Raw genomic sequence first — 46,029 nt, forward strand, 5'->3', positions numbered from 1 at the left:
CAGATGCGAAGAGCCGAATTAACTCGGTCGAACAATGGCCGCAGAGCTGTCAACCTAACCCACTGATTTGCGAGCAACCTAGTCTGTCGTCCTTGCAGTTCGTCACACGCTCCAGGAATCGCGCTGATTGCCCTGCGGGATACCAAGCTAGCGCAGAGGACGAGCACCGCACCCCCGGCTTTCCATGGGCGTGGACCAACCACTCGCCGCTCCTCATGGCGGTCCTGATCCTCACCTTGGCCCGTCCGCGAAGGGCGGCAGCAGATGCAGGGGCCCCTCGTCGCGCACCACTAGAGCGCACTCAAAACCTCCCTGAATCGCCAGCGCACCCGAGACTTCTCCCATCAGCACCGCAGCCTGGCAACAAAACCGCTTAGACGTCCGTCACATCATGGCCTGAATTCTTCAATTCTCTCACCAACACCCAGAAGCTGATGAATAGCAGCGGCAGCACGCGCTGCTGCCCTTCCATCGCCGTAGGGGTTAATTGCTGCTGACATTCTTTGCCAAGCGTCTCTGTCAAGCAGCAGTGAACAGAGCTCCCCGTACACAGTCGCCCGCTTGGTCCCGACCAATCGAACCGTCCCAGCATCAACCGCTTCAGGGCGTTCCGTTGATGATCTCATAACGAGCACCGGAACACCGAGGCTCGGCGCTTCCTCTTGCACTCCCCCGGAATCGGTCAGAATCACATCAGCCTTATTCTGAACATGAACGAAGTCATGATAATCGAGCGGCTCCACCAAAGAAACGTTCGGCACTTCCGATAGTTCTGCTTCTAACACATTCCGGACGATCGCATTTCGATGCATCGGAACGAGGACGTTTAGGTCTGGGACTCGAAACGCAGCGTCTCGGACCGCCGTCATCGCGTCCCTCATCGGCTCCCCCCAAGACTCGCGACGATGCGTGGTTACCAGTAACCTACGGCCGCTTGACTCGGACCAAGAGCGGACCGCGGGATCGACGAAATTATTCGGAACATCAAGCCCTTCGAACAACGCATCAATAACGGTATTACCCGTCACCACTATAGTTGACGCGTCCACACCTTCGCGTTCCAAGTTTGATTTAGATACCTGAGTAGGTGCAAGGTGCAAGGAAGACAGAGGCGAAATCAGCCGGCGATTGGCCTCTTCCGGATATGGATTACCCATGTCCCACGTCCTCAGCCCTGCCTCCAAATGGACAACGGCCTGCCGATTATAGAACGCCGCTAACGCCCCCGCGAACGCACTCGTAGTGTCCCCCTGGACAACCACAGCATCTGCGCCAACCTCTGCGAGTGCAGCGCCGCACTTCTTGACTGCTAACGACGTCATATCGGAAAGCGAAGCGCCGGTCGACATAATATCGAGATCAACGTGGGGGTTGATGGAAAATAGTTCGTTAACTTGGTGCAGCATTTCCCTGTGCTGTCCCGTGACGAGCACCGTGACGTTAATCGAAGTCGAGCGGTTAAGCTCTTTTACCAATGGGGCCATTTTAATTGCTTCGGGACGAGTACCGTAGACGAGGGCAACCTTTTTCATCAGTAACCTTTCTTCTGCATCCGAGATAAGGCCGGATGACATATTACTTACCCAAGAGGGGAACACGTAGACCCAACGACTCCAACTCAGCCTCAGACTCCGCTGCCTGCAACCTCCGCACGAGACTCCACTACGCTATCGCGCACAGAGAACACAACCAGGCAGCAGCAAAATAGTGCGAGAGAAGGGTCCAATAGTCTCACTTCAGTCGTGTTATACGCAACCAACACTACTGACAGGCTCAAGCACCAAGAGGCCCCTGAAGCGGAGCGATGGACCAAGACCATCGATCCCAGCACCGCTCCAGCCAATAACGCAACAGCAGCCGCCACGCCGATCACGCCCGTCTGCACGCCGACGTCCAAAAAACCGTTATGGGCTTGGAACGATCCCAACTCCGACTCGTACCAGGCCATCATGATGGCGGCATTCCCGAAGTCCGCCGTTGACGAAGAAGTAGTACCCAGCCCCCAGCCAGTCCATGGTCTTTCACGGATCGCCATAATTGCCGCCTCCCACACCTCGGTGCGACCCGAGAGCGTCGGGTTATCGGCATAGCCAACCAAATCGGAGAAGAACTCCACCGTCCTCCTACCGAACACAAGAGCCGCTCCGAATATCAGGATGAGCATGAGCGCTAAAGCCTCGTAACCAAATCTGCGCAGTACGGCTAGGAGGCCATAAATGCCCAAGCCGAGTATAGCGTAATTCAACCCGCCATCAGAACTAGTTTGACCGATAAGTAAAAGCAGAGCGACCGCTAGCGCTACGTACCCAACTTTGCTAACGCCCGTGGAAGCAACCGAGACCATGTAGCAAACGCCGACGAACGCAATAACAATAGTGAACGCCATTAAATTTGGATTCGCCAAGAAACCATGAAAGGACCGGTACGACAATCCCGCTAAACCCGAGATCTCCGCCACATAACTGACCATGACTTGAGCCGCCGTACCCCATGTCAGAAATTTGATGATATCGGTGACGCGGAGAGCCCGGACAACACCCATTACTACAACAACAGTCACGACCATTAGCCCGAACTGAGCTACTGAACGGTTCAAGTGGATCGATTGCGGCAGACTTACGAGTGACACAGCCAGCAAAACCGCGACCGCCCACGGCATCGTGACGTTAGACGAAAAACTCCTACGCACCAGTACAAGTGCGACAAAAAGAGCGGCAACCCTCAAACCTACATGCGGCAAAGGCAGGATGAACCCGAGGAGTAAGACGGCTGCTGCGCCAGCGCTTCTATAGTTGCCATCTAGCATCTCTTCTCCTTCGGACACTCACGCTCGCCGACTAGCCACCAAATCGATTTCTCTGACGAAACGGTCGGCGCAACGAGACTAGCAATCACGGACGGCTCCGGATGCCTCGGTCCAATACATGCGCCAGCTCCTCCCACCGATTGGACTCGGCCAATCTCAGCGCGTTCTCCGCCATCGAAGTCCTAAACTCCGAGTCGCGAGCGATACGGCGAGCCGCGGCCGCGAGGGCGATCCCGTCGCCCGGCTCTACAACTAAGCCTGCGGACCTCCTGTACACCTCCTCCCATTGCCCGGTAATCCTCGACACAATTACCGGCACACCTAGCGAAAGGGACTCTAGAACCTTGAAGGGTGATACACCGTGGACCGTTGCCGGGGTCACTGTTTTTACCGAAATTGAAAACAGCGCTCCCGCAATAACGGAGCGGGATTCGGCTGCTCCTAGCCTACCTAGCCAGACAACGTTAGAATGACCGGCCGATCCAATTAACCCGCTGCAAGGCCCATCACCGACGATCACTAGCGGCAAATCCGTGGGCCAATTCTCGTCCTCTATCGCCTCCAACATGACCTCAACACCCTGCCACGTAGCAAGTGCGCCTGAAAAGCAGGCATAACGACTTGGCAGCAAAGACTCAACCGAGCATGTCTCAGAGACCACGGGATCGCCAACACCATTAGGGAGTACAGTTGCATGTTTCCCGACTGTCTCAAGAATCCAGTTACTGATTCCGTGCGTGGCTGCAAAGATCTCATCTGTCGCGCGAAGCTGAAGACGCACTGTACCCATGTAAAGGCGAGCAACCCGACGGAGCCACGGATGGGAACTCATCGCGTCCTCCGGCACACCCTGCATGAGCGTGACAGTGCGCTTCCGCAAACCTTTTGCAACCAATACGGTTAGAACACCCGCTGGGTGGAAGCGAAGAACCACTACGTCCGCCTTGGCAACAACCGTTAAGAATTTTGCGAACACAGTAAGCCAACGAACAACCGTGGTAGATCTATCCGAATAACATTCGATGACCTCGGGTACCCCAATTGCGCGAAGCCTACGCTTCGTGCCCTCGAGGTGAAGCTGCGGGGCTGTCCCGTCCGCCGCCGATTCGAAGGATACAAGTATTACTGTCTGATCTCGCATCGAGAAAATCCTTTCGCCGCTCTACTTGCCTACTAAGCACCTTGTACTTTTTTACCTCTTACCATAGATTGGGATTATTGACGTCGCCAAGACCTGCAAGAGGTAACCGGATGCCATGAACGAAGCTAGCACTAGCACTGTCTCTGCAGCGGATAGCGGAATCGAGGCGACGAGGGCAAATCCGGCAGCGAGCAAAAGAAGGCGTAAGAGTTCAACGGCAAGGTGCTGGTGGCGAAACCCTAAGACCGGGAGGACTTGGCTCAATGGGGACGCGATCACCTGCAACGCCAAGAACGGAAGCCACGCAAGCATGAATGGAGTCATCTCCACCCATTTCTCCCCTAGTACGAAACCAACGCCCAATAGGGAGAACACCGAGTACACCGTCGAGATGGCTAAGGAAGCGGGAATCATGTAGATCAGCCATTTTCTCGCATGGCGTACCCCGTCACCTGTAGCGGCTTGCGATCGGCCAACCTCTGCTGTTATTAACTGGGCAAGAGCGAAGCCAATCAACGACATCGGCAACACCGCAATTCGCCACGAGAAAGAGACGTACCCGAACTCGGTTTCGCCGAGAGTCTTTCCCAAGACAATCAGCGGCGCAGCGAGGTTCACTTGGGCGAGCAGCGTGGACCAGACAGTCGACCACGGTACGCGTGAAACAACCCTACGAACCCGGACCGTAGGTACGAGCCTCGACGCCCGTTGGCGATAACTCATAGACAGTGCAGCCGCGCCGGCAATTCGCCCCACCGTCACAGCTCCCATAAGCACATACGCTGCACCGCCTGCTATAGCAGCTGCGGCCTGCAAGACAGCAGTGGAGGTCCCCTGATACAAAGAAGCGCGCCCGCTTTTGCGGAGCTTTCCATCTGACAGAGCCAGTGCATTCAAAAGTGCAAACGACGAGGTCGCTACCGTCGCCGCGAGCAGAAAGCTTAGCGATACTACAGCGCTGCCACTCCCCATAAGCAAGGGAGAAAAGGCGGCGGTCAGGAGAGGAGAGACTACCAGTACGACCCGCAAACCTTGGGACAGCACTGCCGCCTGCTCATCGCGTTCTGTAGTGCCGTGAATGACGATGTCGAACCTGAGGTTCGCGACTGAGGAGGCTAACCCAACTATCGTCAACCAATATTGCCAAACCCCTACCTCGGCCGGAGTGAAACCGCGGCTCACAAGAGGGAGCGATAGCAAAACTAGCGATTGAGCAACGACTACGGCGAGAACATAGCGTCCACGCGCGGGGACCATGGGCTTCACCATCTAGCCGAGTATTTGGAGATCGGGACAGTACTGAACCAATTCGCTACCGACTCACCACTACGGCTCCTAATTTTTCCAAAATCCCCTCGTATCGATCCGTATCTTCTGGCGTACCTCCGCAGATGTTCGCAACGAAGCAAATGCAGCGTGATCCACCAGGAGAACTAGTACGTCGCTACTAATTACCGCTTCTTCATAACCGACAAGACGAACGTGGGTATCAGACAGCACCTGCGGAAGCTCCCTCACGTGAGGCTCAGCAGCGAGAACGTCGAACTCTCCCAAAGTTGAGAGTTCGCGCACCACTTCGACCGCCGGACTCTCTCTTAGATCATCGATATTAGGCTTGAATGACAGCCCTAAACAAGCAACCACCGGGACTCTACCAAGGTTGAGATCTAGCGCTGCTTGCCTTATTTTCCTTACAATTTTCTCGGGTCGGCCGTTGTTCACCGTACGAGCGGCCGGGATTAACATAGCCTCTTTCGGAGCAGCCGCTGCTAGGAACCAGGGGTCTACTGCTATGCAATGACCCCCCACGCCCGGCCCCGGATCCAGAATATTCACCCTGGGGTGCCGGTTAGCCAGTCGAATCACCTCCCACGGGTCGACCCCTAGCGCTTCACTTATGTTGGCCAACTCGTTCGCGAAAGCTATATTGACGTCTCGGAAAGAGTTCTCCGCCAACTTGGCCATTTCCGCACTAGTCGCGTCCGTCCGAAGCAAGAGGCCTTTGCAGAATGTTTCGTAGACTGCCGAAGCTTTATCCGAACAGGCATCACTCAACCCACCGATCACGCGGTCATTGGACACCAGTTCCTCGAGTACCCTACCGGGGAGGACTCGTTCGGGGCAGTGCGCTACGAAGACTTCGGTCACCCCGTCATGGGTGGGGAAGACTAGGTCTGGGCGTAGCGATGCCATGGCTTTTTCAACCATGTGTGTGGTACCCGGCGGACAGGTCGATTCGATGATAACTAGCGCGCCCGGCCGTAGCCTCGGCGCGATCGATCCCACAGCACTTAATAGGTATGAAACGTCCGGCTGATTATCATCCGTAATGGGGGTTGGCACTGCGATCAAGTAAGCATCCGCTACCGGGGTCTCGGTGGTAGCCGTTAAGTTCCCGTTTTCGACTTTTGTCGCCAAAAGCTCTCCCAATCCGGGCTCGACAATCGGGGCAACTCCCTCATTTACCTTGCGAACAACTAGCTCATTCGTATCCACACCCACTACGCGAACGTTATCGCTAGCGAGTACTACGCTAGTGGGTAAGCCGATATATCCGAGGCCTACGACCGCAACTGTACCTTCGAACTTCATTTCTCTCCCTTATTAGCTTGGTAGACAACCGTGATCGTGAGTCCGATTTGTCAGACCTATGAGCTTGAACAATCGGCCAGCTTAAACGATTACAAAAAGGGCCTAGATCCCATTATCGGGGGAATTGCGTCGCAAGCCTCCGGGGTATGCGTTGCAGTTCAGCCAGTCTCTGGCTAGTTTATGATCAGTTATCGCCTGGAGTTCGTCTGGGTCTAAATCCAGGCGGGGTACTCGGACCTCTGACAGAGCCTCGTGTTGACGGCCGACGACCGGTTCCTCAGTCGGGTCGAAAAGATCCTCGCTAATCTTCTCGTTTTCGCGCAACCCGGTGTAGACAATCTCAATCTGCCTGCCAGACTGCTCGATAAGGGTCCGGGCCACGTTGGCTATTTTAATCGGCTCTCCCATGTCCAAAACTAGGGTGTCTCCGCTTGACCCCACCGCCGCTGCCTGCAGCACTAATTGACAAGCTTCGGGGATGGTCATGAAGAATCGCTCGACCTCCGGCGCGGTGACGGTGAGTGGGCCACCGTCCTTAATCTGTTTTTCAAATACCGTGAGCACTGAACCGCGCGACCCCAGGACGTTGCCGAAGCGAACGGAAACGAACTTCGCCGCCCGGTCCTCGGCCGCGCTCGCGGCCGTGATTCGTTCGGCAATCCGTTTACTAGTCCCAAGTGCTGAGCTTGGGTTTGCAGCCTTATCCGTAGAGATGTTTACGAACGTTTCGACTCCATTGGCGGAAGCCGCCTCAAGCAAGTTATGGGTTCCCATGACGTTCGTTTTTAGCGCTTCCAAGGGATAGTGCTCGAGAAGAGGCATATGCTTAAGAGCGGCTGCGTGGAAAACTATCTGCGGCTTGCGCTCTGCGAAGATCTTTGAAATTGAATCCCGGTCGCGAATCGATGCCAATATCGTATCATCACCATCCAGCATGGCTTGGTCGTGAATTGATAATTGCACTGAATGCAATCCCGATTCATCGCGATCAAGCATCATTAGTTCAGCCGGACGGAACCTTATAATTTGACGACAAAGTTCTGATCCAATTGAACCTCCTGCGCCGGTAACCATAATCCGCTTGCCCCGGAGGTACTGGGCGATCTGCGTTTGGTTTAGTTTTGCCGGTTTACGACCCAGGAGGTCCTGAACATTGATCTCGCGAAGCTCGTCGGCAGCAACTCGCCCCTGCATCATCGTGTTGAGTGGGGGCAGTACGAGAACATGTAACCCTGCAGCTTCGGCCCGGTCGCGGATATCAACTAGATCCTCACTTGGGAGACTTGGGACCGCAATCAAGAGGGCCGACGCCCCTGTCTTCTTCGCTGCTTGCTCAAACAATGTTCGGTCGCCATGCACTCGAACGCCCTCGATCACCATCTGCCGCTTGCCTGGGTCGTCATCGAGAATCGCGACCGGGTTGAACTGAGAGCCCTCCGAACGGCGAAGTTGACGTACGAGCTGCGCCCCGCCGTCGCCAGCGCCAAACACCAGGGCAGGCTCAGCGTCCTCCGAGACGCCAGCACCGAACAGCTTCTTTCGCCGCACCAGCGATCTAAGAACCAGCGCAGAGAGAATCGTAAACGCACCAGTTACTATCGGCATCGAACTCGGTAGATTCTCGTAGTGTCCTGCGATGATATGTCCGAGGAAGACAATGATCGCCGCCACGGCAAAGGCAAATGTGAGTGCGCTCGATTCAAGAATGCTACCCGGTACATACCGGCCGCGGTAGAGGCCCAAGAGCAATCCGAGGATTGTGGACAAGACGGTGAGCGCGGCGAGTACCAGATAGAAGCTTGCAGTAGTGAGGGAGCTAGCTAACTCCTCGACTGAAAAGTCAAACCGCAACCATAATGCCAGGATGAACATCGCTGTCCACAGGACAGCATCAACTAGAATCCACTGTGAAATCCCGGTCCGCCACCTGCGCTGGATTGAGGTCATAATTCACGCCTCCGCAGTTGGTGCCGGGCTCTTGGATGAATAGTAGTAAGAGTCGTAGTAGCCAACCCCACCCTTCTTGGCTGGTCTGTTTGCAACCGTCACCAGACCCAGCACTGGCGCGTCCGCTTTAGCCAAGATATCTATAGCCTGATTGACTTGGTCAGTAGTTGTGCGGTTCGAGCGCACCACCAGCAGCGCGCCGTCTGTGATCCGGGCCAACAGCGCGCCGTCAGTCACGGGAAGCAAGGGCGGGGCGTCGATGACAACGTAGTCGTATTCTCTGCGCAAATCTTCGACCAGGGTCCGGGCCACCTCCGACGCCAGAAGCTCTGAGGGGTTAGGCGGAAGTGGGCCGCAAGCCAATAGCTCAAGCCCATCATGCCGGGTCTCCTGCACCACCTCGGTGAAGTCCGTCTGCCCCGAAAGGACATTGGTAAGACCCACCTTGTCCGGCATTGACATGTAACCCACCACCAGCGGCCGACGTAGGTCCGCTTCGACCAATAGCACCCTGTTTCCTGACTCAGCCAGGGCGAGGGACAAGTTGATAGCGGTCTCAGTCTTCCCCTCCGCTGCTACCGACGAGGTCATCACAAAGACGCGCGGAGGGTTGTCCACGTTTAAGAACTGCAGGTTTGTTCGCAAACGTCGGAACGCTTCAGCCGCGGGCGAGTGCCCAGCTCGGAATGGTACGAGGTGCTCCGATCCCTCCTCCGTGTCTTCTCCCTTGCGGAAGGGGATCATTCCCACCACGGGCTTGCTTGTCAGCTCTTCTAACTGTTCCTTGGATTTGACTCGCCGGTCCAAGGTGTTGACGAGCAGTACGAAACCGATGCCCGCGAGCAACCCCAGTGCGAGTCCGACCGCGACGTTTTGCGCAGTCTTAGGCGCAACAGGGGAAGTCGGGAGGCCCGGGGGGTTGACGACGGTCAGTTTTGCTAGCGCCGGGCCGCCACCCTCCGGGGTCTCCAGTCGGTTAATAACTTCGGGCAGGACTTCACCGAAACCCTGGGCCACCTGCATAGCGCGTTCCGGATCCGAGTCGGTGACCGAGACGTTCAGCAGGACTGTTTTCGGGTCAGCGGCCGCGGTGGTCATGCTGGCTACTTTGCTAGGACTAAGATCAACCCCAGAGCTATCAATCACGTCCTGTGCGATGTCTGTGCTCTCGATCAGGGCTGCGTAGGACTGAACTCGCTGCTGAGCTCCAAGCGAACCCTGATACGCGGCTGCCGCGGCATTCTCACCGCCGGCCACCGTGACGTAAAGCTGAACCTTCGCCTCATAGGACGGAGTCATGGCGAGACTCGCCCCGAGCGCCAGCAGCCCCCCGACCAACGTCGCCGCCGCAATGGATATCCAGCGGGCTCTAAGCACGGACAGCAGGTCCCGCAGATCCACTCCAGGGTCCTTTCCTCGATGACGGTCGCAAGCAATGACCCGGTTAGTACCTGAAGCGGGCCATTCGCCGATGCTACTTTGCTGAGGCGCACCTCAGTAACCCGAGTTCTCCCGATGAACATGGATTCACCAAACTCCAACTTTGCGGCTATGCCGCTTTTACGTACCGACCGCTTGTCTCGCGATGTTTCTGCACAAACGTTCGACGCAGCTCCCGCCACCAAACTAGCGTTGTCCAGCCTCCCTTCGTCATTGGGCTACCTTCGATTGCTCCGTCGCCTGTCCGCCTGGTCATCGCCCCCACCTGCGGTTAGATTTCCTGGTGGGTCAGTCGTCGCGATGACCGGCGCTAACCCCGCTGATTCACGGAGCGTGAGGACTGCTGGTGCCGGGTGACGACGGCGCTGATTTCGTGTGTGGGCGTGCGAGGGTGCCGGCTGGCGCTGCCGGTGGGCGGGTCTCCGGTGGTGCTGTCGAGTGCGGGCAGGTGAGGTCAGGCGGGTTTGGGGATCGCGGCGATTGTGTTGAACACGGCGACGATGGCGGTGGCCCAGGGCCACGTTTCGGGGATCTTCACTTTTCGCCGTCGTCCGCTTCGGGTCAGCCGGGCTGCGACGTGCAGGAAGCGGTAGCGCAGCGCTTTGGGCTCGCACAACGCCAGAACTGCGGCGTCGCCGGTGCAGGCGAGCATCCGGGTCCAGGCCACGAGATCAGCGGCGAGCATCACCGCCACGAGCCACGCCTGGTTTAGAGCGAACTCCCGCGAGGGCAGACGGCCCAGCCCGGTGTCTTTGGCGTGTCGGATCCGGTCCTCCACTCGGGCGTGAGCCCGGTGCCTGGCCTCGAGGAATTGCAGCTGACCGGTGGCGGTGTTGGTGACGAATGCTTGGTAGCGCCACCCGTCGATCTCCTCAAACATCGACAACTGCGCACCCGGGTGGGGCCGTTCGCGGCGGACGATGACTCGCATTCCGTCTCGGATGTCGCCGGAGGGATTCAATGCCGGCCCCCACGCAGCCTCTGGGCAGATCGCGATGGCCCGGCGTAGCGGGGCGGTGATGGAGAAGCCGACCGAGTACTCCACACGTCGACCACGGATGCGGTTCTGTTCGGTGATCCAATCCAGAAGGTCATGGGAGGCGCCTGCACCGTCGGATCGAATCAGCAGGTCACGGCGGTGAGCGGCGGGGATCTGCGCGATCGCCTGGCCCAGGACGTCGATGTGGTCAGCCGCGGTGTTGGACCCGGCATTGCCCGGGCGCAGGCTCGCGGCGAGGAACTCCTCTGTGTTGTCGCACCACACACCGATCGGGTGGTACCCGAACGTGCGCTTGTACGTCGGTGCGGCGTTCTCTTTTTCGCTGTGAGTGACCACGATCGTGGCGTCCACATCGAGCACGACCGTCGACTCAAGGTCTCGACCTGCACATTTGGATGCGGGCACCCCGCCGGGCAGGCGGGACCACACGTGACGGCGGGTGCGGGCACGCGCCACCTGGATCTTCTTGCGCTTGCCGGCAGTGATTTCATCGAGTGTGCGCCACACCGTCGGTGCCGACGCCACCGGGCCCAGAGCCTCGGATTGGTGGCGCAGGACGCCGATGTCGGAGATGGATTCGCCGCCATCGGCGAGCATCACCGCCAGGTCGATCAGCACCCGGCCACGGTCATGGATTGGGATGAACCGTCTGCGAGTCATGGCCTTCGACAGTTCGACGGTCAGCCCCACTCGATCCGCCAGAAGGCGTGGCGCGATGGCTCCGGCGTGGGAGATCACCCCGACACCATCAGCAGTAACGGACAGACCAGACGACCACGACGTACGCTTCACCTACCGAGTGCTTTCTGTGTGGGGACATGGAACCTTCGACAAGTCCCAGTTTCCCCTGCTCAGGAAGCACTTCGGTCTATTTTCGCCCAGCGATCCGCAGATCCCCGTGAATCACCCAGGCTAACGACGACCACGTTGCGGCTTGCAGGCAGTTCGGCCCAGGACCTGATGCTTGCCTCGCAGAATGAAGGCCGCGGGCGGCCGAACCTTGCCTCCCTCGATTCCTCCCCCTGCGCGAGCGCGCGCCATCGGGCCTGATTGTGGAGGCTGAGTTGGGCCGCCAGGGCCCTGAGCTAGCGCGGGCAAACTAGAATGAGGAGCTGCACATTTTTCGCCCGCGTGAGGGGGTACATATCCACCTCGCACTTCCGCCAATCGGGCCCGCCTCCTAGCTCAGGCCGACTTCTTCGCCGACGCCTTCTTCGCTGCGCTCTTCTTGGCCGAGGTCTTCTTCGCGGTCGATTTCTTGGTTGGCTCCTTCTTCGCCGCGGCCTTCTTGGCGGGAGCCTTCTTCGCCGTCGTCTTCTTGGCCGGGGTCTTCTTCGCCGGCGCCTTCTTCGCCGAGCTCGAGCTGCTCTTCCTGGCCGAGCTCGAGCTGCTCTTCTTGGCCGAAGACTTCTTCGCGGAGCCGGAGTCCTCGTCGCCATCGTCATCGCTGGAGTCCGCGTCTCCCCCGCGGTCCTTCACACTCGCGTGCAGGGCGGCCAGCAGGTCGGCGACCTCGTCGTCACCGTCGTCATCCTTGGCTTCCTCGCGGTCCTCGACCGTGAATGCCTCTCCCCCGGCCGCCTTGGCCTCGATAAGCTCCTTGAGCTGATTCTGGTAGTCGTCCTCGTACTTCTCCGGTTCGAAATCCGCCGCCATCGTCTCGATCAGCGACGCCGCTGGCCGATAGGCCCAGTGGGTACCCCTGGCGCGGCGATCCGGTGTCCACGATGTTGCGAGATAGCACACCAACTCGCCGAACCCGCAGTAGCGACAAGCCCTATCTGCCACGCCGCCATCTTGACCTCCTGCGGCCGGACCTTGGCCTCGTTGTCCAGTCCCTCCAGGATCGCCGGGCGGATCTCATCCGGCCACAAGAGCGTCTGCAGCATGAGGATGTCCTTGTACACCCGCAGCGCACACAGACGGGTCCGGTTACGGAGCGTGAACGTGCAGATCGCCTGCCGGTCGGTGGACTCCAGCGCCTCGCGCATGAGCACGTACGCCCGGTTCGAGCGCGACGCCGGCCCCAGGAAATAGGCGTTGTCAAAGGCAACCGGATCCAGCTGATCGGCCGGGACGAACTCCGTCACCTGGATCTCGCGGGGCTGCTTCACCGGCAGGCTCGCCAGATCCTCCTTGGTGAGGATGACCATCTCGCCGTCCTCGGACTCGTACGCCTTGGCGATGTCGGAGAACTCGACCTCCTCGCCGTTGTCGTCCCGCACCTTCCTGTAGCGGATGCGTACGCCGTGGGGAGTATGCGATAGAAAGAGCCTTGCGGCAGCCGGACGCCTGTACCCCCGGTTCAGAAGGCCTCCGTAGCCTGAATCCGTGAGACCACGCTACCGTCGACGTCGCAGCATCACGGTGCTGGCGCTCGTCCTGGTGATGGGTCTGCTGGTCACTGGCCTGACCGCGGCGCGGGCCGTGCTGTTTCCGCAGATCGATTCCCCAGAGCGGGTCGACGCGATCGTGGTGGTCGCCGGCGCCAATGACGACCGCTACGTCTACGCCCGCAGCCTCGCCGAAGAGGGCGTTGCAGACCGCATCCTGGTCTCCGAGCCACCCAGCGCGACCGGCCGATACGCCGCGGCGATCGACTCCTACTGCGCCTCCACACCAGTGCTCGCCCGCGACGGTCGTCGGATCGACGTCAAGTGCTTTGCCCCCGACGTGGACACCACCGAGGGTGAGACCACCGCCGCCACCCGCATCGCCCGCGAACGCGGGTACAGCTCACTGCTGGTGGTGACCTACTGGGGTCACGTGTCGCGGGTGCGGATGTACTTCGAGCAGTGCTTCGACGGACCCGTCTACGTAACCGACACGCCCCGGCCCACCTCGATCTCCCGTCGTTATGCCCTGCTGCACGAGACGGGTGGCTACCTCAAGGCGTTTATCAGGCCGGCCTGTTGAGAGCGCGTGCATCGCGGCACCACGCCGCCGGAAGTGGTGGACCGACGGGGCGCGGGGCAGATGCTGATAGGCGGCTTGCCTCCGTGGGCACTGGTTTCCCAGCCGATTCTCAAACGCCACTGGGTTGGCACCGCGGGACCAATGAGCTCAAAACGATTGAGTCGCCGGGGCCGCGGAGGGGGAGCCCGCAGCCGCCGGCGACTCTGTCGCGCACGATGAAGGATCGCGACCAAACGCGGTCAGCGTAGTCCGCATCGTTGCGGAGCCGGCGACACCTCGAGGGGGGATAAGGCTTCGCCGCCGACTACCAGCGACATTATCCGCAGAGTGGCTACTACACAACTGTCAAGTTTGTATGCATGCCTAACGAACCAAGGCCCGACAGGGCGGGCCTCCGCCCCCCGCAGCGCGCACAGGCGGACCCGGCCAACCTGTTGATTCGTCATCTATGCGCGTCGATTTCGTCCTATGGTCAAGGAACACCCCCGTATTCCCCTCACGAAGGACCGACATGACCACGCAGACCATCGACATCCCGCACCTGGGCGGTTCGACCATCGGCTACCGGTTCGGCCGCGACTACGACCCCTCCCTGCCTACCCTGGTGATGTCCAACTCGTTCACCACCTCCGTTGAGCTGTACCGCCCGCAGGTCGCCGACGACACGCTCAGTTCGCGGATGAACCTGCTGGCGATCGAGCCGTACGGGCACGGCGCCACCAGCTCGCGATACCGGCACTTCACCTACTGGGACAGCGCGATCGCCAACCTCCAGGTGCTCGACGCACTGGGCATCGACACGGCATTCGCCCTGGGAACCTCGCAGGGCGGCTGGATCGTCACCCGCATGGCGTTGCTCGACCCCGACGCGATCCGCGGCATCGTCGTGGTGGGCACCTCCATGGACTACGAGAGCCAGGCCAGCATAGAGCGCGGCTGCTGGGACGGCTCCGACTTCTGCAGCCCCGCGATCGACGCACTCGCGGCCCCCGTCGGCGACGACTGGGTGGTCGACGACGACTTCGTCCAGGGCGTCCTCGCCGCCGGCCTCGGCGAGAACGTCTCCGACGCGGAGAAGCAGTTCTGGCTCGACACCTATCGCGCCAACTATCGCAGCGACGACGGCCGGCACCGCCTGCGCACCGCCAGCATCAACCTCCGCGACCGCGACGGCCTCGAAGCCCGGCTCGACGGCGTCACCTGCCCGGTGCTGTGGCTCCAGGGCACGGCCGATCAGGTGTACTCGGTGGCCAACGCCAAGGACGGCGTCACTCGCTTCACCGACTCCCCCTCAGCCGAACTGCAGATCGTCGACGGCGGCCAGCACTTCCTCACGGCCTCCGACCCCGACACCGCCAACACCGCGACCCTGGCATTCGTGGAGAAGTGGAGCTGACGTCACCGCGCAGTGAGCGACTCCCCGATCGCCTGGACATACGCGTACTCGTCCCCGAACAGCAGCTGATCGGCCTTCGCCCGCCGGAAGTAGTGATGCAGCGGATGCTCCCAGGCGAACCCGATCCCCCCGTGCACCTGGATCGCCTCCTCCGCCGCCGTCATCGCCGCCCGCGAGGCCAACACCCGGGACGCCGCGGCGAGGTCGGCCACCTCCGCCGCGCTCGGCCCGTCAGAACCCTGCTCGGCGCCACCCGAGGCGTCCAGCACGGTCGCCTCGGCCAGCTCGATCGCGACGAGCAGGTCCACGAGCTTGTGCTTGATGCCCTGGAAGGAGCCGATCGTCCGCCCGAACTGCTGACGCGTCCCGGCGTACTCCACCGCCATCTCCAGGCACCTCCTCGCAAGGCCCACCTGCTCCGCGGCCAGCGCGATGAGGATGCGCGAGCGCACCCCCTCGAGACGCGACGCGACATCCGGCCCCGAGATGCGGCGCGCCGCGGCTTATCCCGGTCGAGTACCGCGAATAGCCTCTCGGATAACCGGCCCTTCCGGATCCGGAGTGCGTAGCTGGGGTTCGTCGGTGATGCGGTGAGGCACAAGATGTAGGGGTCCTGGGGCGTGTGAAGATGCAGGTTCCTACGCCACGCATCGAACACCCCAGGACCCGCTTTGAACGCTACCGCCAGCCTGCTTGCCGACACCATCTGCCGCACCGTCGAGTTGGGGGTGACCATCACCGACGCCGCCGTGGCCGACGAGCTCACGCACCTGTTCTGCGCTCCGGTCACACTGGACCCGATCTGCGGCGAGTGCGGGATGGCGGGCCGGGTGCGGGACCACGTCCAGCGGAAGGTCACCGACCTGCCGATCGTCGGTCATCCCACCAGGCTGCATGTGCGGGTACCGCGCTTCACCTGCGACAACACTGACTGCAGCACCAGGATTTTCCAGCAGCGGATGCCGGCGTTGGCTGAGCCGAGGGCCAAGACCACCCGCCGCTGCAGTCGCTGGATCCTGCAGCGTCTGGCGATCGATCGCACTAGCGTGTCCGCGGTCGCCAAGGCCCTCGGGCTGGGGTGGGATCTGGTCAACGATCTGGCGGTCACCGAGACCCGCGCGATGGTCTACGACCAGCCCGGACACTTCGACGGCGTCCGCGTTCTCGGGGTCGATGAGCACAAATGGAAGCACGTCCGCGGCGACGGCAGCAGCTCGTTCGTGACCGTGCTGGTCGACCTGACCCCGGTCGTGGACGGCACCGGCCCGTCTCGCCTGCTGGACATGGTCCCGGGGCGTTCGGCCAAGGTGCTCACCGACTGGCTCGACGCCCGCGACCAAGCGTTTCGAGACCGGATCAAAGTCGTGACCATGGACGGGTTCGCCGGCTACCACACCGCCGCCGCCAAGGCCGTCCCTGAAGCACGGACGGTGATGGACCCGTTCCACGTCGTGCACCTGGCCGCCGACAAGCTCACCGTGTGCCGCCAACGCATCCAGCAGGCCACCACCGGCCACCGGGGCCGCACGGGCGATCCGCTGTACGGCATCCGCCGGACCTTGAGTACCCGGGCCGAGCTGCTGACCGATAAGCAGAAGGTCCGCCTGTTCAAGGCGTTCACCGCCAACGAGGCGCACGCGGCGGTGGAGGTCACCTACGGCGTCTACCAGCGACTCATCGCCGCCTACGAAGCCTCGGGCAAGCGGGAGGGCAAGATCGCGATGTACAAGCTCCTCAGATCGATCCGCACCGGGGTGCCCACCGAGCTGCCCGAGCTCGCGCAGCTCGGCCGGTCGCTGTGGAAAAGGCATCGCGAGATCCTCGCCTACTTCGACGTAGGCGCCTCCAACGGCCCCGTCGAGGCCATCAACGGACGCCTCGAGCACCTCCGCGGAATCGCCCTGGGCTTCCGCAACCTCAAGCACTACATCTTGCGGTCACTCATTCACTCCGGTCAGCTCCAGGACCGGATCAATGCACTCTAATTCCGGAAGGGCCGGATAACCCGGTTCCGTGCCTACTATCGCGAGAAGGTTGATCTCTTGCGCACGATCCCACCTAGAACAGATCGGACCTACCGTGACCTCTGCTGTCGCCAATATCGCCGCCTGGACCTTCGTCGCAGAGTGCCCGATTCCAGAAGATATCGGGCCTCTGCTCGTTCAGGGTGAGCAGCCGATCGCCGCGTACAAGACATTCCGCGACTCGGCGATCTTCACCACCAAGCGCCTCATCGTGCGGGACGCGCAGGGCCTGACAGGCAAGAAGGTCGAGATCTACTCCCTGCCATACAACGCGATCAATATGTGGTCGTCAGAGAACGCGGGGAGGATGCTCGACTTCAACTCCGAACTCGAACTGTGGACACGGGCTGGCCACATCAAGATCAACCTGAACCGCGGAGTCGACATCCCAAAGCTAGACCACCTCATCGCGCATGTCGTCCTGAACGGGTAGCCCGTTGCAAGACCTTGCAGCTAGACCGACTTCGTGGTCGGAGCCTTCTTCGACGCCGTCTTCTTGACCGGGGTCTTCTTCGCCGAGCTCGAGCTGCTCTTCTTGGCCGACGACTTCTTCCCGGAGCCGGAGCCCTCGTCGTCGTCGTCTTCGTCGTCGCTGTCGTCTGCGTCGCCGCCGCGGTCCTTCACACTCGCCCGCAGGGCGGCAAGCAGGTCGGCGACCTCGTCATCACCGTCGTCGTCGCTCGCCTCTTCGCGTTCCTCGACCGTGAACGCCTCTCCCCCGGCCGCCTTGGCCTCGATGAGCTCCTTGAGCTGGATCTGGTAGTCGTCCTCGTACTTCTCCGGCTCGAAATCCCCGTGATCCGGACGCGGCCGAGGCCGCGATGGAGGTATTCGTCGAGCGCTCCGCCCGGTACTACCGCCGCTATCTGGCCGACGTCATCTCCCAGCCCGTGAAGTGGAAGCTCTAGCTCATACCCCGTGACGCGCCAGGTAAGCGGCGGTGGCGGCGTCAGCGGGAAGGAACGTCTCAATGACCAGTTCGGACAAGGTGACATCCAGAGCGGTTCCGAACGTTGCCATCATCGCCAGGAACGACAGACGCGCATCGCCGACCTGTACGAGCAGCGGAACATACACGGGATTCGCATCGGTGTCGGTCGGCTCTCGGTCGTCGGAACCGTGGTGGGGGTAGGCGGCCAGCTCATCGTGGAGCGAGAGCATCTCGGTGTCAGCGAACGCCAGGGCACTCCGACGAAGTCCGCCGAGCACGAATGCGCGCCACTGAGAGAGGTTGGCGATGTGAGGTGCCATGCCCTCCGGATGCAGCGTCATGCCCAGCGCGTTCAGTGGTCGCTCGGCGAGCAGATCCGGGGAAACGACCTGGGTGAGGACACCGACCGCACCGTTGGTCTCGAGCACATTCCACATCCGGTCCACCGCCAGGGCCGGGTACGGCTCGTGGGCTGCGAGAATCTCGCGCACCGCGGTCCGAGCCGATGCCATTGCGGGAGAATCCAGGTCATTCTCGGAGTAGCGCGGCGCGAAGCCGACGGCCATCAACAATTGGTTGCGGTCCCGCAAGGGGACTTCGAGGTGCTCCGCAATCCGAAGCACCATGTCCCGGCTGGGTTGGGACCGCCCGGTCTCCACAAAACTGAGGTGGCGAGTGGAGATGGCGGCCTCGTTGGACAACTCGAGCTGGCTCACTCGCCGATGCATGCGCCATTGCCGGAGCAGTGCGCCGACAGAAACGGAGGCAGCGGTGCCGGTGTTCGTCGTCATGGGACAAGTCTGTCCCAGTGAACGACCCGGTTCCATGACCTCCCAGGTAATCGACGCCACGACCCGGCTGAGTTCAGAGTGGAGTCCGGACGATCGGAACCGCCGATAGTCCGACTTCGTGGGAGGGCGACATGACCGACATCTACTACGCGGACGATCTCGAACCCGGCCAACTGATCCCACTCGGGAGCTACACCATCACCGAGGAGGAGATCGTCACCTACGCACGGCAGTGGGATCCGGTGTTCATCCACACCGACCCGACCGCGACCGCGACAACCCCGCTCGGTGGCGTCATCGCCAGTGGACTACACACCCTGGCGATCTACCAGCGCTTGGCCGTGCCCGCCTTCTGGTCCCGTTTCACGGGAGGGGTGGGACGCAGTTTCGAGATTCAGTTCCGTCGGCCGGTGCGGCCGGACACCACATTGACCGGACACCTGACAGTGCAAGAAACGACTCCGCGACCCGAACGCGGCGATGCGAAAGTCACCATAACCGCAGAACTCGCCGACACCAGCGGCGAGACCGTTCTCGAGCTGACCAACCATTCCGTCCTTCCGCTCCGCAGCGCCGCCGCAGGCTCAGCTTGATTGCTGCCATCACACCGGGAGGAGCGCTGCGGATGACTCTGGATCACGCCGCTGTCGGTTGGGTTAGGCCGACTTCTTGGCGGGTGTCTTGCGAGCGGTGGTCTTCTTAGCAGTCGACTTTTTCGCAGTTGATTTCTTGGCCGTCGACTTTTTCGCCGGTTCCTTCTTTGCCGCTGCCTTCTTGGCGGGCGCCTTCTTTGCCGCCGTCTTCTTGGCCGGGGCCTTCTTCGCCGAGCTCGAGCTGCCCTTCTTGGCCGACGACTTCTTCCCGGAGCCGGAGTCCTCGTCGTCGTCTTCGTCGTCGCTGGCGGCTGCGTCGCCGCCGCGATCCTTCACACTCGCCCGCAGGGCGGCCAGCAGGTCGGCGACCTCGTCGTCACCGTCGTCGTCGCTGGCCTCCTCGCGCTCCTCGACCGTGAACGCCTCTCCCCCGGCGGCCTTGGCCTCGATGAGCTCCTTGAGCTGATTCTGGTAGTCGTCCTCGTACTTCTCCGGCTCGAAATCCGCCGCCATCGTCTCGATGAGCGACGCCGCCATCTTGACCTCCTGCGGCCGGACCTTCGCCTCCTTGTCCAAGCCCTCCAGGATCGCCGGGCGGATCTCATCCGGCCACAACAACGTCTGCAGCATCAGCACGTCCTTGTACACCCGCAGCGCGCACAAGCGGGTCCGGTTACGCAGCGTGAACGTGCAGATCGCCAGGCGATCAGTGGACTCGAGCGCCTCGCGCATGAGCACGTACGCCCGGTTCGAGCGCGACGCCGGCTCCAGGAAATAGGCGTTGTCGAAGGCCACCGGATCCACCTGGTCCGCCGGGACGAACTCCGTCACCTCGATCTCGTGGGACTGCTCCACCGGCAGCGAGGCGAGGTCCTCCTTGGTGAGGATGACCATCTCGCCGTCCTCGGACTCGTACGCCTTGGCGATGTCGGAGAACTCGACCTCCTCACCGTTGTCTTCCCGCACCTTCTTGTAACGGATGCGCACGCCGTCCTTCTTGTCGACCTGCCGAGCGTGCAGATCATGGTCCTCCGTCGCCGAATACACCTTGACCGGCACGTTCACCAGACCAAAGGAGACCTCGCCCTTCCAGATGGATCGCATGGGATGAGTATGCGATATCGGGGCGTGTGGCGCCGCCGGTCGCAGGCAGGCGCACCTGGAATGCTGTGGTGCATGCCCGCCGACGTCGGTCCTCTCCTCCTGCTGATTGCGGCGGCGTCCGTCGTCCTGGGCACGGTCCTGCAGCGGGTCAGCGGGATGGGTGTCGGGCTGGTGGTCTCGCCGACGCTGACGCTATTGCTGGGGCCCGTCGCCGGAGTGCTGCTGACCAACATCACGACCACCGTCTCCGCGGCCGTCATCGCGATCACGCTGTGGCGTGACATCGACTGGCGCCGGTATCTCTACCTGGCGCCGCTGATCGTCGTGGGGTCCGTGCCCGGCGCCCTCCTGGTTGGCGCTGCCGACCGCAGCTGGCTCGAGGTGATCATCGGGGCCGCCCTGATAGGCACGCTGCTCATGACGGCCCTCGTGCGCATCCCCCCGGTCAGCGGTGCGGTGCCGGCCGCGGTGGCCGGCACCGCCGGGGGGTTCCTCAACACCGCCGTGGGCGTTGCCGCGCCCGCGATGCTGGTCTACGCGCAGACGACCAATTGGCAACAGCGGTCCTTCGCGGCGACCCTGCAGCCCATCTTCTTCACCATGGGTTTGACCTCGGTCATCACCAAGGTCGGCCTGGGCGCCGCGCCGATCTCCGGACTGCCGCCGCTGCCGGTGGTCGGGTTGGTCGTGGCGATGGTGCCTGTCGGGCTGCTCCTCGGCGGACTCGGGGCGAAGCGGGTCACCGCGGAGGCAGGGCGCAGGGTCGCTGTGGTGGTGGTGACGGCCGGCGCTCTCGCGCTCCTCGTGCGAGGCGTCGGGAGCGTGGCCGGGGTGATCTGAGTCGCAGTGGGCCGGACCGCGGTGGGAACGCAGAAAGACCCCGGGCCGCGGGTGCGGTCCGGGGTCTTGGGTCCGAGGTCTGCCCGGCCTTTCAGCTGGTCAGGAGAGACCGACTTGTCAGGAGATGCCGCCGAGGAGGTCGGTGGGCAGCATTCCGGTCAGCGAGTCGGTGCCGCTGCCGTTGCCACTGCTGGCCCCCTGGAGCAGCGAGCCGAGGCCGAGCGATCCCAGAATGGGGGCCGCGAGCGATCCGATAGCGAGGGAGCCGAGCGAGCCGAGTGCATCTGAACCCATGGTGGACGTCCTTCCGGGCGGGTGCGTGTGGTGAGGTGGCGCCGTTGGCGCCTGCCCGGCCGATGGTAGCAGCGGTGTGGCGCACACAACACCGCCGGACGAGGCGGCGCGATAGGTCCGGACTGCGCCGTTCGAGGTCGACGCCGGTTTCCGATATGACGGCTCCACAATGGTCTTCCGTCGTCCAGAATCGTCTCGTGAGAGAAATCGAGCTTCCGCGCCCCGACACGATGGCCCCACGGTGGTCCGCACTGGCCGCGGTGCTCGCCGCGTACGGGCCGCGCTGGGCGGAGTCCGCCTACTCGGACGGCTCCAACTGGCACTACGACGACGGCGGCGGCAACTGGGCCGATATCCGCTTTGTCAGTGACGAGCGGGCAGTGCTCCTCGGCCACGACCACGAGTACTCCACCACGTACTTCCGCGCCGCCGCGGAGTACTTCGGGGAGCCCGAGACCGACCTCCTGGCCGGCTGTCCCCCGTGGTGGGCGGAGGCGATCGGTGACTACCTCGAGCGCATCGACACCCACGGCATGTGGATCGGCTTCATCTACGGATACGACTGCGGCACGTGGACGCGCGCCGACTACAGCGCCGACGACGGCTTCACCTCCCTGAACCTGCCGCTCCTCGACGACCGACTCGTACTCAGGCAGATCTTCGACCAACTCACGATGTCCGTCGGGGGCCGCCCGGCCGCGGCAGACCCCAACCCGCGGGACCTCGACCGGATGCTCGCAGAATGCCCCGACCTCAGCGCTGACACGGCGCAGGCGCTCCTGGGCGGGCAAGGTCTGGACGTCGACGCGGCCCTCCGCGCCGCCCAGCAGTTCCGGCGGAGGGGCTGAGCGCTCTGGCCCGATCTGCTGGCGGCGGTCCGCCGGGGTGCTCTGGTGGTGGTGACCGCTGGCGCGCTGATGCTGCCGGGGCGGGGCTCGGGGGCTTGGCCGCGGCGGTCTGAACGGGTGCGCGGTTACCATGCGGACACGTAGTCACTCGTGTCAACAATCAAGCGGAACCGCCCCGTTTTTCGCCGGTTCTGCGGGAAAGAGAAACAACGAGCGTCTCAGCTGGCCCCGTCCGCGCCGTCGGAGTGACGACCTACGGGGGCCCGGACGCTCTGCAGGTCGTTGACGTCCCGGCCCAGGAGCTCGGGCCGAGCGAGGTTCGCGTGCGAGTCACGGCCGCAACAATCAACCCCACCGACACCTACACGCGCAACGGTTCTCGGTCGAAGACCGGAACTCCGCGCGGAGCCGCAGACGTCCCGGGCATGGACATCGCGGGAACACTGGTCGAGATCGGTGAGGAGGCGACGACCTCCCTGTCGGTCGGCGACCGGGTGATGGGGATCGTGGTACCCCGCGACGAGCACGGTGCGTATCGCGAGGACATCGTCCTGCCTGCGCAGTCGATCGCCGCCGTACCCCGCGGTTCCGACGACGTCGCCGCGTCGACGCTTCCGATGAACGGCCTCACCGCTCGGCGCGCTCTCGACCTCCTCGACCTGCAGCCCGGACAGACTCTTGCGGTCACCGGGGCCGCCGGATCGACCGGTGGCTACGTCGTGCAGTTGGCCAAGCAGGCCGGCCTCACAGTTGTTGCCGATGCGTCCGAGGCGGACGAAGAGCTTGTCCGGTCGCTCGGCGCCGACAGAATAGTCAGGCGAGGAGACGGCGTCGCCGACCGCATTCTCGAGCTCTACCCCGACGGGGTCGACGGACTCTTCGACGGAGCCGTGCAGGACGCCGCCGTACTCCCCGCGGTCAAGACCGGTGGAGGCGTCGCGACCGTGCGGTGGTACCAGGGCGACGGCAGCCGGGACCTGAAGGTCCATGCCGTGAGCGTGGCGGACATGGCCGAGGAGCAGGGCAAGCTCGACGAGCTGCGGCAGCTGGCGGAAGACGGCGTGGTCACCCTCCGTGTGGCGGACAGCTATTCGCCCGCAGACGCGGGGCGGGCCCACGAGCGGCTCGAAGCCGGCGGAACGCGCGGACGGCTGGTCATCGACTTCACGAGGTGAGGCACGGGCACGTCGCCTCGCGGATCGGTGATGTGCACCGCGCCGCGGGGCTGTTCATCTCGAGGGAACACAATGGAGCCATGGCTTCCTCTGAACCGCGCGCACAGTTCGAGCGTTTCGCGCCGCTCCTGGTCCGCGAGGGCGTCGATGTGCGAACCGCGTCGGTCGCCGACCTCACCGCCGGGATGGAACGCGCACAGCAGCGCCACAAAGCCGCCGTCGAGCAGGTTCGGGCCGTTCTATACGCCCACGCACGCGGCGACACCTCGGCCGCTGGTGAGCTCCTCGAGGCGCTGGAGCTGACCGTCGATGCCTCTCCCCTGCCGATCTCCGACGCCCTGACCGTGGCCTCCCGCTTCGCCCAGCTCGCCCAGTCGGTGGCGCCGGAGCTGCCCGCCGCCGTCATCGCCAAGGTCGGCGACAGCGCACGGCTTCCCGACGCCCCGGACGGCATGGCCGGGCTGTGCGATGCGGTCCTGCTCGACTGCGACGCCGCCTCCGGCATTCGCACCGTGATCGGCGAGCACGGGCTGGCGTCCGCCCTCTACGCGGCCGCGGCCATGACCAGCGCGGTGTTCAGCTTGTGGTCGAGACAATCGGGGCGGTCGATGGACGACCTCATCAATAGCCACGCCTGACGGGCGACGTCGATGCAGCTGTTACGTAGGGGCTGACCGCGCTCCGCGTTCCACGTCCGTGCGCGGAGCGGGTTTCCGCGACGGCGGGGCGACGTGTTGCCGTCGTCGTCACTCTGGGGGCCCTCACCCTCCTGGGGCGAGGGATCGGGGGTTGGCCGGGGCGCTCTGAACGGTCAGGCGGTTGCCCTGCGAACAGCAGTCGCTCGTGTCGCTTCAGGCCGCGCTAGAAGATCCGTAGCCCGAAGCTCCCAGCGACTTTCTGGAGAGCGGTATTACTCAACTCCAGCCCCTCGCGTCTGCGTACCTGCAGCTCCGTGCCGTCGAATACTGCCCAGCACTCGTGGTTGCCGAGGCGCGAGACGTAGCGAATCCCCGAGTACTGTGGCGCGCCACTCGAGTCGGTGGCTGCGTAGATCCAGGTGGAAACCGCTCTCGTCACGGCCCTGTTACGTCCGCGCAGCGCAGCGACATCGAGAACGCTCACGCCCAGCGCGTCGAGCTGGGGTGCCATCGCCGAGGTGAGGAACTCGTGGGTGTCAGGGTCCTCGACATCGACGAATGGCAGCGGATCGATCGTTGCCGCTTCGATCATCAATCGCCGCGCCCGCCAGTCCTGCGGCACGCCCCCACACATTACGAAACCTGGATCCTCCTCAGCGATAATCGCCCGCATCGCAGCTGTAGGCCGAAAGCGCGCGAGCGTCTCCGCAAAGCAGCCGGCCTCGTCGGAACCGAAATACAGCACGCCCCCGCCGGCCACATCGAAGCGGTTGCCCGAGCGGGCGAGCGCGGCGTCCGCAGCGTTGATCCGAGAATGGTCGAGTTCGCGCCCACGCCGGACCACTCGGTACAAGCTAGCCGGCGGATGAACCACAGCCGGCCCAGAGAGATGGGAAGTCGCCATCAACCTCAACCACCGGCCACGAACGCCCGGGCCGCGGCCATGACCTCGCGGTGCTGACCGTCTGCGAGCGCCTCCGCCGGTGAGACGTCGTCGAGTTGCGGGTTCATACCCATGAACCACGCGCGCACCGTTTGCGGCGCATCGACAGTCTGGATCAGCTGGAAGACCTGGAATGCGACTCGTAGATTCGCCTCTCCTGATGCGCGAGCTGCAGCCCCCTCAGCCCAGCGACTGACGGTACGCCGGTCCACCCCGGCGATGTGCGCTGTTAGCGCTGAGCCAAGGTGATCGATCAGGAAGCGGGCGATGTCCTGCACCGACCCTGTCACGGCGCTGCGGTGCGCCGCGCTCGACCGAGCTCCTGCATTGGTGTCCGTGGCCATTTCCGTAGCTCCCCACTAAGATGACGCGCTTCTCTTATCCCTCCAATGTCCCATAAATGCCCGCCTTGTGTCAGGGCGCCGAGAGCACTCGCTGTCACTCGGCCATGAGTCGTTCGCGGCCCTCGCGCCCCACCCGCGCCGAGAAGTCAGCCGGTAGAGGGCGGGCTCGTCGTCGTCACATAGACCCAACAACCCACACCGACGTGCCAGGCGGCGCTATCGCCCCGATCAGCGGGGTCTTCGTCGCCGACCGCATCCTCGAGCGCTACCCCGACGGGGTCGACGGCCTATTCGATGGAGCCGTGCAGGACGCCGCCGCACTCCCCGCGGTCAAGACCGGCGGGGGCGTGGCGACGGTGCGGTGGTACCAGGGCGACGGCAGCCGCGACCTGAAGGTTCATGCCGTGAGCGTGGCTGTCATGGCTGAGGAGCAGGCCAAGCTCGACGAACTGCGGCAGTTAGCGGAAGACGGCGTGGTGACACGCCGCGTTGCGGACAGCTACGCACCTGATGACGCGGGGCGGGCGCATGAGCGGCTCGAATCCGGTGGGACGCGGGGGCGGTTGGTCATCGACTTCACGCGGTGAGGCACGGGCCAGTCACGGGTCGCCTAGAGCCTTACCTTCTCTACTGGGGAGCAGGCGACGTGCGCAACGAGGCCGCAGGAGCAGGCCACGTAGCGACTATTCGAGGTGTCCGCGACTCCGGACATGCGTAAGGCCAGGGTCCCGGTCTGCCCCAGGTGCACCTGGCCTTGCGACTCCCCCGACACCCACGGTGCCGCGCTCACACCTCACGATACTCCACCGCATTCCAGGAACAACGCCAACTCGATGGCCGGCTGGCCCGGCGGCCGATGAGTGGCCCCGACTTCGATCGGCCTGAACAGGCGGCGACCAATGCACCATCTCCAACCCGATCCGACCGGATTGAGCGCAGTCGCGAGGCGCCGCTTCTAGACGGCGCAGTTAGGTAACCGCGCGAATACCGCAGCCGGTCGCCAGTGTCCGACTCGAGTGCCAGAGTGGACCCATGGCGAGCAAGGGCACAAAAGAGTCGGTCGAGGTCGATGGGCGGACCGTGCGGTTCACCCACCCCGACAAGGTGCTCTACGACGCGACCGGCACCACCAAGGCCGACGTGCTGGAGTACTACCTCGCCGTGGCGCCGCACCTCATGACGTACGCCGGCCAGCGTCCTGTGACACGCAAGCGCTGGCCCGACGGCACCGAGGACAAGTCGTTCTTCGAGAAGAATCTGCCCTCCCACGCGCCCGACTGGGTCTCGCGGGTGGCGATCGAGCACTCCTCGCGCACGGTCACCTACCCGGTGCTCGACTCCCCCGCCACGCTGGCGTGGTTCGCCCAGCAGGCCGCGCTCGAGCTCCACGTGCCGCAGTGGACCCTGAGCGACGGCGAGCCGGGGCGGACCAGGCGGATCGTCATCGACCTGGACCCCGGCCAGGACGTCGACCTGGATACGACGGCGAAGGTCGCGCTGCGCGTCCGGGATCTGCTCACCGAGGCGGGCCTGGACTCCTACGCCGTGACCAGCGGATCCAAGGGCATCCACCTCTACGCGCGGCTGGACAAGGCCGTCACCGCCAAGGACGCCTCGGCGGTGGCCAAGCAGATCGCCCAGTCGCTGGCCAAGCAGACCCCAGACCTGGTCACCGCCACCATGAAGCGGTCCCTTCGCGACGGAAAAGTGTTCGTGGACTGGAGCCAGAACAGCGGCGCCAAGACCACCGTCGCGCCCTACTCACTGCGCGGCCGCGCCGAGCCGTGGGTTGCTGCCCCGCGCTCGTGGGAGGAACTCGGCGACGGCGGGCTCAAGCACCTGCACTGGGACGAGATGCTCAAACGACTGGAGTCCGAAGGCGATCTGCTCGACGGCCTTGAGGCACCCGCCAAGAAGGGCGGCGGGTCGAAGAAGGGTGCCACCAAGAAGACTGCCGCGAAGAAGTCCTCGGCATCGCGGGAGAAGAAGTCGGGGGGCAGCAAGAAGTCCTCGTCGTCGTCATCAGAGGACGGGGACCCCGAGCGCGGCGGTGCCGATTCCGCCCGAGCCCAGACCGGCAGCGACGATGCGCCCCGCGCCGCGGCCGAGGAGGGCTGCGACGCCGGCCCCGCCGACGCCGATGCCGTGGTGACCAGCCTCGAGGAATACCGCCGCAAGCGCGACCGCCGCAAGACCCCGGAACCGTTCGACGGCGAGGTCGAGACCGACCGCTCCGACGGCGACGGCCCGATCTTCGTGATCCAGGAGCACCACGCCCGCCGCCTGCACTACGACCTGCGGCTCGAACATCACGGCGTGCTGGCCTCGTGGGCGGTGCCCAAGAACCTCCCGACCGAGCCCAAGGACCGGCGGCTGGCCGTGAACACCGAGGACCACCCGCTGGGCTACGAGACGTTCGAGGGGACAATCCCCAAGGGCGAATACGGCGCCGGGCAGATGACCATCTGGGACCGCGGCACCTACGAGTGCGAGAAGTGGAAGACCGACGAGATCATCGTGTGGCTCCACGGTGAGAAAGTCTCCGGCCGGTACGTCCTGGTGCGCACGAGCGCGGAGAAGAACCAGTGGATCGTGCAGTACATGAAGGACCAGTCACCGGACTCGTTCTACGGCGGACGCGACAATCCCAAGTCGTCCTATCCCTCGGATGACGATCGCTCCGGGGGGTCAGACACGTCGCGGTCCCGTGAGTCGGGCGACTCGACTACCCGCCGTTCGGACGCTGGGCCGTCACCCGACTCCGACATGGCCGATCGCCCCGACGCTCCCCCACTGCCGATGATCCCCACGGCCGGCTCGGTGACTTCCCTGTCCGAGGACACGTGGGCCTTCGAGGGCAAGTGGGACGGCTACCGAGTGACCGTGTCCACCGACGGGGTGCGGAGCCGCCTGATGAGCCGCAACGGCAACTCGATGGACTGGCTGGCCGACGGCTTCCCCGGGCTGGCGGAGGCGCTCGGGAAGCCGGCGAAGCTCGACGGCGAACTGGTGGTCCCCGGCCCCGACGGCGTGCCCGAGTTCTCCGCGCTGGCCAAGCAGGCCGCCGCGGAAGGAGACGACTCGTCGATCGGCCCGGTGCACCTGTTCGTCTTTGACGTGCTCGAGGTCGACGGGGTGGATCTGCGACGCGAGCGGTGGGAGCGGCGTCGCGAGGTGCTCGACCTGCTGACCCCCTCACTGGACGCGGTCGACCGGGTCCATGTGCCAAGCGTGCTCGATGGCCCCGGTGACCGCGCACTGGCCGAGGCCGAGGAGTTCGGCTGGGAGGGCATCGTGGCCAAACGCCGGGACTCCCACTACCAGTCGGGGAAGCGGGCCAAGACCTGGCTCAAGGAGAAGCTGCTCACCACCACCGAGGCCGTGGTGGGTGGCTGGCGGCCGGGCAAGGGCGGGCGCTCCGGCTCGCTCGGCTCCCTGCTGCTCGGCCTGCCCGCGCAAACGGGGCTCACCTACATCGGCCGCGTGGGCACCGGCTTTTCCGACCGGCAGGGCAGGGCGCTACTCGAGGAGCTTGAACCGCTGCGCCGCAAGACCAGCCCGTTCCTCGAGGACCTGCCGTCCGACGCCCGCCGGGACGCCATCTGGGTGCTGCCCAAGCTCGTGGTGGAGGTCCGCCACCAGGGCTTCACCGAGGAGGGGGTGCTGCGGCAGTCGACGTGGCGGGACATCCGGCGCGACAAGCTGCCGGGGGATCTCTGAGTCTGCTCGAGCGCCATTGCTGTCACATGCGTTCTTGGCCGTGCCGCGCTACATGCCCGACCCACGCGCTCGGCCTACGCGCCCGACGCCTGCCCGAGTCCTGGTGCCGGTCACGCTGGCGAGGTTTGGTCGTGGCTATCGCGCTGACCGGGGCTAATCTCCGCGCTGAGCACGACCGAAACGCAGGAGAAGGCCCGCGCAGCCGGTGCCCCTCTACTGCCGACCCTGCGGGAAGAAGCGTCCCAGCCCGCGCCTCCCGGCGGCGTCGTACTGGTGCACCAGTGCCCTGAGCCGCAGGTTCAGCTCGTCCATGCGTGCTGTCCGCCCGAGTAGCTCGTCGATCTCGTCCTCTCCCGGCCGGGTGTCGTTGAGCAGCGCATCGGCGTCTTCGAGAACATCCAGGAACTCCGGGTCCCGCGCGGCCCGCTCCTCGATCTTCGGAAACCTCTCGACCAGTGCGGTCCCCACCGCACGGCTCTCCCGCAGGTCGTACCAGGACTCGACCGCCAGCGAGAGCGCCCTGTGCGCCTCGTCGTGGGCCTCCTCGACCGACGCGGTCGCCTTCCTCGCCGTCACCTGCAGCGGATCCACTCCAGCCAGCAGCCTGCGGCGGTGGGCGAGTTCCTCGATCGCCGAGCGCACCAGCCACGTGGTGTACCAGAACCAGCCCGCGATGATCGCCAGGAACAGCAGGCCTATGACCACGGGAACGATGAGCCTCAACACAGTGCCACCTGCTCGACAGCGCCATCACAGGGAACCGTCATGACCCCACCACCAGCGCGAACACGATCCCCAGCGGGACCGCCAGGGAGACCGCGGCGCCGACGAGCTTGGCGACGGCCGACCACAGCAGCCGGGACGCCTCCGTCTGCGCGCCCTGCTCGTCGATCACGCAGGCCTCCCGGGCCGCGACCTCCACCCGGGTGGCCGTCGCCTCCGGCCACCCGCGCGGCACCCGGCGCAGCGGATTACGGCCGAGCCCGTCGGCGGCAAGCGCGGCACGCTGGCCGGACCACTCGCGGAAACCCGCATCCAGTCGGGCGCGGGCCTGCTCGGCGGCAGCGTTCTGCTGCCGGTCAACGGAACGGGAGTACAGCTCCATCGACGCCATCGGCAACGGCCACCTCCCCCTGCGCTGTAGCGGGCCGGATCGAACCCCATTGTCCCACCCGCGTGGGCGAGCGCCAGGTCATTCCGGACACACAATGGTGCGCCGCGTGGCGCGCGATACCACGGCCGGCACTCAGTCGGCCACGTACGGGTTGGTCGCAGAGTGATGGCGGACCCGGGCGGGCACCACGAACAGCATGACCACCACGAGCACCGCCATCACCGCCCCGGCCGCGAACCCCGCCACCGTCCCGAGCACCAACGAGAAGACCAACGCCACCAGCCCGACCAACGCGATCGACAGCATGGCCAGTCCGATCCGGGCCAGCACCGCGGACAAGCGCAGCACCAGGTCCTTGCGGTGAGAGCGGAACACCGCGCGGTGGATCATCACCGGGGCCAGCAGCACCACCGTGGAGGCGAGGGCGAGCGACAGGACCAGCAGGTAGAGGACGCGGCTCCCGCCGCTGATGTCCGCGAACCGCTGCTGGAACGGCACCACCAGGAGAAAGCCGGTGAGCACCTGGCCGCCGGTCTGAACAATGCGTAGCTCCTGGAGCAGCTCGATCCAGTTGCGGTCGATCCGCTGCGCCTCGGTCTCGTGGCGCTCCCCGTGTGCGCCCCCGTCCTGAGGCCCGTCTGCATCGAGGCGCATGTCGCTCCCTTCGCCGCGTGTCTCCATCGTCGTCCGCCCGGCTCGGCGACGGAAGCGCTCCCGGCACATCGGCGGGCCGACCCCAAGTCAGCGGCTGCGGGAGCCCGCGGCGGTGCTCAGACCGCAGCAGCCAGCCGCTTCTCGTCGATCGTCCGGTCGAAGACCAGGGCTTAGAGCAGGCCCGCACCCACGGCCGTGTAGGGCCATAGAAGATAGAAGATCACTCCCATCGACATCGGCAGGCCCCAGAGCATCGCGTCACCCGCCGCGGTGAGGATCGACCACAGCACCAGCACTCCCAGCCCCGAGCAGTAGGCGACGATCGCGAGGGTCGACACCCTCTCCCAGGACCCGTCGGAGTGCAGGGAGCCGAGCAGCATCATGATCACCGCGAAGATCGGCACGGCGATGAACACCATCTGCCACGTGTCGGTGAACATCCCGAGCAGCGCGACCGAGAGCAGTTCCGCGCTCGTGGTGGAGATGGTGTCGAGCATGGGGATCCAGCCGCCTGCCACCTGGACGGCGAAGATGAACAGCCCCACGGACATGACCACCATGAGCACGCCCTGGACGAGGTCGGTCCACACGGCCGCGAGCATGCCGCCGGCCATCGTGTACGCGGCCACGACCATCGAGCCGATCCAGGCGCTGGTGGCGAGCCCGAGATCCTGCTGGGCATATTCGGCCCACCGAGGCGACGTGGTCCGACAGCGCAGTGGGCGCGGCCGAGTTCGGGGCCGCCAATCCGCACCAGAACACGCGCTTCGCCCGCGCGATGTCGACCTTCGGCCAGATGGAACGAGCGGTCCGGGACAGCGACGTCGGCGCCGTCACCGCCTTCCGCCAGAGCCCCGACACGTCCCGCCAGGTCGTCGGTCCGGCGACGCACAGCAGCACCGGCTCCTTTCCCACTTTCCTGCTCCCCCTGACCACCGTGGGATTCTCGTGCTCGACGCTCGATGCGCAGTCGCGGTGCGAGAACGGGAACCCCACCGGCGTGGCCGCCGCCACCGCCGGCGCGGTCTCCGAGACCCGATCTCTGGACGTGCGGACGGCCAGCATCCTGGGGGCGGACCTGGTCAGCTACTCGGGCAGGAACCCGATTCGCGCGACCGCGGCCTGCTCCCCCACCGCCGGGGCGGCGACCCTGAGCTCTGACGGGCCGGTGATCCTGGGGCGGAACGGTCTCTTCGAGCAGGAGGTCCGCGTGGCGATGCCCGGTCCGAACTCGGAGCAGACGGGGTACCGGAGCTGGGGCAGCTACGACTACGTCGCCACCCTCCAGCACGTGAGGAAGGAGGGTCCCGGATACGCCCTGTCCCAGCTGCGGCTGCGCGTCAATGCCACCGGCACGGGCGGCGCCGAGCGCTGGAACCTCACCCTGATCCTCGCTCACGCCGAGTGTGGGGTCGACCGGGCTGCCACGGCGGCCCCCACCCGTCCGACCCCCGGCAAGTGGCCCGTCCTCTCGGCCCAGTCGAATCGGATGATGGCTGTTCAGGCCGATGCCCCGACCGCCCTGCAGTCCGAGGATGCCGACCCAGAGGGCGTCGAGCCGTCCAGCGACAAGTCATCGGTCCCGTCATCCCCGTCCACCGACGACGCGCCCGCGGTCGACTCGGAGCCGGGGGCGACTGGCGACAAGTCGGAGTCCGGGGCGACGACAACGACGGCACCCGCGACGACCACGCCGGTCGCGCAATCCGAGCCCGCCGAGCAGTCAACTGGCGCGGACGCACAGCAGCGGCCGGAGAACGTCGCGCCCGGCCGGTGGTTCACCGTGATGGGCCGCAGCGGCGTCGAGTTGGCTTCGGCGAGAATCTACGACATCGTGCGGTCTCCCGGCTGCGGGGTGGCGCTCATCCTGAGCATCACCACCTCGGCGGAGGACGACGACTTCGTGGTGGCGGTACTCGGTGCCGGCCTCGGCGAGAACGTCTCCGACGCCGAGCGTGACTTCTGGATCCAGACCTATCGCATTAACTATCGACGAGACGAGGGTCGGCGGCGCCTGCGCACCAGCTCCATCAACCTCCGCGACCGCGACGGCCCGGAGGCACGGTTGAGCGACGTGCACTGCCCTGTGCTCTGGCTGCAGGGCACCGCCGACCAGGTGTACTCGGTGGCCAACGCCGAAGACGGCATCGCCCGGTTCACCGGCTCCCTGTCCGCCACGCTGCAGATCGTCGAGGGCGGCCAGCACTTCCTCACCGCCTCCGACCCCGAGGTCGCGGACGCCGCCACCCTCGCCTTTGTGGAGCAGTGGTCCTGAGGCCGGTCCGACCGGCACGACAGGGCGGGACGCTGCCCGGCCGGCGCCACCGCTCTCTGCTCGATCCAGCCGCGCGGGTAGATTCCGTCAGCGCATTCGTCGTCGTCCCTCAGGCCCGCACCCGCGGCAACAGCACCCGGAACGTCGCACCCCGGCCGGCGGCGGTCTCCACGCCGACCGACCCGCCGTGCGCCTCCACCAGCGACCACACGATCGCCAGCCCGAGCCCGCTCCCCCCGGTCGCGCTGGTCCGGGAGGTGTCGGCGCGGTAGAAGCGCTCGAAGGCGCGGGTGGCCTGCTCGGGCGTCATCCCCGGTCCGCGATCGGCCACCTCCAGCACCGCGTCGCTGCCGCGGGTGCCCACCCGCACCGTCACGTCGGCGTCCGGCGGGGTGTGGGCCAGGGCGTTGTCGACCAGGTTGCCCAGGACCTGACGCAGCCTCGTGTCGTCGCCCAGCACCTCCGGTGTTCCGGGCCCCTCGATGACCTCCAGCCCGATCCGCCGGCCCGGGGCGAGAAGTCGCGCGTCGTGGACCGCGTCGGCGGCCAGACCCAGCAGGTCCACCTGCTCGCGGGCCAGCGGCCGCTGCTCGTCGAGCCGCGCCAGGGTCAGCAGGTCCTCCACCATCACGCCCATGCGCCCGGCCTCGGACTCGATGCGCCGCATCAGCCTGTCCGTGTCGCCCGAAGCGCCCTGCCGGTGGAGCTCGGCGAACCCGCGGATCGTCGTCAGGGGGGTCCGGAGGTCGTGGCCGGCGTCGGCGACGAACCGACGCATTGCCGCCTCGGACCGCACCGCGGTGGCCTCGGAGTCGCGGGCCGCCTCGGCGGAGCGGCGGGCCGCGTCCTCGGCCTCGGCGGCGTCGGCCATCGAGGTCTGGATGCGGGAGAGCATGGCGTTGACCGCGGCGGCCAGCGCCCCCACCTCTGTGCGCGGGTCGCGCTCCGGCACCCGTCGGGACAGGTCCCCGCCCGCGATCGCCGCCGCCGTCCGCTCCACCTCCCGCAGCGGCCGCAGACTTCGGCGCACGGTCGCGTAGGCGGCCAGCGCGAGCAGCGCCAGGACCGCGATCCCGATGCCCACCTGCAGGTAGACCAGCCGCTGGACCACGGCCCGGTTCTCGGTCAGCGGGATCGCGACCGTCACGCTCTCCCCTCCGGGGCCGTCGAACCGCAGCGCCCGCCAGGAGGTCGACCCGTCCGCCGTGGACGGGACCGTCGTGGGGGTGTCCGGGTCCAGCGACTCGAGGTCGGGGGCGGAGTCCTCGTCGTTGATCGCCACGACGATCGCGCCGTCGGCATCCCGGACCTGAACGAAGTACCGGCTCGGCGGGCTCTCCGGACCGGGCGCGCGGGGAGGCGGGGGCGGCGCCTCGGCGGGCAGGTCGCCCATCGGGCGGGCCCACCCGCGCTCGGCCTGGTGCAGCGCGGCGTCGGTCCGCTCGAGCATCGAGGCCTCCAGAGCGCGGGTGACAGCGACCCCCGAGACCACCAGCGCCAGCGCGGTCAGGACCACCGCGAGCACCACCAGGCTCACCCGCAGCGGGACCGCACGACGCCGCGGGGCGGGAGACGCGGACGGAGTCGACGATGGGGACGACGGCGGGGTCGACGATGGGGACGTCGACAGGGACGACGGCGAGGCGGGCCGGGCAGGCGAGCCAGGCATCAGCGTGGTTCGCGCAGCACGTAGCCGACGCCGCGGATGGTGTGGATGAGCCTCGGCTCCTCGGTGTCGATCTTCTTGCGCAGGTACGACACGTACGACTCGACCACCCCGCCGTCGCCGCCGAAGTCGTAGTCCCACACGTGGTCGAGAATGCGGGCCTTGGACAGCACCGTCCCCGCGTTGACCATCAGGTACCGCAGGAGAGTGAACTCGGTGGGCGAGAGCGCGACGGCCCGGCCCGCCTTGTGGACCTCGTGACTGTCCTCGTCCAGTTCCAGGTCCGCGAAGGTGAGCCGCGAGCTGCGTTCGGCCCCGGAGAGCGTCCCCGCGCGCCGCAGGATCGTGCGCAACCGGGCCACCACCTCTTCCAGGCTGAACGGCTTGGTCACGTAGTCGTCGGCCCCCAGGGTCAGCCCTGCGACCCTGTCGGCCACGGCGTCCCGGGCGGTGAGGAACAGTACCGGCGCATCACAACCGTCGGCCCGCAGCCGCTTGACCGCGTCGAAACCGTCCATGACCGGCATCATCACGTCCAGGATCACCGCGTCGGGGCGGAAGCTGCGGGCCCTGTCGATCGCCTCGGCGCCGGTGCGGGCGGCCTCGACCTCGAATCCCTGGAACCGCAAAGAGACAGATAGCAACTCGACGATGTTCTCCTCGTCGTCGACCACCAGGACCCGGGCCTCGGGGCGGGTGTCGGGGGCGCTTGTCGCTGCGGCGTTCACGAGCACAGTATGCCGAGGGATCGTGACGGTTCCCCGGCAGTTCGCTGGCAGTTCGCTGGGAGCCGCGGTCGCTGGCACCTGCACGGTCGGTCCAGCAGGTGGACGACGCAGTGTCGCGGCGGCGGAACTCGTCGTCGTCGTGGTCTCGGTCCTGGTCGTGGTACTCCCTCGCGCTCGGGAATTCCGCTTGACCTGGTCTGCCCTGCAAAGGGGGTGCAGGGCACCGGAGGGCAGCACACTTCTCGGAGCGGCTCCGGGAGGAACCGACGACCGCACGCACCCCGCTGGGGCAGCATGAGGGCATGACCAAGCCGTCCAACACCTCCGCCATCGCTTCCGCCACCGGCCGCCCATGGGAGGAGTGGGTCGAGATGCTCGAGCAGGCCGGCGCGCGGGAGATGGCGCATTCGGCGATCGCGAAGGCGGCCCTGGGGATGATGCCGGAGTCGGTCGAGCGCGCCGAGTGGTGGGCCCAGGGCACGGCCATCGCCTACGAGCAGCACGCCGGACTGCGGGTTCCGGGCCAGTCGTGCACCGGCGACTTCCAGATGTCCACCTCGCGGACCATCACCGGCGACATGGACGCGGCGCTGCAGGCGTGGGTGGCGCTCGCGGGCGACCGCGAGGAGTTCGGCGGCGTCGAGGTCGAGGCGCCGGCGACCACGTCGAGCAGCGAGAAGTGGCGCTACTGGCGGGTCCCGCTGGCCGACGGCACCCGCGTGGCCCTGAACTTCAGCGACAAGAAGAACGGCAAGGCGTCAGTCGGGCTGACGCACACCAAGCTCGACTCGGCCGAGGCGATCGACTACTGGAAGCCCGTCTGGAAGGACCTGCTCGCGCAGCTCTGAGGGGCTGCGCGCACCCCTGTGCCAGCCGCACGCCTGTGCCAGCCGCTCCCCTGGACGTACTCCTGCCGTCACGTATGCGCAGGCGAGAGTTCATCGCGACGGGCGGCTCTGCGAGGAGTGGGCAGGCGCTCGCGCGGATGCCCGGTCCGGCCCGGCGGGCTGGGCAGGGGCGGGGCTGGGTGCCTCAGTTCAGCCCGGCGTAGGAGTGCAGGCCCGAGACCACGATGTTGATGAAGAAGAGGTTGAACGCCAACACCACGAAACCCGCGATGTTGATCCACGCCGCCTTCTTGGGGCCCCAGCCGCTGGTCGCGCGGGCGTGGAGGTACCCGGCGTAGAGGACCCAGGAGATGAACGACGCGGTCTCCTTGGGATCCCAGCCCCAGAAGCGGCCCCACGCGCTCTCCGCCCAGACCGCCCCGAGCAGGATGCCCACGCTGTAGATCGGGAAGCCGATCACCGTGGTGCGGTACGCCAACCGGTCCAGGGTTTCGGCGGCGGGCAGCGGCCGGGTCAGTCGCGTGGCCCACCCCTTCTCCTGACCCTGGGGTTGCCACACGCGCAGCAGGTACATGATCGACACGACGCCCGGAATGAGCAGGATGCCCGAGCCCAACGAGATGATCGTCACGTGGATCGGTAGCCAGTACGAGCGCAGTGCGGGCACCACCGGGGCGGCCTCGGAGTACAGATGGGTCCCGCCGAAGAACAGCAGCAGCAACACCGGGGCGAGGACGAACGGCCACGCCACCTGCAACGCGGGCTTGCGCAGGAACACCAGTCCCGTGCCCACCGCGAGAACGGTGGTGGCCAGGATGAACTCGTACATGTTGCCCAAGGGGAAACGGTCGGTCGCCACACCGCGGAGCACCAGCGAGGACGCACTGAACACGAAGGCGATCGTGACGAACAGTTGCGCGATACGCGCCCAGCGCACGTTGCCCGCGGACGCGCGGTCCTCGTCGCCGGTATCGGTGAGAGACGTGGACTCGGTGAGTCCCGGCCCGCCGGCGCCGGCGAGCTGCCTCGGCGAGACCTTCTCCACCCGGAAGCCGGCGTAGTAGATCAGCGAGGCGATCAGCGCCAGGACATAGATGGCGAACGACGTGCGGAACGCCAGGTCGCTGTACGTCGAGAGCGTCTCGTCGATGGGCAGGCCCTGGGCGAGTATCAGAGAGTTCACCGGGTGTCGTCCTTCCGCGGAGCGTCGCCGGCGGTGCCGCGACTGGTTGCAGTGTGTCCCGAGTCGGGCTCCTCGGGCAAGACAGGTGTGACGGCCGCCGCTGCGACGAGCCGGTCCCGGAGCTCGTCGAACTCCGATCCCCAGCCCATCCGGTCCGTCCGGGCGAGGCCCCCCAGGTCGACACGGGTCACGCCTGCGTCGTCGACAGACACCCGCGCCCAGATCCGACGGCGCCGCACCATCAGGCTCAGGATCAAACCGGCCATCATCACCGCGGCGGAGACTCCCACCCAGAGCTGCGTGGGGTCCTCGGAGACCTGGATGTTGATGAACTCCTCGGCCCCGTCGAAACGGACCTCGGTGCCGTCGGGCAGGGTGGTGGATTCGCCGGGGAAGAGGTTGACGCGCGCCTGGCGTTCGAGGGCGCCGGACTCGATGAGGTCCGAGTCCAGCGAGAAGACCGACTGCGGACGGCCGGTGTCGAGGCCGGCGTCGCCCTGGTAGACGTCGATCGCCACGGCCGGGTCGTCCATGTTGGGGAAGCGGGAACTCAGGAGCGTTCCGTCGAACGACGCCGTCGGCGCGAACAGGCCCTGAACGGCGATCTGCTGCGTGCGCCGCTCCATCAGATCCGGGTACAAGCCGGCCGGCGGGTCGAAGCGCATGATGCCCGACGACAAGAACGTCTGCAGCTCGGTGGGCTGCCAGTGCTGGGTGTCCGTGCGGGTCTCGCCGTTGGGGAACGTGACCGTGAAGGTGGGCGCGAAGCCGTGGCCCTGCAGGTAGACGCGGGTCGAGCCCACGCGCAGCGGGTGGTTGACGCGCATCTCGTACGGCTCCCACGTCTGCGGATCGGTCGTCGAGACCTCCTCGGTGAACCGCACGTTGGAGGTGAACATCTCGGCCTGGCCGTTGGGCAGGTAGTCGGCGCGGAAGTCCTCGATCTTGATGCAGAACTGCTCGAGATCGGTGCCGTCGACCAGGATCCCCGCGCGGAACGTGTCGTACGCGCTGGGGGTCGTGTTGCAGAAGGCCGGCGACTCGGCATTGGCGATGATCACCCGCATGCCCTCGGCGTAGACGAACTTTCCGGCCGCGAACATGATGAGCAGCGCCAGGAGGCCGAAGTGGAAGACGATGTTGCCCACCTCGCGCGTGTAGCCGCGCTCGGAGGAGAGCTCGATGGTGCCGGGGACGCGGCCGTCGCCGTCGTTACGCCGCACCCGCCAACCCTTGAGCTGGGACTGCACCTGGTCGGCGGCCTGCTCGGGCGAGGCCGTGGTGCGGTACGCGGCGTGGTGGGGCAGCCGCGCGAGGTTGCGGGGCGTGAGCGGCGGGGGCGTGCGCAACTGCCTGACCAGCTCGAAGCAGCGCGGGGTGAGGCAGCCGACCAGCGAGACGAACAGCAGGACGTAGATGGCGGTGAACCACCAGCTGGAGAACACGTCGAACAGCTGCAGGCGGTCGTAGAACTCGCCCAGCCAGCCGTTCTCGGCGATGTAGTCGTTGACGTTGCCCTCGTTGAGGCTGCGCTGGGGCAGGAGCGCGCCCGGGATCGCCGCCACGGCGAGCAGAAACAACAGGATCAACGCCGTGCGCATGGCGGTGAGGGTGCGCCAAGAGTTGCGCAGGAAAGCGGTCACGCCTGCCAGCGACGAGCGGGCGGCGACGGTTCTGGGCTCTGACATGGGGTCCATCTGCGGTTCGCGGCGCGCCGACCTGTCGCGGCGCCGATATGAACCCAGGCTAGTCGGGGGCTCCTGAGCGGTTTCTGTGAGGGCTCGGCCCGCCTGTTCTGTGAGGGCACGGCCCGCCTGAACGACCCACGGGACAAGAACGTGTTCAACCCTCGGGACATGGACCTCCAGGGGTCAGACGAGAGGAGGGGCGATGCCGACCATGCACCCCTGTGAACCGGTGGACGTCGAGTACACCGACACCGCCCGGTTCCGCTTCACCAACAGCGTGGCGATCCCCGCCACGCCGCGACAGCTGTTCGAGATCTTCGTCGACGCCGACTCGTGGCCGCGCTGGGCGGGCGTGATCACCAAGGTGGTCTGGACCAGCGAGCCCCCGTACGGCGTGGGCACCACCCGCACCGTCCACATGCTCGGCGGCCTGGTCGGCGAGGAGGAGTTCCTGGCGTGGGAGCCCGAGCGCCGGATGGCGTTCCGTTTCAACGCCAGCTCCACCAAGGGGATCCACGCCTTCGCCGAGGCCTACGACATCGTGCCCACCGAGGGCGGTTGCCGACTCACGTGGACGCTGGCGATGCACGGCACCGCGGTGACCAACCTGTCGATCTCCGTGATCCGCCCGGTGATGAACCTGCTGTTCCGCCGCTTCCTGCGGCGGCTCAGCGCCCTGGCGGCCGAGAGGTACCCGGGCTAATCGTCAGCACAACTGGTCAACAGCAGGCGCAGCCGCCGCGTCATGTCGTCGACGAGCACCTCCGGATCCTCGGCGCGCTCTGACGCCACCCACTCGGACAACCACACCTGGAGCGCGGAGATCGCCATCCCCGCGGCGATGCGCGGATCGAGGCCGGCGAGCTCCCCCCGGTCCGCCGCGGCCTGCATCCCGGCGGCGATCACCTCGAGGCCAGAGCTCCACACCGTGCGCTGGATCCCGTGGGCGCCCTCCACGCTGTTCGCCCATCCCCCACCGGCCCGGAGGTTCATCTCGAGGTAGGCGGGGTGCGCCGCCAGGAAGAGGAAGACCCGACGCAGCCCGGTGAGCAGGCGCTCGAGCCCCGGCTCCCCGGCGTCGGCCTCGCGCACCGCCTCCAGCAGGGCGTCCATCCGCGTGCGGTGCAGGGCGTCCCAGATCTCCGCCTTGCCGGAGAAGGACTTGTACACGGTGGCCAGGGACAACCCGGCGGTGGCCGCGATCGCGTTCATCGGCGTGGCGGCGAACCCGGCCTTGCCGAACTCGCGCTCCGCGGCGCGGAGGATCTGTCGGCGGTAGCCGTGGAGCTTCTCCTCACGGTCGCCGGTCCTCGTCGTCGTCGTCGTCGTAATCCCTGTGGCCTCCACGGCTCGATGCTACCGTCGCAGAATCGCCATTCTGTTTTTGTGGATGGCCGTTGCCACCTCCTGCCGGTTCGAGCCGAGAACGGAGTCCGCCGATGCCCAAGCCCCCGCTCCCCATGAAGCCGACCGGCTGGTTCCAGGTGGCGTGGTCCGCCGAGGTCCCGGTCGGCCACGTCCACCGGGTCACCGCGTTCGGGGAGGACCTGGTGACCTGGCGGAGCCGATCCGGCCGGGCCACCGTCATGGACGCGTACTGCAAACACCTCGGCGCCCATCTCGGCCACGGCGGCACCGTCGTCGACGAGACCATCCAGTGCCCCTTCCACGGCTGGCAGTGGAACCCGGACGGGCGCAACACCGCCATCCCCTACGCGGACCGCCCGAACCTCGGCCGCAAGATCAGGACGTACCCGGTGGTCGAGCGGAACGAGTCGATCTACATCTGGCACGACCTCGAGGGGCGCGAGCCGTACTTCGACGTGCCCGACGTCTTCACCAGCTGGGACGACGGCACGCGCGCCGAGGACTACCACCCGTGCCACCCGCGGACCACGCTCGTCGAGGAGCGGCTCCACCTCCATCCGCAGTACGTCCTGGAGAACGGGGTCGACTTCGCGCACTTCGAGTTCGTCCACAAGGTGCCGATCATCCCGGTCTTCACCAGGCAGGACTTCGACGAGCCCGTCTCCTACGTTGACTTCACCATCGCGTTCGAGGGCTCACCGGGGTCGATCGAGGAGGTCGACAGCGGGGTCGAGGCCATCAACGGCGGGCTGGGGGTCGCCGTCACCCGGAGCCACGGGATGGTCGACAACCGCACCGCGACCTGCGTCACCCCGGTCGACGACGAGACCTGTGACGTCCGGTTCTCCGTCTGGATCCGCCGGCGATCGGACCTGGGCGACGACGAGTCCGCCGAGCGCGCGGTCAGGCACGGCCGCGGCGTGATCGAGCAGTTCGAGGCCGACCTCGCCATCTGGAGGCACCAGAAGTACTCCGACCCCGCCGCGCTCGCCCCCGGCGAATACGAAGGGTTCACCGCCCTGCGGACGTGGGCTACCCAGTTCTATCCCGATCATTCACTCCTCGGAAGGTGACACCTCAGATGACCAGCAGCACCAGTGATCCCGCCCGCGTGTTCCAGGTCGCCACCGGCAACGTCGGCAGCGAGATGATCAGGCGGATCGGCAGCCACCCGGATCTGGAACTCGTGGGCGTCCACTGCTACTCGCCCGAGAAAGTCGGCCGAGACGTAGGCGAGCTGGCCGGCATCGCGCCGGTCGGGATTCTCGCGACCGGCACCGTCGAGGAGATCATCGCCACACGTCCGGACGTCCTCACGTTTCACGGTGTCTTCCCGGACGAGGAGCTCTACCTGAAGGTCCTCGAGGCCGGCATCAACGTCGTCACCACAGCGGACTGGATCACCGGCCATCACCGCGACCTCAACCATCCGCACCCGTCCGGTCGGTCGTGGCGGGCGATCCTGGACGAGGCCGCGAAGGCCGGCGGGGCGACCTTCTACGGAACCGGCATGAACCCGGGCCTCAACCAGATCCTCGGCCTGGTCGCCTCGGCCGACGTGGCCGACATCGAGAACGTCACCACGATCGAGTCCGTCGACGTGTCCTGTCACCACTCCGCCGACACCTGGACGGAGGTCGGCTACGGCAGGCCCGTCGACGATCCCGCGCTGCCGGGGATGCTGCGCAAGTACACCGAGGTGTTCGCGGACTCGGTGTACATGATGGCCGACGCGTTCGACCTCGAGCTGGACGAGGTGGTGTTCGACTGCGAACTGGGCGCCTGCACCGAGGACGTCGACCTGGGCTGGTACCGGCTACCTAAAGGGTCCCTCGGCGGGAGTTACATCAAGTACCTGGGGATGGTCGACGGGGTCTCGCGGATCGAGACCCACCTCGAGTGGCAGATGACCCCGCTCACCGAGCCCGAGTGGGACATCAAGGGGTGCTACATCACGATGATCAAGGGCGATCCGCAGATCTACAACAAGCACATGATCTTCCCCGCACCCGGTGTCGACCTCTCCGATCCCGAGGACTTCGCGTCCATCGGCATGACCGTGACCGGGCTACCCGCGCTCAACTCCATCAGGTCGGTCATGGCCGCACCCGCCGGGGTCGTCACCAGCGCGGATCTGCCGCTGCGGACGTTCGCCGGCAGGTTCGCGAGGTAGCGGGCCACCGGGCTCGGCGGCGGTGGCTCCCTCGGCGGCCCGGTGGCTCGGCGGCCCGGCGGCGGCCCGGGCGCCCGCGGAGGGGGCCGGTCGTTCTACCCGGCGGCCCGGGCGCCGTCACCAGCGGTAGTCGAGGAACTTCCCGTCCAGGGTGATCACCACGCGGTCCCCGTCGGGGTCCGGGCGCCTCGCGAAGTCCACCGAGAAGTTGATGGCGCTCATGATCCCGTCGCCGAACTCCTCGTGGATGAGTGCCTTGAGCGCGGGCCCGTACACCGAGAGGGCCTCGGTGAAGCGGTAGATCGTCGGGTCGGCCATCACCTCCGGCGGAGTACCGCGGCTCGGTTGCAGGGCCAGACTCTCCGCCACGGCCTCGTCCAGGCCGAGGAGTTCGCACACCGACCGCGCCTGCTCGGCGGACATCGGGTGTTGGCCCAGCAGGGCCGCGGTGGTCCACACCAGCGGTGCGCCCAGGTGATCGGCCAGTTCTGCCCAGGTGCGTCCCTGACGGATGCGGGCGGACTCCACGTGTGCCGCGGCGTCGTGCTTGGACATGATGGGGGTCATCGGGGTTCCTCTCGGATGGGGTCGTGTGTCGCTCAGACCGAGGCGGGCTCGCGGTCGGCCTCGCGCTCGGCCGGCTCTTCCGGCAGCGGCCGCTGCGCCTTGGTGCGGGCGTGAGTGACGTACAGGGTCAGACCCACAAAGCAGAGCCCGCCGACGAGGTTGCCGATGACGGTGGGGATCTCGTTCCACACCAGGTAGTCGGCCAGCGAGAACTCGCCGCCGAGCATCAGGCCGGTCGGGAACAGGAACATGTTGACCACCGAGTGCTCGAATCCCATGTAGAAGAACAGCATCACGGGCATCCACATGGTCAGCGCCTTGCCGCTCACGCTGGTGGACATCATCGCCGCCACTACGCCCGTCGAGACCATCCAGTTGCACAGCACACCGCGGAAGAACAGGGTCAGCATCCCGGCCGCCCCGTACTCCTTGTAGCCCAGGGTCCGCTCCTCGCCGAGCTCGCCGAGCCGCTGGCCCACCTCGTCGGGTGCCAGGTTGAAGCCGTAGGTGGTGATGAAGGCGATGAGGAACGCCACGGTGAGGGCGCCGGCGAAGTTGCCGACGAAGACCAGGCCCCAGTTGCGCAGCATCCCGCGGACCGTCACTCCCCTGCGCTTGTCCAGCAGCGCCAGCGGTACCAGCGTGAACACGCCGGTCAGCAGATCGAAGCCGAGCAGGTACAACAGGATGAACCCGATGGGGAACAGCACCGCCCCGAGGAGCGCGCTGCCGGTCTGGACCGTGACGGTGATGGCGAACGCGGCGGCCAGGCCCAGGATAGCGCCCGCCATGAAGCTCCGAATGAGCGTGTCACGCGTGGACATGCGGACCTTGCTCGCTCCGGCGTCGATCATCGCGCGGGTGAAGTCCGAGGGTTGGACGTAGGACACGTGGTTGCCTCCAGTTGTGCGGCGGGCGTGCGGGCGTACCGGAGTGAGTGTGGCCGAGCATTGTGACGCGGTCGTTACCCCGGACCGCACACCGGTAACCGAGCCCTCACCTCGCGCCGGCGGCACGGTGAGGTGAGAGTTCGGCCCCCCGTGGAACCAGACAGGCCGGCGCGCCGTCAGACACTGTGACGGCGCGGGAGGAAGGACCGGTGTGGGGTACACGATCGGCCGGGTCAGACGGTGGGATGTCGGGGGCGTGACGACGGCGAGCTCCGCCGTCGCAGAGCGGGTGGCGCTGGCTGTCGAGGCCCGGACGGCTCTGGCTGCCGGGCGCTCAGCGCTGGACGTGGGCTGGAACGGCGTGGCAGCCGATGCGGTCCTGGACGCCGCCGAGGGCGAGAAGGTGCACGTCACCAAGCTCGCGGACGGTCTCGGGGAGCTGGCTGACGCCCTCTCCCGGGCCGCCGCCGCGGTGGGGCCGGCGGTGCAGGCGGTTCGTGACCGGGTCGACGAGGCCGAGGCCGCCGGGCTCGTGGTGGGCGAGGACTCCGTGGGACCGGCTCCCGGCCGCGACGAGATCACCCAGGAGGTCGTCGACGGGCATGTCGAGGCGCTCGGCCAGGCGTTGGCCACCGTCGGGTCGCTGGATCAGCACTACGGCCGGGAGATCGACGCCATAGCCGGTTTGATGTATCGGGCCATCCCGCCGGAGGTGGACAGGGCGACCATCCCGGGGCCGGATGCGGTGATTCTCGGAACCGCCATCACCGCGGGTAGCGGGGCCGTCAGAGAAGGGGCGTCTGCTCTCGCGGACGAGCACGACCCCGAGACCAGGGGCCGGCACAAGGCCGATCCGATGCCCGATGACGCCGGGCGCCGGGCCGCCGGACTGCTTCGGGGAGCCGGCCGGCTCGCCGGACCCGCGGGCGGGGGGTTCACGGCGTACGAGGGCGTCACGGGGTATGCCAGGGGGGAGACCACTGCCGCAGAAGCAATTCTCGAGACGGGCGGGGCTCTCGGCGGCGGCATGGCCGGCGGGGCCCTTGCCGGAGCGGCTGCGGGGTCGTTCTTCGGGCCTGTGGGCACGTTCATCGGGGCGGGAATCGGCGCCGGGGTCGGTGCGTGGGCGGGACAGGAAGTCGGCGGCGCGGTGCACGATGCCGTATACGCCGCCGGCCCAGATGCGGAAGGAACCGAGGATGGCAACTGAGCCGGACGGTTGCCCGGTCGGGGAAGGCGATCCGCCGTTCTCACGCTGGGCGGACATCAAGAAGCGTTTCGTGGCGAGTTTGTGGCATGACATACAGAACCGGACGCAGTTCCTCCTGGGGGTCGCAATGTTCATCGTCGGCCTGGTCTGGGCGGCGTTCTTCTAGGGTGTGTCTCCCAATC

The 46,029-nt window shown here is 65.8% G+C and carries 45 protein-coding genes and 1 pseudogene; 18 read left to right on the forward strand and 28 right to left on the reverse strand.

Annotation, left to right across the window (positions count from 1 at the left end; all coding sequences use genetic code 11):
* Positions 1 to 389 precede the first annotated feature (389 nt).
* From wecB to H483_RS0119075, 10 genes and pseudogenes are all read right to left on the reverse strand, one after another.
* Positions 390 to 1,574, reverse strand: a complete 1,185-nt coding sequence (gene wecB / locus H483_RS38390) for a non-hydrolyzing UDP-N-acetylglucosamine 2-epimerase (RefSeq protein ID WP_202959091.1) — start codon at positions 1,572 to 1,574, stop codon at positions 390 to 392.
* A gap of 50 nt (positions 1,575 to 1,624) precedes the next feature.
* Complete coding sequence (locus H483_RS38395; RefSeq protein WP_081615091.1) at positions 1,625 to 2,806, reverse strand: O-antigen ligase; 1,182 nt, start codon at positions 2,804 to 2,806, stop codon at positions 1,625 to 1,627.
* 85 nt (positions 2,807 to 2,891) lie between these two features.
* On the reverse strand, positions 2,892 to 3,947 hold the full coding sequence (locus H483_RS38400; protein ID WP_081615092.1) for a glycosyltransferase: 1,056 nt from the start codon (positions 3,945 to 3,947) through the stop codon (positions 2,892 to 2,894).
* Positions 3,948 to 3,998: 51 nt separating this feature from the next.
* The gene (locus tag H483_RS39075; protein ID WP_152427857.1) at positions 3,999 to 5,216 is read right to left on the reverse strand and encodes a lipopolysaccharide biosynthesis protein; all 1,218 of its coding nucleotides are present in this window, start codon (positions 5,214 to 5,216) and stop codon (positions 3,999 to 4,001) included.
* Between the two features lie 66 nt (positions 5,217 to 5,282).
* Positions 5,283 to 6,539: a UDP-N-acetyl-D-mannosamine dehydrogenase gene (gene wecC, locus H483_RS38405; RefSeq protein ID WP_081615093.1), complete on the reverse strand. Its 1,257-nt coding sequence runs from the start codon at positions 6,537 to 6,539 to the stop codon at positions 5,283 to 5,285.
* Positions 6,540 to 6,641: 102 nt separating this feature from the next.
* Complete coding sequence (locus tag H483_RS38410) at positions 6,642 to 8,486, reverse strand: nucleoside-diphosphate sugar epimerase/dehydratase (RefSeq protein ID WP_081615094.1); 1,845 nt, start codon at positions 8,484 to 8,486, stop codon at positions 6,642 to 6,644.
* 3 nt (positions 8,487 to 8,489) lie between these two features.
* Entirely contained in the window at positions 8,490 to 9,887 is a 1,398-nt protein-coding gene (locus H483_RS24035) for a polysaccharide biosynthesis tyrosine autokinase (RefSeq protein WP_017835814.1), read from the reverse strand.
* Positions 9,888 to 10,380: 493 nt separating this feature from the next.
* Complete coding sequence (locus H483_RS24040; RefSeq protein WP_042328974.1) at positions 10,381 to 11,718, reverse strand: IS1380 family transposase; 1,338 nt, start codon at positions 11,716 to 11,718, stop codon at positions 10,381 to 10,383.
* A 393-nt stretch (positions 11,719 to 12,111) separates the two neighbouring features.
* Positions 12,112 to 12,603, reverse strand: a pseudogene (locus H483_RS0119070) (Ku protein); the annotation flags it as partial.
* A complete protein-coding gene (locus H483_RS0119075) occupies positions 12,591 to 13,235 on the reverse strand; it encodes a Ku protein (protein WP_256378836.1) in 645 nt (214 codons plus the stop codon). The gene H483_RS0119075 and the pseudogene H483_RS0119070, both read right to left, overlap by 13 nt.
* A gap of 22 nt (positions 13,236 to 13,257) precedes the next feature.
* On the opposite strand from H483_RS0119075, the gene H483_RS24045 reads away from it, so the two are divergent.
* A complete protein-coding gene (locus H483_RS24045; protein WP_238556222.1) occupies positions 13,258 to 13,842 on the forward strand; it encodes an ElyC/SanA/YdcF family protein in 585 nt (194 codons plus the stop codon).
* 511 nt (positions 13,843 to 14,353) lie between these two features.
* The gene (locus H483_RS24050) at positions 14,354 to 15,238 is read left to right on the forward strand and encodes an alpha/beta fold hydrolase (protein ID WP_017835817.1); all 885 of its coding nucleotides are present in this window, start codon (positions 14,354 to 14,356) and stop codon (positions 15,236 to 15,238) included.
* 2 nt (positions 15,239 to 15,240) lie between these two features.
* Here the strand turns inward: H483_RS24050 and H483_RS24055 are convergent, their stop codons facing one another.
* Positions 15,241 to 15,690 carry an acyl-CoA dehydrogenase family protein gene (locus H483_RS24055; protein WP_017835818.1) on the reverse strand — a complete coding sequence of 150 codons (450 nt, stop codon included), beginning with the start codon at positions 15,688 to 15,690 and terminating at the stop codon, positions 15,241 to 15,243.
* A gap of 219 nt (positions 15,691 to 15,909) precedes the next feature.
* Here H483_RS24055 and H483_RS24060 point away from each other — a divergent pair, with 219 nt between their 5' ends.
* A complete protein-coding gene (locus tag H483_RS24060; RefSeq protein ID WP_017835819.1) occupies positions 15,910 to 17,223 on the forward strand; it encodes an ISL3 family transposase in 1,314 nt (437 codons plus the stop codon).
* 94 nt (positions 17,224 to 17,317) lie between these two features.
* Positions 17,318 to 17,695, forward strand: coding sequence for a PH domain-containing protein (locus tag H483_RS24065; RefSeq protein ID WP_017835820.1), 378 nt, complete (start codon positions 17,318 to 17,320; stop codon positions 17,693 to 17,695).
* A 20-nt stretch (positions 17,696 to 17,715) separates the two neighbouring features.
* On the opposite strand, the gene H483_RS39975 is transcribed toward H483_RS24065, so the two are convergent.
* The gene (locus H483_RS39975) at positions 17,716 to 17,886 is read right to left on the reverse strand and encodes a hypothetical protein (RefSeq protein WP_017835821.1); all 171 of its coding nucleotides are present in this window, start codon (positions 17,884 to 17,886) and stop codon (positions 17,716 to 17,718) included.
* 285 nt (positions 17,887 to 18,171) lie between these two features.
* Positions 18,172 to 18,984, reverse strand: a complete 813-nt coding sequence (locus tag H483_RS24075) for a helix-turn-helix domain-containing protein (RefSeq protein ID WP_017835822.1) — start codon at positions 18,982 to 18,984, stop codon at positions 18,172 to 18,174.
* Positions 18,985 to 19,115: 131 nt separating this feature from the next.
* On the opposite strand from H483_RS24075, the gene H483_RS24080 reads away from it, so the two are divergent.
* A complete protein-coding gene (locus tag H483_RS24080; protein WP_017835823.1) occupies positions 19,116 to 19,577 on the forward strand; it encodes a MaoC/PaaZ C-terminal domain-containing protein in 462 nt (153 codons plus the stop codon).
* A gap of 63 nt (positions 19,578 to 19,640) precedes the next feature.
* Here the strand turns inward: H483_RS24080 and H483_RS24085 are convergent, their stop codons facing one another.
* Positions 19,641 to 20,681: a Ku protein gene (locus H483_RS24085; RefSeq protein ID WP_017835824.1), complete on the reverse strand. Its 1,041-nt coding sequence runs from the start codon at positions 20,679 to 20,681 to the stop codon at positions 19,641 to 19,643.
* Positions 20,682 to 20,753: 72 nt separating this feature from the next.
* Here H483_RS24085 and H483_RS24090 point away from each other — a divergent pair, with 72 nt between their 5' ends.
* Positions 20,754 to 21,521: a sulfite exporter TauE/SafE family protein gene (locus H483_RS24090; RefSeq protein ID WP_238556223.1), complete on the forward strand. Its 768-nt coding sequence runs from the start codon at positions 20,754 to 20,756 to the stop codon at positions 21,519 to 21,521.
* Positions 21,522 to 21,638: 117 nt separating this feature from the next.
* On the opposite strand, the gene H483_RS39510 is transcribed toward H483_RS24090, so the two are convergent.
* Positions 21,639 to 21,815: a hypothetical protein gene (locus H483_RS39510; protein ID WP_017835826.1), complete on the reverse strand. Its 177-nt coding sequence runs from the start codon at positions 21,813 to 21,815 to the stop codon at positions 21,639 to 21,641.
* 197 nt (positions 21,816 to 22,012) lie between these two features.
* Between H483_RS39510 and H483_RS24095 the strand changes: the two genes are divergently transcribed.
* The 3 genes from H483_RS24095 to H483_RS24105 all read left to right on the forward strand — a co-directional run bounded on the left by H483_RS24095 (position 22,013) and on the right by H483_RS24105 (position 24,476).
* Entirely contained in the window at positions 22,013 to 22,663 is a 651-nt protein-coding gene (locus tag H483_RS24095) for a hypothetical protein (RefSeq protein WP_031264558.1), read from the forward strand.
* A 245-nt stretch (positions 22,664 to 22,908) separates the two neighbouring features.
* The gene (locus H483_RS24100; RefSeq protein WP_017835828.1) at positions 22,909 to 23,838 is read left to right on the forward strand and encodes an NADP-dependent oxidoreductase; all 930 of its coding nucleotides are present in this window, start codon (positions 22,909 to 22,911) and stop codon (positions 23,836 to 23,838) included.
* Positions 23,839 to 23,918: 80 nt separating this feature from the next.
* Positions 23,919 to 24,476 (forward strand): hypothetical protein, encoded by a 558-nt coding sequence (locus H483_RS24105; protein WP_152427858.1) that lies wholly within the window; start codon positions 23,919 to 23,921, stop codon positions 24,474 to 24,476.
* Positions 24,477 to 24,699: 223 nt separating this feature from the next.
* Here H483_RS24105 and H483_RS0119095 read toward each other — a convergent pair whose 3' ends face one another.
* Both H483_RS0119095 and H483_RS0119100 read right to left on the reverse strand, forming a co-directional pair.
* A complete protein-coding gene (locus H483_RS0119095) occupies positions 24,700 to 25,320 on the reverse strand; it encodes an RES family NAD+ phosphorylase (protein WP_238556225.1) in 621 nt (206 codons plus the stop codon).
* Positions 25,321 to 25,385: 65 nt separating this feature from the next.
* Positions 25,386 to 25,763, reverse strand: coding sequence for a hypothetical protein (locus H483_RS0119100; RefSeq protein ID WP_031264560.1), 378 nt, complete (start codon positions 25,761 to 25,763; stop codon positions 25,386 to 25,388).
* Between the two features lie 203 nt (positions 25,764 to 25,966).
* Between H483_RS0119100 and H483_RS24110 the strand changes: the two genes are divergently transcribed.
* A complete protein-coding gene (locus H483_RS24110; RefSeq protein WP_017835832.1) occupies positions 25,967 to 26,350 on the forward strand; it encodes a zinc-binding dehydrogenase in 384 nt (127 codons plus the stop codon).
* A gap of 445 nt (positions 26,351 to 26,795) precedes the next feature.
* On the forward strand, positions 26,796 to 29,483 hold the full coding sequence (locus tag H483_RS24115; RefSeq protein WP_017835833.1) for an ATP-dependent DNA ligase: 2,688 nt from the start codon (positions 26,796 to 26,798) through the stop codon (positions 29,481 to 29,483).
* Positions 29,484 to 29,696: 213 nt separating this feature from the next.
* Here the strand turns inward: H483_RS24115 and H483_RS24120 are convergent, their stop codons facing one another.
* From H483_RS24120 to H483_RS39980, 4 genes are all read right to left on the reverse strand, one after another.
* On the reverse strand, positions 29,697 to 30,209 hold the full coding sequence (locus H483_RS24120; RefSeq protein WP_017835834.1) for a hypothetical protein: 513 nt from the start codon (positions 30,207 to 30,209) through the stop codon (positions 29,697 to 29,699).
* A gap of 37 nt (positions 30,210 to 30,246) precedes the next feature.
* Entirely contained in the window at positions 30,247 to 30,597 is a 351-nt protein-coding gene (locus tag H483_RS24125; protein WP_017835835.1) for a hypothetical protein, read from the reverse strand.
* 132 nt (positions 30,598 to 30,729) lie between these two features.
* Positions 30,730 to 31,251, reverse strand: a complete 522-nt coding sequence (locus tag H483_RS24130; RefSeq protein ID WP_017835836.1) for a DUF6328 family protein — start codon at positions 31,249 to 31,251, stop codon at positions 30,730 to 30,732.
* Between the two features lie 170 nt (positions 31,252 to 31,421).
* Positions 31,422 to 31,970: a hypothetical protein gene (locus tag H483_RS39980; protein ID WP_256378837.1), complete on the reverse strand. Its 549-nt coding sequence runs from the start codon at positions 31,968 to 31,970 to the stop codon at positions 31,422 to 31,424.
* Here H483_RS39980 and H483_RS39985 point away from each other — a divergent pair.
* Positions 31,970 to 33,526, forward strand: a complete 1,557-nt coding sequence (locus H483_RS39985) for an alpha/beta fold hydrolase (RefSeq protein ID WP_017835838.1) — start codon at positions 31,970 to 31,972, stop codon at positions 33,524 to 33,526. The two genes, H483_RS39980 and H483_RS39985, sit on opposite strands and share 1 nt — an antisense overlap.
* 109 nt (positions 33,527 to 33,635) lie before the next feature.
* Here the strand turns inward: H483_RS39985 and H483_RS24140 are convergent, their stop codons facing one another.
* Together H483_RS24140 and H483_RS24145 are read right to left on the reverse strand one after the other, a co-directional pair.
* A complete protein-coding gene (locus H483_RS24140) occupies positions 33,636 to 35,195 on the reverse strand; it encodes a HAMP domain-containing sensor histidine kinase (protein WP_081615096.1) in 1,560 nt (519 codons plus the stop codon).
* Positions 35,195 to 35,926 (reverse strand): response regulator transcription factor, encoded by a 732-nt coding sequence (locus H483_RS24145; RefSeq protein ID WP_017835840.1) that lies wholly within the window; start codon positions 35,924 to 35,926, stop codon positions 35,195 to 35,197. Before H483_RS24145 ends, H483_RS24140 begins: the two co-directional genes overlap by 1 nt.
* Before the next feature lie 296 nt (positions 35,927 to 36,222).
* Between H483_RS24145 and H483_RS24150 the strand changes: the two genes are divergently transcribed.
* A complete protein-coding gene (locus H483_RS24150; RefSeq protein ID WP_017835841.1) occupies positions 36,223 to 36,768 on the forward strand; it encodes a hypothetical protein in 546 nt (181 codons plus the stop codon).
* Positions 36,769 to 36,952: 184 nt separating this feature from the next.
* On the opposite strand, the gene ccsB is transcribed toward H483_RS24150, so the two are convergent.
* Positions 36,953 to 37,951: a c-type cytochrome biogenesis protein CcsB gene (ccsB, locus tag H483_RS24155; protein ID WP_017835842.1), complete on the reverse strand. Its 999-nt coding sequence runs from the start codon at positions 37,949 to 37,951 to the stop codon at positions 36,953 to 36,955.
* The gene (locus tag H483_RS24160) at positions 37,948 to 39,639 is read right to left on the reverse strand and encodes a cytochrome c biogenesis protein ResB (RefSeq protein ID WP_042328993.1); all 1,692 of its coding nucleotides are present in this window, start codon (positions 39,637 to 39,639) and stop codon (positions 37,948 to 37,950) included. The genes ccsB and H483_RS24160 overlap by 4 nt, the downstream gene beginning before the upstream one ends.
* 211 nt (positions 39,640 to 39,850) lie before the next feature.
* Between H483_RS24160 and H483_RS24165 the strand changes: the two genes are divergently transcribed.
* Entirely contained in the window at positions 39,851 to 40,342 is a 492-nt protein-coding gene (locus tag H483_RS24165) for an SRPBCC family protein (protein WP_193746845.1), read from the forward strand.
* On the opposite strand, the gene H483_RS24170 is transcribed toward H483_RS24165, so the two are convergent.
* Positions 40,339 to 40,986 carry a TetR/AcrR family transcriptional regulator gene (locus H483_RS24170; RefSeq protein WP_017835845.1) on the reverse strand — a complete coding sequence of 216 codons (648 nt, stop codon included), beginning with the start codon at positions 40,984 to 40,986 and terminating at the stop codon, positions 40,339 to 40,341. The two genes, H483_RS24165 and H483_RS24170, sit on opposite strands and share 4 nt — an antisense overlap.
* A 92-nt stretch (positions 40,987 to 41,078) precedes the next feature.
* On the opposite strand from H483_RS24170, the gene H483_RS24175 reads away from it, so the two are divergent.
* Entirely contained in the window at positions 41,079 to 42,080 is a 1,002-nt protein-coding gene (locus H483_RS24175; protein WP_017835846.1) for a Rieske 2Fe-2S domain-containing protein, read from the forward strand.
* An 8-nt stretch (positions 42,081 to 42,088) separates the two neighbouring features.
* Positions 42,089 to 43,180, forward strand: a complete 1,092-nt coding sequence (locus H483_RS24180; RefSeq protein WP_017835847.1) for a dihydrodipicolinate reductase — start codon at positions 42,089 to 42,091, stop codon at positions 43,178 to 43,180.
* Between the two features lie 117 nt (positions 43,181 to 43,297).
* Here the strand turns inward: H483_RS24180 and cynS are convergent, their stop codons facing one another.
* Both cynS and H483_RS24190 read right to left on the reverse strand, forming a co-directional pair.
* The gene (gene cynS, locus H483_RS24185) at positions 43,298 to 43,747 is read right to left on the reverse strand and encodes a cyanase (protein ID WP_017835848.1); all 450 of its coding nucleotides are present in this window, start codon (positions 43,745 to 43,747) and stop codon (positions 43,298 to 43,300) included.
* Positions 43,748 to 43,779: 32 nt separating this feature from the next.
* Positions 43,780 to 44,637: a formate/nitrite transporter family protein gene (locus H483_RS24190; protein ID WP_017835849.1), complete on the reverse strand. Its 858-nt coding sequence runs from the start codon at positions 44,635 to 44,637 to the stop codon at positions 43,780 to 43,782.
* A 256-nt stretch (positions 44,638 to 44,893) separates the two neighbouring features.
* On the opposite strand from H483_RS24190, the gene H483_RS24195 reads away from it, so the two are divergent.
* Both H483_RS24195 and H483_RS39520 read left to right on the forward strand, forming a co-directional pair.
* Positions 44,894 to 45,847 (forward strand): hypothetical protein, encoded by a 954-nt coding sequence (locus tag H483_RS24195; protein WP_193746843.1) that lies wholly within the window; start codon positions 44,894 to 44,896, stop codon positions 45,845 to 45,847.
* On the forward strand, positions 45,837 to 46,013 hold the full coding sequence (locus tag H483_RS39520; RefSeq protein ID WP_017835851.1) for a hypothetical protein: 177 nt from the start codon (positions 45,837 to 45,839) through the stop codon (positions 46,011 to 46,013). Before H483_RS24195 ends, H483_RS39520 begins: the two co-directional genes overlap by 11 nt.
* Positions 46,014 to 46,029: the final 16 nt, after the last annotated feature.

This window comes from Dietzia sp. UCD-THP, assembly GCF_000349585.1.
Classification (GTDB): Bacteria; Actinomycetota; Actinomycetes; order Mycobacteriales; family Mycobacteriaceae; genus Dietzia; species Dietzia natronolimnaea_A.

Coding starts and splice junctions, on each gene's coding strand:
- wecB (WP_202959091.1), bottom strand. CDS start 1,574: ATGTCATCCGGCCTTATCTCGGATGCAGAAGAAAGGTTACTGATGAAA.
- H483_RS38395 (WP_081615091.1), bottom strand. CDS start 2,806: ATGCTAGATGGCAACTATAGAAGCGCTGGCGCAGCAGCCGTCTTACTC.
- H483_RS38400 (WP_081615092.1), bottom strand. CDS start 3,947: ATGCGAGATCAGACAGTAATACTTGTATCCTTCGAATCGGCGGCGGAC.
- H483_RS39075 (WP_152427857.1), bottom strand. CDS start 5,216: ATGGTGAAGCCCATGGTCCCCGCGCGTGGACGCTATGTTCTCGCCGTA.
- wecC (WP_081615093.1), bottom strand. CDS start 6,539: ATGAAGTTCGAAGGTACAGTTGCGGTCGTAGGCCTCGGATATATCGGC.
- H483_RS38410 (WP_081615094.1), bottom strand. CDS start 8,486: ATGACCTCAATCCAGCGCAGGTGGCGGACCGGGATTTCACAGTGGATT.
- H483_RS24050 (WP_017835817.1), top strand. CDS start 14,354: ATGACCACGCAGACCATCGACATCCCGCACCTGGGCGGTTCGACCATC.
- H483_RS24075 (WP_017835822.1), bottom strand. CDS start 18,984: ATGACGACGAACACCGGCACCGCTGCCTCCGTTTCTGTCGGCGCACTG.
- H483_RS24080 (WP_017835823.1), top strand. CDS start 19,116: ATGACCGACATCTACTACGCGGACGATCTCGAACCCGGCCAACTGATC.
- H483_RS24085 (WP_017835824.1), bottom strand. CDS start 20,681: ATGCGATCCATCTGGAAGGGCGAGGTCTCCTTTGGTCTGGTGAACGTG.
- H483_RS24090 (WP_238556223.1), top strand. CDS start 20,754: ATGCCCGCCGACGTCGGTCCTCTCCTCCTGCTGATTGCGGCGGCGTCC.
- H483_RS39510 (WP_017835826.1), bottom strand. CDS start 21,815: ATGGGTTCAGATGCACTCGGCTCGCTCGGCTCCCTCGCTATCGGATCG.
- H483_RS24105 (WP_152427858.1), top strand. CDS start 23,919: ATGGCTTCCTCTGAACCGCGCGCACAGTTCGAGCGTTTCGCGCCGCTC.
- H483_RS0119100 (WP_031264560.1), bottom strand. CDS start 25,763: ATGGCCACGGACACCAATGCAGGAGCTCGGTCGAGCGCGGCGCACCGC.
- H483_RS24115 (WP_017835833.1), top strand. CDS start 26,796: ATGGCGAGCAAGGGCACAAAAGAGTCGGTCGAGGTCGATGGGCGGACC.
- H483_RS24125 (WP_017835835.1), bottom strand. CDS start 30,597: ATGGCGTCGATGGAGCTGTACTCCCGTTCCGTTGACCGGCAGCAGAAC.
- H483_RS24130 (WP_017835836.1), bottom strand. CDS start 31,251: ATGCGCCTCGATGCAGACGGGCCTCAGGACGGGGGCGCACACGGGGAG.
- H483_RS24140 (WP_081615096.1), bottom strand. CDS start 35,195: ATGCCTGGCTCGCCTGCCCGGCCCGCCTCGCCGTCGTCCCTGTCGACG.
- H483_RS24150 (WP_017835841.1), top strand. CDS start 36,223: ATGACCAAGCCGTCCAACACCTCCGCCATCGCTTCCGCCACCGGCCGC.
- H483_RS24160 (WP_042328993.1), bottom strand. CDS start 39,639: ATGTCAGAGCCCAGAACCGTCGCCGCCCGCTCGTCGCTGGCAGGCGTG.
- H483_RS24165 (WP_193746845.1), top strand. CDS start 39,851: ATGCACCCCTGTGAACCGGTGGACGTCGAGTACACCGACACCGCCCGG.
- H483_RS24175 (WP_017835846.1), top strand. CDS start 41,079: ATGCCCAAGCCCCCGCTCCCCATGAAGCCGACCGGCTGGTTCCAGGTG.
- H483_RS24180 (WP_017835847.1), top strand. CDS start 42,089: ATGACCAGCAGCACCAGTGATCCCGCCCGCGTGTTCCAGGTCGCCACC.
- cynS (WP_017835848.1), bottom strand. CDS start 43,747: ATGACCCCCATCATGTCCAAGCACGACGCCGCGGCACACGTGGAGTCC.
- H483_RS39520 (WP_017835851.1), top strand. CDS start 45,837: ATGGCAACTGAGCCGGACGGTTGCCCGGTCGGGGAAGGCGATCCGCCG.